The 57671-nt window shown below is 45.4% G+C and carries 41 protein-coding genes (2 of these 41 cut by a window edge); 20 read left to right on the forward strand and 21 right to left on the reverse strand.

Annotated features, from left to right (window positions below; translation table 11 throughout):
• Positions 1–1160: the 3' portion of a (Fe-S)-binding protein gene (locus dnm_RS21370; protein ID WP_207678926.1), read on the forward strand. The gene continues 952 nt to the left of window position 1, outside the view; 1160 of the gene's 2112 nt are visible here — the last part of the coding sequence; its start codon lies beyond the left edge, outside the window; the stop codon is at positions 1158–1160.
• Between the two features lie 226 nt (positions 1161–1386).
• Here the strand turns inward: dnm_RS21370 and dnm_RS21375 are convergent, their stop codons facing one another.
• The 5 genes from dnm_RS21375 to dnm_RS21395 form a co-directional block, all read right to left on the reverse strand.
• On the reverse strand, positions 1387–2091 hold the full coding sequence (locus dnm_RS21375; RefSeq protein ID WP_207678927.1) for a DNA methyltransferase: 705 nt from the start codon (positions 2089–2091) through the stop codon (positions 1387–1389).
• Positions 2088–2981 carry a DNA methyltransferase gene (locus dnm_RS21380; RefSeq protein WP_207678928.1) on the reverse strand — a complete coding sequence of 298 codons (894 nt, stop codon included), beginning with the start codon at positions 2979–2981 and terminating at the stop codon, positions 2088–2090. The genes dnm_RS21375 and dnm_RS21380 overlap by 4 nt, the downstream gene beginning before the upstream one ends.
• Positions 2982–3300: 319 nt before the next feature.
• Positions 3301–4902 (reverse strand): hypothetical protein, encoded by a 1602-nt coding sequence (locus dnm_RS21385; RefSeq protein ID WP_207678503.1) that lies wholly within the window; start codon positions 4900–4902, stop codon positions 3301–3303.
• Between the two features lie 304 nt (positions 4903–5206).
• Positions 5207–6187 carry an AAA family ATPase gene (locus tag dnm_RS21390; RefSeq protein ID WP_219739692.1) on the reverse strand — a complete coding sequence of 327 codons (981 nt, stop codon included), beginning with the start codon at positions 6185–6187 and terminating at the stop codon, positions 5207–5209.
• A gap of 287 nt (positions 6188–6474) precedes the next feature.
• A complete protein-coding gene (locus dnm_RS21395; RefSeq protein ID WP_207678929.1) occupies positions 6475–7344 on the reverse strand; it encodes a LuxR C-terminal-related transcriptional regulator in 870 nt (289 codons plus the stop codon).
• Positions 7345–7823: 479 nt separating this feature from the next.
• Here dnm_RS21395 and dnm_RS21400 point away from each other — a divergent pair, with 479 nt between their 5' ends.
• The 4 genes from dnm_RS21400 to dnm_RS21415 all read left to right on the forward strand — a co-directional run bounded on the left by dnm_RS21400 (position 7824) and on the right by dnm_RS21415 (position 13678).
• A complete protein-coding gene (locus dnm_RS21400; RefSeq protein ID WP_207678930.1) occupies positions 7824–8204 on the forward strand; it encodes a hypothetical protein in 381 nt (126 codons plus the stop codon).
• Positions 8205–8750: 546 nt separating this feature from the next.
• A complete protein-coding gene (locus dnm_RS21405; protein WP_207678931.1) occupies positions 8751–10505 on the forward strand; it encodes a tetratricopeptide repeat protein in 1755 nt (584 codons plus the stop codon).
• Between the two features lie 12 nt (positions 10506–10517).
• Positions 10518–11969 carry a LutB/LldF family L-lactate oxidation iron-sulfur protein gene (locus dnm_RS21410; RefSeq protein WP_207678932.1) on the forward strand — a complete coding sequence of 484 codons (1452 nt, stop codon included), beginning with the start codon at positions 10518–10520 and terminating at the stop codon, positions 11967–11969.
• A 332-nt stretch (positions 11970–12301) separates the two neighbouring features.
• Positions 12302–13678: a sigma-54-dependent transcriptional regulator gene (locus dnm_RS21415; RefSeq protein WP_207678933.1), complete on the forward strand. Its 1377-nt coding sequence runs from the start codon at positions 12302–12304 to the stop codon at positions 13676–13678.
• A 128-nt stretch (positions 13679–13806) separates the two neighbouring features.
• Here the strand turns inward: dnm_RS21415 and dnm_RS21420 are convergent, their stop codons facing one another.
• The 7 genes from dnm_RS21420 to dnm_RS31370 form a co-directional block, all read right to left on the reverse strand.
• On the reverse strand, positions 13807–14589 hold the full coding sequence (locus dnm_RS21420; RefSeq protein ID WP_207678934.1) for an enoyl-CoA hydratase/isomerase family protein: 783 nt from the start codon (positions 14587–14589) through the stop codon (positions 13807–13809).
• A gap of 51 nt (positions 14590–14640) precedes the next feature.
• Positions 14641–15576 carry a universal stress protein gene (locus dnm_RS21425; RefSeq protein ID WP_207678935.1) on the reverse strand — a complete coding sequence of 312 codons (936 nt, stop codon included), beginning with the start codon at positions 15574–15576 and terminating at the stop codon, positions 14641–14643.
• Positions 15577–16173: 597 nt separating this feature from the next.
• Entirely contained in the window at positions 16174–17571 is a 1398-nt protein-coding gene (locus dnm_RS21430) for a methyl-accepting chemotaxis protein (RefSeq protein ID WP_207678936.1), read from the reverse strand.
• Positions 17572–18126: 555 nt separating this feature from the next.
• A complete protein-coding gene (gene uvrB / locus dnm_RS21435) occupies positions 18127–20118 on the reverse strand; it encodes an excinuclease ABC subunit UvrB (RefSeq protein ID WP_276571819.1) in 1992 nt (663 codons plus the stop codon).
• A 275-nt stretch (positions 20119–20393) separates the two neighbouring features.
• Positions 20394–21014, reverse strand: coding sequence for a hypothetical protein (locus tag dnm_RS21440; RefSeq protein WP_207678937.1), 621 nt, complete (start codon positions 21012–21014; stop codon positions 20394–20396).
• A gap of 29 nt (positions 21015–21043) precedes the next feature.
• Complete coding sequence (locus dnm_RS21445) at positions 21044–21382, reverse strand: hypothetical protein (RefSeq protein WP_207678938.1); 339 nt, start codon at positions 21380–21382, stop codon at positions 21044–21046.
• 494 nt (positions 21383–21876) lie between these two features.
• Positions 21877–22002: a hypothetical protein gene (locus dnm_RS31370; RefSeq protein WP_276571820.1), complete on the reverse strand. Its 126-nt coding sequence runs from the start codon at positions 22000–22002 to the stop codon at positions 21877–21879.
• A gap of 318 nt (positions 22003–22320) precedes the next feature.
• Here dnm_RS31370 and dnm_RS21450 point away from each other — a divergent pair, with 318 nt between their 5' ends.
• From dnm_RS21450 to dnm_RS21480, 7 genes are all read left to right on the forward strand, one after another.
• Positions 22321–25503 carry a methyl-accepting chemotaxis protein gene (locus dnm_RS21450; RefSeq protein WP_207678939.1) on the forward strand — a complete coding sequence of 1061 codons (3183 nt, stop codon included), beginning with the start codon at positions 22321–22323 and terminating at the stop codon, positions 25501–25503.
• Positions 25504–25533: 30 nt separating this feature from the next.
• A complete protein-coding gene (locus dnm_RS21455) occupies positions 25534–29700 on the forward strand; it encodes a hybrid sensor histidine kinase/response regulator (RefSeq protein WP_207678940.1) in 4167 nt (1388 codons plus the stop codon).
• Between the two features lie 44 nt (positions 29701–29744).
• Positions 29745–32594: an excinuclease ABC subunit UvrA gene (gene uvrA, locus dnm_RS21460; RefSeq protein WP_207678941.1), complete on the forward strand. Its 2850-nt coding sequence runs from the start codon at positions 29745–29747 to the stop codon at positions 32592–32594.
• A 140-nt stretch (positions 32595–32734) separates the two neighbouring features.
• Complete coding sequence (locus dnm_RS21465; protein WP_207678942.1) at positions 32735–33307, forward strand: REP-associated tyrosine transposase; 573 nt, start codon at positions 32735–32737, stop codon at positions 33305–33307.
• The gene (locus tag dnm_RS21470; RefSeq protein ID WP_207678943.1) at positions 33297–33557 is read left to right on the forward strand and encodes a hypothetical protein; all 261 of its coding nucleotides are present in this window, start codon (positions 33297–33299) and stop codon (positions 33555–33557) included. Before dnm_RS21465 ends, dnm_RS21470 begins: the two co-directional genes overlap by 11 nt.
• A 23-nt stretch (positions 33558–33580) precedes the next feature.
• Positions 33581–33850, forward strand: a complete 270-nt coding sequence (locus dnm_RS21475; RefSeq protein WP_207678944.1) for a hypothetical protein — start codon at positions 33581–33583, stop codon at positions 33848–33850.
• Positions 33851–33873: 23 nt separating this feature from the next.
• Positions 33874–34197: a hypothetical protein gene (locus dnm_RS21480; protein ID WP_207678945.1), complete on the forward strand. Its 324-nt coding sequence runs from the start codon at positions 33874–33876 to the stop codon at positions 34195–34197.
• 60 nt (positions 34198–34257) lie between these two features.
• On the opposite strand, the gene prsK is transcribed toward dnm_RS21480, so the two are convergent.
• Positions 34258–36234 (reverse strand): XrtA/PEP-CTERM system histidine kinase PrsK, encoded by a 1977-nt coding sequence (prsK, locus tag dnm_RS21485; RefSeq protein ID WP_207678946.1) that lies wholly within the window; start codon positions 36232–36234, stop codon positions 34258–34260.
• A 711-nt stretch (positions 36235–36945) separates the two neighbouring features.
• Here prsK and prsR point away from each other — a divergent pair.
• Positions 36946–38304, forward strand: coding sequence for a PEP-CTERM-box response regulator transcription factor (gene prsR / locus dnm_RS21490; RefSeq protein ID WP_207678947.1), 1359 nt, complete (start codon positions 36946–36948; stop codon positions 38302–38304).
• A complete protein-coding gene (locus tag dnm_RS21495; protein ID WP_207678948.1) occupies positions 38301–38576 on the forward strand; it encodes a DEAD/DEAH box helicase family protein in 276 nt (91 codons plus the stop codon). Before prsR ends, dnm_RS21495 begins: the two co-directional genes overlap by 4 nt.
• Positions 38577–38716: 140 nt before the next feature.
• Here dnm_RS21495 and dnm_RS21500 read toward each other — a convergent pair whose 3' ends face one another.
• Positions 38717–39472, reverse strand: a complete 756-nt coding sequence (locus tag dnm_RS21500; protein WP_207678949.1) for an arginase family protein — start codon at positions 39470–39472, stop codon at positions 38717–38719.
• Between the two features lie 320 nt (positions 39473–39792).
• On the opposite strand from dnm_RS21500, the gene dnm_RS21505 reads away from it, so the two are divergent.
• The gene (locus dnm_RS21505; RefSeq protein WP_207678950.1) at positions 39793–40161 is read left to right on the forward strand and encodes a hypothetical protein; all 369 of its coding nucleotides are present in this window, start codon (positions 39793–39795) and stop codon (positions 40159–40161) included.
• 187 nt (positions 40162–40348) lie between these two features.
• Here the strand turns inward: dnm_RS21505 and dnm_RS21510 are convergent, their stop codons facing one another.
• From dnm_RS21510 to dnm_RS21520, 3 genes are all read right to left on the reverse strand, one after another.
• A complete protein-coding gene (locus tag dnm_RS21510; protein ID WP_207678951.1) occupies positions 40349–41665 on the reverse strand; it encodes a TRAP transporter large permease in 1317 nt (438 codons plus the stop codon).
• Positions 41662–42150: a TRAP transporter small permease gene (locus dnm_RS21515; protein ID WP_207678952.1), complete on the reverse strand. Its 489-nt coding sequence runs from the start codon at positions 42148–42150 to the stop codon at positions 41662–41664. Before dnm_RS21515 ends, dnm_RS21510 begins: the two co-directional genes overlap by 4 nt.
• A gap of 467 nt (positions 42151–42617) precedes the next feature.
• Positions 42618–43637 (reverse strand): TRAP transporter substrate-binding protein, encoded by a 1020-nt coding sequence (locus tag dnm_RS21520; RefSeq protein WP_207678953.1) that lies wholly within the window; start codon positions 43635–43637, stop codon positions 42618–42620.
• Between the two features lie 631 nt (positions 43638–44268).
• On the opposite strand from dnm_RS21520, the gene dnm_RS21525 reads away from it, so the two are divergent.
• Positions 44269–45585: a glutamine synthetase family protein gene (locus tag dnm_RS21525; protein ID WP_207678954.1), complete on the forward strand. Its 1317-nt coding sequence runs from the start codon at positions 44269–44271 to the stop codon at positions 45583–45585.
• A 32-nt stretch (positions 45586–45617) separates the two neighbouring features.
• Here dnm_RS21525 and dnm_RS21530 read toward each other — a convergent pair whose 3' ends face one another.
• On the reverse strand, positions 45618–46928 hold the full coding sequence (locus dnm_RS21530; RefSeq protein WP_207678955.1) for a BPG-independent phosphoglycerate mutase family protein: 1311 nt from the start codon (positions 46926–46928) through the stop codon (positions 45618–45620).
• Positions 46929–48101: 1173 nt separating this feature from the next.
• On the opposite strand from dnm_RS21530, the gene dnm_RS21535 reads away from it, so the two are divergent.
• From dnm_RS21535 to dnm_RS21550, 4 genes are all read left to right on the forward strand, one after another.
• Complete coding sequence (locus dnm_RS21535) at positions 48102–48650, forward strand: hypothetical protein (protein WP_207678956.1); 549 nt, start codon at positions 48102–48104, stop codon at positions 48648–48650.
• 224 nt (positions 48651–48874) lie between these two features.
• On the forward strand, positions 48875–49087 hold the full coding sequence (locus dnm_RS21540) for a hypothetical protein (protein WP_207678957.1): 213 nt from the start codon (positions 48875–48877) through the stop codon (positions 49085–49087).
• A gap of 21 nt (positions 49088–49108) precedes the next feature.
• Positions 49109–50377, forward strand: coding sequence for a substrate-binding protein (locus tag dnm_RS21545; protein ID WP_207678958.1), 1269 nt, complete (start codon positions 49109–49111; stop codon positions 50375–50377).
• 100 nt (positions 50378–50477) lie between these two features.
• The gene (locus dnm_RS21550; protein ID WP_207678959.1) at positions 50478–52319 is read left to right on the forward strand and encodes a penicillin-binding protein activator; all 1842 of its coding nucleotides are present in this window, start codon (positions 50478–50480) and stop codon (positions 52317–52319) included.
• A gap of 85 nt (positions 52320–52404) precedes the next feature.
• On the opposite strand, the gene dnm_RS21555 is transcribed toward dnm_RS21550, so the two are convergent.
• From dnm_RS21555 to dnm_RS21565, 3 genes are all read right to left on the reverse strand, one after another.
• Positions 52405–53325: an exopolyphosphatase gene (locus dnm_RS21555; RefSeq protein ID WP_207678960.1), complete on the reverse strand. Its 921-nt coding sequence runs from the start codon at positions 53323–53325 to the stop codon at positions 52405–52407.
• A 422-nt stretch (positions 53326–53747) separates the two neighbouring features.
• Positions 53748–54902, reverse strand: a complete 1155-nt coding sequence (locus tag dnm_RS21560; protein WP_207678961.1) for a DUF3810 family protein — start codon at positions 54900–54902, stop codon at positions 53748–53750.
• A gap of 33 nt (positions 54903–54935) precedes the next feature.
• Positions 54936–57671: the 3' portion of a hydantoinase B/oxoprolinase family protein gene (locus tag dnm_RS21565; RefSeq protein ID WP_207678962.1), read on the reverse strand. Its footprint extends 1032 nt past the window's final position; only the last 2736 of its 3768 coding nucleotides appear in the window; its start codon lies off the right edge, out of view — the gene reads right to left on this strand; the stop codon is at positions 54936–54938.

Genomic DNA, 57671 nt, shown 5'->3' on the forward strand with positions numbered 1-57671 from the left:
ATTTGTATGAGTTCAATGACAAACTGAAGCTTGAGATGTTGGATAATGCGGACAATATTATTCAAAGAGCAAAGTTGGCCGGAGCCATCAGCCAGAACGGCACTGATCCCGAACAAGTTGAAAAAATCAAAGCCGACATGGCTGAACTGAACAGCAAAAAACAGCTGGTCGGTGATGTGATCTCCGAAGACACGCTCTGGGCCTGTACCACCTGCCGGGCATGTGAGCAGGTCTGCCCCGTGACCATCGAGCATGTTCCCCGTATCATCGCCATGAGACAGGGACAGACCCTTATGGCGGAAGCCTATCCCAAAGAACTGAATGTGGCCCTGAAAGGACTTGAGCGCAACGGCAATCCCTGGGGTATCGGGTATGACAAACGCGCGGACTGGGCCGAAGGTCTGGATGTCAAAACAATGGCAGAGGACTCCGATGTTGACTATCTGCTCTGGGTCGGCTGTGCTGGTTCATTTGATGATCGGACCAAAAAAGTGTCCGCAAGTCTGGTCAAAATTCTGCAAAAAGCCGGTATCAGCTTTGCCATCCTGGGTACGGAAGAAAAATGTACCGGTGACTTTGCCAGACGCGTGGGAAATGAAATGCTGTTCCAGATGATGGCGCAGGAGAACATTGAAACGCTGAACAGTTACAATGTCAAAAAAATCATTGCTGCATGCCCCCATTGTCTCAACACGCTGAAGCATGAATACCCGGAACTGGGCGGAAATTACGAAGTCATCCACCATTCGGAATTCATTCATCAGCTTGTAAAAGAGGGCAAAATTTCTTTGAAGCAATCATTGGAAGGATCCCTGACATACCACGATCCTTGCTATCTGGGGCGGTACAATTCGGTTTATGAGCAGCCCAGATCGCTCCTGAAGTCCATATCAGAGCGGGGACTCACAGAACTTGACCGCCATGGTCAGGAAAGTTTCTGCTGCGGTGCCGGCGGCGGAAGAATGTGGATGGAAGAGACCATTGGTAAAAGAATCAATCTGGAGCGGGCCGAGGAGATTGTGGGTCAGAATGTGGCAAATGTGGCAGTGAGCTGCCCCTTCTGCCTGACCATGATCGAAGACGGCATGAAGGAACTGGGTAAAGAAGAGGAAATAAAGACTCAGGATATTGCCGAGCTTGTGGCGAGCAATATGAAGTAATCGTTGTCAGTTGTTGTTATTATAAGGGGCGGTCCTGGCGGGTCGCCCCTTATTTTATATCAGGACTGCAAAAAAAACCGACTTTTCTCCCGGACGGAGACTCTCCCCGGCCGGAAAATCCCGGGTTTCTCCCACGTCCGTCGTGTCCGCTCTGTGACAACCCGGAAAATTTCAGATATGCCGGGTGTCACAAACAAAAAACCAGATTTTCCGGTAACCAGCAGCCTTATATCTTTTCAATAACCTCTAATAATTCAGAAATCTTAGTGAACTGATTGTTTTGCAACAGATTGCATATGATGTTATTTATAATTTGGAATGGCTTACTTCTATCTGATTTCATAGATTTAATCATCTCTGTATAAGCCTGACTGTTCTTTATGCTGATAAATTCTAATTTTTTGTTCTTAGCAGCAGCGTCTTCTGATTTTCTATACGTGATAATAAAATCTGTTTGTAATCCGTTTTTTCTGTTATCCTGAACAACTGAATTTGCTGAATAGCCTAATGTTTCAACAGCGTTCAGAGAGAAACCAACAGAATGGAATGTTTTTACAACATTCAGCCAGGCTTTGTCATCTAAGCTGTTAAACATGAATGAAAAATACCTGCCTGGTTTCAAAACCCTGAAACATTCCGACAGAACACTGTTCAGAAGCTTGTTATAGTCGTGAATGTCTTTGTCCCGGTCTTTTGCCTCACTCACGATTATTTCATTATCATAATCAGCCTCTTTTCTTAACCAGCCATTCCACAGCATACTTAACTCAAGATAGGGGATTCTGTTGCCATGGGGAGGATCTGTTAAAATATAATCAATGGAATTATCGGGTATCTCCTTTAAAAACATCTGGCTGGGTTCATTGACGATAAAATAATTTGCAGCATCTTGTAATGCTTCAAACGAACTTGCTAAACGATAAGTCTTCAATATTGCATATTGCTCTTTTTAGCTTTAAGAATTTTTTTGAACCTCGTCTCAAAGCAGGTCCAGACATTATTTTCAAAAAATTCATGAGGGGTCCAATATCCGATTACCCAGCTTCCGATTTCTTTTTTATGACTGACAGCAGCGTGTTCTTTTGTTTTATTTCTGCGCTTTATTACAAAAACCATCTTGCTGGCCTGCCCAATTGCGGAAGTGAAACAGAATAAGAAGATGTTTTTTAAAAGCGTGTCTTCTATTTTCTCAATTCTGTTATGCAAAACAGATAGTGCAAGCAGGTTTCTTGTGGTAAACAGTTCGGAAATATTATCTTTGTTATTCGTATTGATTCTTGAATTATAAAAAAATGCGTTTTTTGGGAAAAAATAGGGAATATCATTGATTGAAAATGAATCCGCCAACCTAAGATCGCTGTCTTCCGGATATGTCGTTATCCGCTTCCTCCCTCCGTTTGAATAACGTATCTCTGTCAGCTCATTATTCTCCCACAAAAAATTTTGCCCGATATAAGAACCGCGATCTCGCTTCACAACATACAATTCATTGATGTCTGCTTTAATATCCGCTTCAAGCGCACTAAATTCCTTTGCCAGCGATTGGGGATCAATGCCGGACAAAAGCTGCTCTGTTATAAAAACCGCACTTGGATTGATATCAATACCAAAACCTTTACGCTTGTTAAACACTGCTTCAAGAACAGACACTCCGGAACCGGAAAAAGGATCTAATACAATATCATATGGTTTGGTATATTTTTTTATAAAGTCTGATATGATATTGTAAGGTTTTTTCCCCCAGTATTTATGAAGCGCATATACACCGGTATATGACTTTGCTTTATGGGTTATTTCTTTATTTTCAGTATGTTCTTTCATATATCCGTGGAAGCGTTTTTAATCGGAAAGCAGATCGAAAAAATTTTCAGCATACTGTTTCCCACGACCATGCCGAGGAGCGCAAAAAGTTTCCGATCTGCTGACATGGACTTCTGTCACTCGATGATCAGGTTTTTTGATCCGATTCGGCATCCTTCATATTAATATAAAAGTAGTTGACACTTTTTAAAAGCTTGTTTTCGGGCACACTTCCGGTGTCAGAAGGCTGGCGGACGAACCTTCAGTTATGGTGATATGATATTACGATTTTGTGAATTGGCGGCCGGAAACGGATTTTTCTGAAAAAACCGGTTCCTTTTTACGAATTCACAGTGACCGCAAAAGACGGATCCGTTTTTTCCACAGTATCAAACAGAAGTTCGATCCAGTCTTTTTCCTGTTTCCTTCCGGTCAGAAGTTCATAGGGAGTCCTGCCTTTTCTCTTACCAGCCCTGTAACGGCGGTGATTATGGTAAAACATGATCAGGTTCAGAGTCTCCTGATTTATATTGTTTTTTGAACTGTTCAGGTAGGGACGGATTATCGAATTTATGCATTCGACCAGAGACGAACTCCGAACTATTCGGTCCAGTTCGTTGTAAACCTGCTCTCTGACATATTCATAATCGGCCTGAAGATGACCTGTCGCGGTTTCGAGACAGAATTCCTCGTTCATTTCACAGTGCTTCCGTGCTTCGGGGGTTTTCGCCTTAATCATCTCTTTTCTCCATTGCCATGCCAGACAAAGCGCCCGCAATGCCTCCTGACTGACCGGCAGTCCCCTGAGTTCTGAGACAATCGGAGCTGCCACATCGAAATACCCGAGCAGGTCAGGCAGAGTGCGGCGGACCTTTCCGACAGCTTTGGCAATGTCGGGTTTTCCCAGTGATTCCAGAAGATTCAGCCCCTCTCCGATATTGGCTTCCGCCTCCTCACGTTCCCTGAGATTGCCGTTATTGTCGAACAGTCTGAGTTCATTTATGACAGAAAGATAAAGATAACTGAAGTTGTCGTACAGTTCGATTTTTTCATCGGCAATCCTTTTTGCCTCCTCGTATTCTTTGATTCTCCGCGAAATGACAGCGTCACTTCTGGCGGAATCGAGCTTACGCCAGCGTTCCTCCTCTTTCCCAATGGCTTTGTATGCGGCATTTTCAAGGATTCCGACCCGTCTGCCAAGCCGGTGTGCCACAGCGTGATAAGTGTCCGGCTGCCTGAAAATATGGGCCAGGGATTCTTTCTGAGCTTTGCACAGACCTCTGCCTTCGTCACTGACCACATAAACTGCCATATATCCGTTATTTTCCAGGCAGTTCCAGTGATTCTTCCAGTCTTCGGCCTTCCGCGTGTCGTTCAGCCCGATTTTCAGTATTGCCGAACTGACCGGGTCAGCCGTGACCAGTATCGGCACCCTTTTGGAAAATATCTCATCACTCAGATAAACGAGCAGCCGTATCTCGCCATTGTCAGTTTTAAGAGTGTCAGGCAGCAGGGAACCGAAATATTTCAGAGTCTGACTGATGAAACCGACAGATGCGTTGTCAATACCGAAACGCCTCATAATCGTTGATACGGCTTCCAGAGAACACCGGCCTTCAAGTCTCAGAGACAGTATGTGGCTGAATACCGATCTCTGTCCGGTCACAGACGGCTCACAGGAATCATATCCGAAAGCGGCCTCACCCGTCTCTTTCAATGTCGCTGCCAGCATATAAACAAAGGTGCGGGAAATCATAAACTGCTTTGAAAGAGCCGTCACTGTTCCCCACGCTCCGGTAACCATTGCCGTGAGAGCAGCACATGCAATATGCAGCCTTGTAACAGGAGACAGATCACCGCGCCGTACGAATTTTTTCGGAGTCAGTTTTATATTTCCCCGCTCTGACAGACTTTCATTTTTTATGACAACAGGTGCGCACATAATTCCTCCTTTCCGTTATAAAGATTTTCGTTTGCAAAATCGTTTTCCCTGTGTCATATACCATGTTAAAAAAATTATGTCACCCCCTGACATCCGATTCATATCCGACTTTTGTTTTTATAAAGTGTAAACTGATAAATGAAGGATGCCTCCGATTCGAACAAAAAATTTGTCATTCCTGCGAAAGCAGGAATCCGTTTTTGGCCGATGCAGTGTTCCGGGAGCTGTGGATTCCTGCTTTCGCAGGAATGACAGAAAAAAACTTGAATATCGAGTGTTAGTTAATATCCGGCTGACCTGCTGACTAAGGCACTTCAACCGAATCAAAAATATGCCCGATGATCTGCTCCGTTGTAATATCTTCGGCTTCGGCTTCATACGTCAGGATAATCCTGTGGCGCAGGACATCCGGGGCAATGGTTTTCACATCCTGGGGGGTGACATAAGCTCTTCCCTGGAGAAAGGCATACGCTCTGGCGACCAGGCTGAGGAAAATCGTGGCCCGGGGAGAGGCTCCGAAATGGATATAATCGGAAATATCCATATGATAATCCTGGGGATTTCGGGTGGCAAACACGAGGTCAACAATATACTCCCTGAGTTTTTCATCCATATATATTGACGTGATAAGAGAACCGATGTCATCCAGTTCTGCCGGATCAATGATCTGTTTTATAACAGGCACATTTTCAAACCCCACCCGCTTCATAATTTCTTTTTCTTCAGATTTATTCGGATAATCAATAATCAGCTTGAGCATGAACCGGTCCACCTGGGCTTCGGGCAGGGGATAAGTTCCCTCCTGCTCAATGGGGTTCTGCGTTGCCATAACAAGAAAAGGATCCGAAAGCTCAAAAGTGGTTTCACCGATGGTCACCTGCTGCTCCTGCATGGCTTCCAATAAAGCAGACTGAACTTTGGACGGGGCACGGTTGATTTCGTCGGCAAGAATGATATTATGAAAAATTGGTCCCTTTTTGATGCTGAAATCCCCTGTTTTGGGACGATAAATTTCTGTTCCGATAAGGTCCGCCGGCAACAGATCCGGCGTGAACTGAATTCGCTTGAAATCCACCTGCACCGTATCGGCAAGGGCCTTGACAGCACTGGTCTTCGCCAATCCCGGAACCCCCTCGATGAGTATGTGTCCTTTTGTAAAAAGTCCCATCAGCAGCCCGTCAATCAAATCCCGCTGCCCCACGAGAACCTTTCCGATTTCGCTTTTGATACTGTTGACAAGCAGATGTTTTTCCTCAATCTTTTGTTTTAATTCCTCAACTGCCAATGTTCCTCCTTAGCCCTTAAATAGTATATGCTGCCATTTTCTTCACTGTATAGGAAATCACATTTTGTCATAATTGCTGATAAGCTATCCTTACAGTTATAAGAAATCCGGAACAAATAAATGTTCATGAGTGCGGCGATTTCCTCCCGGCTCATGAAAATATATTTTTCACGGCAAAAATTAAGAAAAGAATTTGAATTGTCAAGCCAGAGGCAATATAGGTTTTTTTCAAACCAAAATGACTACCGTGCTTGCCGCCATCTGATTTTAAGATGTTACGGAAAGTCTCAGACGATTTTGTTGCGGACTGCCCATACAGCGGCCCGGGTTCTGTCGTTTACATTTAATTTATTAAATATGTTGATTATATGGCTTTTCACAGTATGGGGGCTTATAAACAGTGTGTCTGAAATTTCAGCATTGGTGGCTCCTTCGGCCACAAGACAAAGAACTTGTATCTCCCGGTCGGTGAGGTCTGTCTGAATTTCAATGTCCTCGTTTTCCGAAATTTTGCGCTTTTGTTTTTCTTCAGCTAATTTTTTTTCCAGACTTTCGATATATTTTTTCTGTTTATTACTGTCCTGCTCATTTTGAGGGGCAGTTTCAATTGCAACGGTGGAGGCAAGATTTCCGTCCTTATCATAAACAGGATAAATAGCATTTTCGCAGATGGGGCTGGTAAATCCAGGACATTGGTCAGGAGTGGTCTGTCCTCTGCTCAGAGCGCCTGCAAAAGCCAGGCAGGTGGAGAATCCGCATGCTTTGCAATTTGTCCCGGGCAGAAGCCTATAAATGTCAATAACGGAAACAGGTCTGAATTTTTTATAATTGGGTTTAAGCGAATGTTTTCTCGTATGCAACTTATTAAGAAAATGAATAAGCCGCTCTGCAAATTCAATTGCCTGGTTACGATTGGTAAAAGGCGCGGCAATTACGTCGTCAGGATACAAAACACACTGAAAACCGTCTATGACAAATTTAATATATTCAGGTTTGTCATAAAATACGGCATCTTTAAACGTGGCGTTTATATAAGGAAACAACTCGCTCACATCATTATCCAGTTTAAAATGAGCCCCCCAGCTTGCCGCGGGCACAAAACTCGACTTTATGCCCACTTTTGATAAAGAAAAGTCGGAATATCCCTTGATAAGCATGTTTTTTCAGATTTCATCAGCAGATCAAAAAGTCTTCCGGACTGAGCGCTGGACATCAGAGAAACCCGGCTTTTTTCCCGGACAGGATGTCTCCCCGGCCGGAAAAACCCGGGTTTCTCCCCCTGTCTGTCGTGTCCGCGCTGTGAGGGCCTGAAAACTTTTTATACTGATTATGTTTATATATAAAAGGGTTATATGCTATTATCGCGTTGCTTAATTTAAAGAATTATAAAGTGATAATACAAAGACTGTCAATCTTATTTTGACACAGATTTTAAGAAAAAATTCGATTATCAAGTACAAACTGCAGAACAAACCAGATTTCCCAAGTATTCGAATTCAAAAAGATTGTGCGGGTATTTAAAACGCTGGACTTTTTCTCATAAATATATTAATGAGCATACTTCGGAAGGGAAATTTGTTTTTCTGTAAACAGATTGAATTTTCAATATGTTAATTTATCAGAAAGGAGACAGAAGATGAAATGCAAAATTGTTGCATGTATTTGCGCCCTGGTTTGGATGCTCTCGTTATCACAGGCTTTGTCAGCAGATATCCCGGGAGAGGTGAAAGATAGAATTCTCATTTGTCCCGGGGGTAAAGTGGTCGGAGTGGAGAGTGCCACATTAGGGGACGGAAGACAATCTTATGATGTGGACATTCAGGCAGAAGGAGCAAACTACAGCAATATTGTTTCATTCTACAGACAAGAAGCAGGAAAAAGAAAGTGGCGGATATTCAATGACGTGGATCGGGGATACAGCTATATTCTTCAGTGCCATGACGGACGTTACAATATTGATATCACCGTTACAACAAAAGAAAACAGCGTGTTGGTCCGCCTGAGTATCCTGGGATAACTCAGCAAACCTCGGGGGAATTAAAATAAGTCAAATGATTACCAACGTGCTGAAATTCGTTTCTCAAGCTGACGTGGTCATTTGCCTGCGGATAAAAAGTACAAGAAAAGGAGATAAGAAGAGGAAGCGGCCACTTTCCTTTTCTTATCTCTTTTCCATGTACTTATCGAGTATTAAGAAGTACAGAGAAGGGGGATTAGAAAGGGAAGAATCGTCTTTTCCTTTCGGAGAGCAGATGCTGATCTTGATCCGCATACTGAATCACTTCTCCGTAAAGAATAGCAGGCCGGAATTTTTTCAGGAAAATGTTGAAATCCGCATCCTGTTATGTTATTTACTCCGATAAAATAATCAGAGTTGATATTATAAGATATAAAATTAAAAATTTGTTTTTATCACTCAATAATCAAATTTTTTTCTGTCATTCCGTTCGGATCGGATCAAAAAAACCTGATTATCGAGTATTAACCAGATGGTGAGTTATATTTTTGACATATTGATTTATTACTCATTCATTTTAACAGATATTCGCGGAGTTTAAAAAAAATGAAATTCAGATTTATAAATCTTGGTCCGCTGAAAGAGGTCGGATTAGAAGTCAGACCTCTCACCATCATCGGAGGCATCAGTCAGGTTGGAAAATCCTTTATCATAAAATTTTTGTACGGAATTTTGTCTGCAAAGGCATCTCCGGCTGAGGAAAAAGAAAGAACTGATAAGCTTAAACGAATTTTTCAGCAAAAAGACTTTGGAAAGTTAAAAAACAGATGTTCGGGAAAACTGGGTCTGATCACGTTGGAAGACAATATCATATTCCTAACCCATTCGCATAGTGAAAATAAAGACACACTTTTAAAAAAAGCTGTTGAAAACGAACCTGATAACATTTCTCTGACATTAGTTTATGCAAATTTTTTAATACAGCAGGAACAATTTAAAAACGCTGAGAAATGTATTCAAAAGGCTATGGAATTCACAAAAGATGATGATGATGATGAGGCGGCTCATATTTATAGTGAATTTCTGAACAAGCTGAAAAAATCAGAGAAGCCATTGGAAATTCTCAGTCCGGAAAGCGAAGAAAGATTGTCTGAAATTCTCGGCGCAGAAAGCCAGAAGAGCTTTGCCAGCGAAACAGGCAGGGACAGATTTGCCGGCGAACTCTCCTTTTCCAAAGATCAGTACGATGACACCCTTCAGTTTTATAATTACACTCTGAAAACAAGAGAAGCCCTGCTGGGGGAGAGCCATCCGGATACCGCCACATCGTACAGCAATGTTGGCGGAGTTTACTATTTCAAAGGGGAATACGACAAAGCCCTTGACAGCTACTTTAAGGCCCTGGAAATCGCAAGGGAGGTGTTCGGAGAAAATCATCCGAATACTGCTGTATTCTACAACAATATTGGTCTGGTTTATTACTCCAAAGGGGAATATGACAAAGCCATCGAATGCTATTCCAAAGCGCTGAAGATAAGAATGGATGTTCTGAATTATAGAAATATTGCAGAACTTTATACCGGAAAAGGAAATCAGAACAGTATATTGGAATGTATGAAAAAAAAAGATATTGAATCTGAATTTTTCCCAAAAGATGAATTAAATCTCAAGCCAGGTCCCCGCGACATGCGGAGAGATCAAGATATCTCATATATTCCGGAACCTTCGGAGAATTTTAAAAAAGTCTCATATATTCCTTCCCCCGTGATTCTCGATCTGTTCAGATCAATTATCACATTCCGAGGTGACAAAGGAAGCGCGGGCATTTCAGATATTTACTGGGACGTTCTCAGAGACATCATCGCTACCGGTGATTCTGCCGAAGAAATAAAATTGAAAGAGATTTCAAATAAAATCAAAGAGATTATCGGAGGAACACTGAAGTATGAGATATCAAAGGGGCTGAGATTTGTAAAAGGAAAAAAAGAACTTGACATGGATTTGGTAAGTTTCGGAATAAAGCTTTTTGGTATTTTGCAACTGCTGATACAAAGAAACCTTATTACGCCCAAATCGTATCTCCTGCTCGAAGAACCAGATGCCCATCTGCACTCCGCTTTAATGGCGAAATTTACAGAAGTGGTGAAAGAACTTGTCAAAAAAGGGGTTCATGTGATAATTACGACTCATAGGCCGGGGCTGGTCAGGTGTTTCAGAGACATGATAACAACTGAAGAATTGGATCCTGACCAATGTTCCTTTCTCGGTCTGAAATTGGATGAGGATCACCAAGACGTTTTCGGGAAGAGTCAGCCTGGCATAAAAGGAGCGGAAAACATACTTGCCTCCTTAGATGAATGAGAATATCAAATCATGAGTGAGATAACCACCGAAAAATACAAAGAAACAGCAAAGAAAGGCATTGAAAATCAGGTTCTTCAGAACGCGCTGGCAAATCTTCAGGAACGTCTGGGCAAAGGAACGGCAGCGGCTTATCGCAGGCTTCCCGAAGGATCTGAACTCCGTTTCAGAGGTCATGATATCCGGATGAACGCCATAGAGAACTTGGATGTGCTTTTGGAGACTCTGGCTGAAAATATCCGTAAAAATGGCGGCCATGTTTTTTTTGCCGAGGACAGGGAAGCTGCTGTAAATTACTGTCTTGATGTGGCACATAAGCATAAGGTGAAACAGGTGGTCAAGGGGAAATCCATGGTGACTGAAGAGATCGGTCTGAACCCGGCGCTCATCTCGGCAGGCATCGAGGTCAATGAAGCAGACCTGGGTGAATACATCGTCCAATTGGCTGAAGAGCATCCCTCGCATATCATCGCACCTGCGATTCACAGAACCCGGAACGACATCGGCAGACTCTTTGCCGAAAAACTCGGCATCCCTTATACGAATGATCCGCCATCACTGACCCGGGCCGCGAGAAATGCCCTGCGTGAGAAATTTCTCAATGCGGATATGGGAATTTCCGGATGTAATCTGGCCTGCGCGGAGACCGGACATATTACCACCGTATCCAATGAAGGCAATATCCGCATGGCCACGACCCTGCCCCGGGTTCATGTTGCCTTTATGGGAATGGAGAGAATCGTCGCCAGTCTGGAAGATCACGAGGTGCTTCTCAGGCTTCTCACCCGGGGGGCCTCAGCCCAGAACATGGCTGTTTATACCAGCTTCATCGGAGGCCCCCGGCATCCGGATCAGGCGGACGGGCCGGATGAATTTCATCTGGTAATTATTGACAATGGCCGGACCCGCATTCTTGCGGACAAGGAATTTCGGGAGATTCTCTGTTGTATTCGCTGTGCAGCGTGCCTCAATGTCTGTCCCGTGTATGCGAAAATCGGGGGACATGCTTACGGCTATCCCTACTCCGGCCCGGTGGGGGCAGTGGTCACGCCGCTTCTGGTGGGAATTAACCGGGCAAAAGATCTCTGTCTGGGAGAAACACTGTGCGGGGCCTGTCAGAATGCGTGTCCGGTGAATATCAATCTGCCGAGGATGATCCTCAGTTTACGTGCAAAGCTTGCCGATGGCGATCCCGAATGGGGGGTGACCCGGGCCAGTGTGAAAGAAAAAGCCATATACACCGCGTGGTCCTGGGTCATCCGAAATCGAAAGGTTTATGATCTTTTCCTTCGATTTGCAGCATCGGGACAGAAATTTCTTCCTCATAAAAAAGGGATGATTCGCCGATTACCTCCGCCCATGGGAAACTGGACACTGACCCGGGATATTCAGCCAATAGCAAAGGAGAGTTTTCTGCGGCGGTGGAAGCGTCTTGAAAAGCAGCATACGAAGAACTCGTTATAAATCGTGCGGAAGTCCGCAGGTATTCGGACAAAAATTTTTCAAGCATCATTTAATTGCCAAAACATCACGCCAAGAACCCTTTCAGATCACTTCGTGACCGCGAAGAATTCGTTTATATTGTCAGCCAGATTTTTCCGTGTGTGAAAGGTTCGGCACTGGTTCAGTTCAATGGGATTTTCCGAAAAAATCGCCTGAAACCCTCTGAAAACACAGCGAATTTTCGGAAAACCGGAGATGTCGTCAACTCTCTGATTTTACAGGGATTCCCATTGAACTGAACCAGTGCCCAAATTGCTTTCCGGGCGGAAAATTTTGGAAGGATGCTAAAAAATATGGATAGCAGAATAATCGTCGTTGATGACGATCAGGATTATCTTGAAATACTAAAACGGAGACTTAACGCTTTTGGCTTCAAAAATGTACGGGCGGAATCAGATCCGGTGAAAGCAGCTTCGATGTTTGAGAAAGAAGACGTTTTTGATATCGCGGTGATAGACATGACCATGCCGGGTATGAATGGCATAGAACTGCTTGAAATAATAAAAACTACCAGTCCTGCCACCGAATGTATCATGGTGACTGCCGTGAACGAGGCCAGAGTAGCGGTGGAATGCATTAAAAAAGGGGCCTATGACTATCTTGTCAAACCTGTTTCTGAACAGGACCTGCTTGTATCTGTTCGTCGGGCATTGGAGAGGAAACGCCTGCTGGATATTCTGGATATTGAGAAAAGTAAGCATCTGCCCGAACTCGTGCATAAGGACGCATTTGAACCGATTGTCACAAGATCTCGAAATGTCCTCAGAATACTAAAGGAGGCGGAACTCCACGCAGGCAGTGATGTTCCTGTTCTTATTACAGGGGAAAGCGGTACCGGCAAAGAACTCCTGGCCAGGGCAATACATGACAGCAGCCCCAGATCAGAATTTCATTTTACGCCGTTAAATATGGCATCTCTCACGGGCAGTCTGTTTGAATCTGAATTTTTTGGTCACACAAAGGGAGCCTTTACCGGGGCTCATGACCGCCGTGCGGGATATCTGGAACACACAAACGGCGGCACGTTGTTTCTGGACGAAATCGGCGACATGCCCCTTGAGCTTCAGGGGAAACTGATGCGGGTCTTACAGGACGGGGAATATATCAGACTGGGAAGCAACAGGAGTCAGAGAGCGGATATACGGTTTATCGCGGCGACCAATGAGAACCTTGACCGGCTGATGGCCAGGAAGATGTTCCGCAAAGATCTGTATTACCGTATCAGAGGGGGGCGTCTTCATCTCCCGCCGCTGAGAGAAAGAAAAGACGATATTCCTCTCCTGATAAACAGATTTACAGAACAATATTGCGGCCCTGACAAATATTCGGCAATTGAGGAAGAAGCAATGTCCCTACTGATGAGTTACAACTACCCCGGAAACATCAGGGAACTCAGATCTGTTATCCAGTCTGCTGCAAACCTGGCACAGGGAAGGCCGATTTCTGTTAATTTTCTTCCCAATCATTTACGAAAACAGAAATCAGAACTCAGCAATCATCATCACTCAGCATCCGAACCGGATGCTGTTATTTCTCTTGCAAAAGTTGAAAAGAATTATATTCTCAAAATATATAAACAGTCCGGGAAGAACAAATCCAAAACCTCCAGACTCCTGGGTATCGGACTGAACACCCTTCGAAGAAAACTTAAATCTTACGGAGCAGAGTAAACTGCTGAGGATTTCCCTGATCTTGTGACAGAAATCTTCTGCTTGTCTGTCTGACAGACCTTTATTTATGTATATGCAGGCCAAAGTTCCTGGCTTTTCTCCGGATGATGGAAGGGGAAATTCGGATTTCAGCATTTATATCCTCTGCTGCGATCAAAATCAGGGGAATCAACTATTCTAAAAATTTCCTTATTTTCAAATTCAAGATAATCCTTCAACTCTTTTAAAGAATAATTTACGAGTTTTTTGATGCCTGACAATGAGCTGGCATAATGCTCTCCAAAGCGATGCGCCACTTCCAATGCGCTGTCTTCGAGCTTCTCCAACGGAACCATCTGGTCCGCAATGCCGAATGTCATGGCCTGTTGGGCGGTGATCTCTCTGTTTAAGAGGAGTATCTCATATGCCTTCCCGGGTCCCAGCATTCTGGAAAGAAAAAAAGGTCCGCCTCCTTTTGGCAACATTCCCAGTTCAAGGTAAGGATTGCAAAACACCGTATTATCAGCGATAATCCTGTAGTCGCAGGCAAGGCTGACATTCAGAAAAAGTGCGATGACGCTTCCGGAACATGCATGAATAACAATCTTATTCAGCTCCGTAATCGTTAAAATAAACTGATTCATAATATTGCACAGCCTGCGGATTTCGTTTCGTTCCCATTTGGATTTCATGCTCTGATAAAATTCCAAATATTCTTTGGGTCCTGATTTTTCCAGAGAAGAATTGATCACCATCGCCTTAACCGATCTGCACTTTGAAACCCGGTCAAAATAATCCTGAATCGTGTCTCTGTCAGTCAGGTTTGTTGCATGAAGCAGCAGATTCTCTTTTAAGGTCAGGATAATAACTTCCTTAAATCTCTTTGTGAAAAAAAAATCGTGGTTTTCTTCAAGATTTGTTCCCTTACTCATTTTAATGTCTCCTTTTACAAATTTTTCTGTTATCAGCTTATTACTCGGCAATCATACGATCCATACTGCTATTTTATCTGCCATATGAAGCACCTTTCTGCTGACCCGTCCGATAATAAATTCCTCGAGAACAGTAAGCCTCCATCTGCCTACGACAACAGAGCCATATCCTTCTTCTTCAGCTTTTTTGACAATCGTAAGGGCCCGGCTCACCTTGTTTGTCACTATTTCTTTGCCCACACATTCAGGAGAAAAACCTGCTTTAATCAGGCAGTTTGCTGCTTCGGCAAGAGCCGGTTCAATATTCTTTTTATTTTCTTCGATCCATTTTATTTCATGTTCCGGGTTAAAAGTTTTCTTAATCTCCGGATGAATACTCAGGGGCCGGATCACATTGCACAGCATGACCTCATAGTCAGAATTTCCCATCAGAGAGCCGAGGCAGTCCACGGCCTTCATAGACCCTTCGGAAGTGTCAAAACCGATGAGGAATTTTCCCGGCAGAGGGTTGCCAGCGACTGCCACGATGGGGATATGAGGCAGCTTGCTAATCAGTTTGTTTGCCACGCTTCCCACGACAACATCCTTTAACCTGCTGACACCGCTGCGCCCCGCGACCACTGCGTCAAACCCCTGATAGGATTCTCTGATAATATCCCGGGCAACTCCCGCTTTTTTAGACTGAACCTTAATCTTCAGAGCTTCAGAGGGAAAACCCGCATTCAGCAATATTTTTATGGCTGTTTCAATGAATTTGTGAACATTCATCTTTAGCTGAATGGCCCATGCGCTGACTGGGAGAACATTGGAACGAAATCCCGGTTCCTTTTTCAAATTCAGAAAAGCGTCCGGAACTTCGGTGTTCAAATGAAAAAGAACCACTTCTGTCCGGTGTGACGGAAAAACATTGCCAATATAACGTACAGCGTCCAAAGCCTGAGCCGACCCATCCACTGCCGCCAAAATTTTCTTCGGATCTTCTTGCATAATTAAACACCTCCCCTTTTGTATATGTCAAACTTTTTCTTATCATCAGCCAATATTTGTTACTCGGTAATTAAGTTTTCTGACCCGGTTTGAACGAAGCCGTCTGAAAATGCCAGTTTTTGCCATTATTTTTTGTTCGCATTTTTGTTCCGATATTTATCCAATTTATTCAAAAGGTTAAAAATTTTAAGTCCGGTTTTGGAACACTGCCGAGAATTTGTTATTCCTGCTTTTGCAGGAATAACAGAAAAAAACTTGATTATCGGATGTTATTAACTCAACAGTGAAAAGTTCAAAATTCAAAGTCAGAAGTTGTTCCGTAACCTTTTGAAATCACAGGGCGGCATATGGCACCTCGGAAAATATTGATACTATTAATTTCAGGGGTTATGAGAAATTACGACTGTCGAGTTATTAATATTGCTTTCAATAAATAAGAGAAGCAATATTTATGCCAAATTAATAAACAAATAACATTTTGATAATAATTTCAACTAAATATTTTTGATACAAAAGCACAAACGCACAAACGCACAAAAAAATTTATTTTTTGCGGATTTGGGAGAAATATAAAAAAAGCATAATAATTATGGAAAGTTATTCCACATGCCCTTGGATCAGAAGGGCAAGCTCATTCACAAATGTCTTCATTTCTTTGGCCTGTATGTTCATTTTTTCCGAAGCAGAAGCAGCTTCCTCAGCAATAGCCGCGTTTTTCTGTGTCACATTATCCAATTCGGCCATAGCTGTATTCATTTGGCTGGTTCCCTGAGCCTGTTCCTGTGACGCTGCCGTGATTTCACCGATAAGTTCCCCGATTTTTTTTGCAATCTCGGCCACCCCCACAAAAGACTCATGGGTCTTTGCCACCATATCCGAACCATTCGTAATCTCTTTGACAGAACTTTTGATCAGGGCTGCCGTGTCCCTGGCCGCTTCTGTTGTACGAATTGCCAGGTTCCTGACCTCATTGGCCACCACCGCGAAGCCAAGCCCTGCTTCTCCGGCCCGGGCAGCCTCAACTGCAGCATTTAACGCCAGCAGGTTGGTCTGAAAAGCAATCTCATCAATTGTTTTTATTATCTTACGGGTTTCCTCACTTGATTTGGAAATTTTTTTCATAGATCCGGTCAGTTGGGTCATGGAATCATTGGCTTCGTTCACCACTTCCGATACTTCGGTCATGAGGCGATGCGCCTGAGTGGCATTATCCGCGTTTTTGCTCGTCATGCTCGCCATCTCTTCAAGGGATGCGGATGTTTCCTGGGTGGCACCGGCCTGCTCTATGGCACCTTCTGCAAGCTGCTGACTGGCGGAAGCTCTCTGGGCTGAACCATAAAAGAGTTTGTCCGAATTTTCATTCAGCCCTTCCATGATGTGATTTAATGGGGTTATGATTCCGCGGGTGATAACATATGACAGGAATAAGCCTAATATTATAGTTATCAGGGTTACGCCGAGAATCAGGTCATTGGTTTTTGATACCCTTGTATTCATTTCATTTTTTTGTCTTTCACCGGCAGCAATAAGACAGCGTTCCAGTTCTCTGGCAGACATGACCATCTCTTTTTCGTCTGACACAATATCCTCAGCAGCATTTTTAATATCCTCGGAATAGTCCTTATGCTTTCCCTTAACAAACGCTTCGAATTCTTTCTCGTAACCGTCCAGGGCAGCGATGATATTATCCATCATTTGTTTATTCTTTTGCTGAACGAATTTGTTCCTGGTCTCCAGCGTTTCATTTCTGATCAGTTCCATTGTTTTTTTAACTTTATCATGATAAATCGGATTATTGCGAATGATAAAATTTTTTTCATGCCGCCGTATTGTCAGCAACTGTTGAATAATACGGTTCATACTGTCGGCTTTTTCCACCTTGTCCACAACGTAAGACAACCCTCCGTAACCCGCGTAAGCCACCAGGATGAGCAGCATCATCACAATTGAAAACCCGGCGAAAATTTTTGTTTTCAGCTTTGTCCTTTTCAGCATGTCATTACCTCTTATTGCCACGGATTTCTTATAACATATAAATTTAACTGATTAAAAAAATTACAAGTCACCATTCTTTGCCTGTAACATTGCAAAAACCGGTCACACGCGGCAGATCACAACGCCCGCGAAATCTCCTCGTCTCTTTTGTTCCCAAAGCCTGTCCCCTGCTGATTGTGATCAGTTCTGTGAGTAACTCCTGTTACATTCTGAAATCAGAATTTTTCCGGCTTCCGCAGGACAGATATCTTTTCCTCTTTCTGTCAGTGACGTTTTTTTTATTTCATAAAAAAGAGAGGAAGTCAATGGGGTGAAAAGTGTAATTACAAATGAGTCAATGTGAGAGAATCCCGGGAAAACAGAAAATCCGGGAGACCAGTCTCCCGGGTGAAAATAAATTTATCGGTATTATAAAAAAAATGATATTGTTACAACTCGAATGTGCTGCGGAGACGGTCCGAACCTTTTGCCGGCCGTGCGGCATGTCATTCCTGCTTTCGCAGGAATGACAAAAAAAACTTGATTATCGAGTATTAAGTATCAGGACTGATTCCGTCAAAGGCTGCCCTGTATTTTCCTGAGTTCTCTGATCTGGTCCCGGAGTTCGGCTGCTTTCTCAAACGCCAGCAATTTTGCGGCCTCGGCCATTTCTTTCTCCAGACTTTCTATCACATCATCCAGATTCTCCGAGATATCATAAGCAGCGACTGTTTCCGCCACCTTATCCAGGGAAGTTTGTTCAGATTCATACACAAAATCAAACACAGGGGTGATATCTTTCTGAATTGTTTCCGGAATGATCTTGTATTTTTTGTTATAATCACTCTGAATCTTTCTGCGCCGGTCTGTCTCGTCAATAGCCACCTGCATGGATTTTGTCACCACATCCGCATACATGATGACCTTGCCCCGGGCATTTCTCGCTGCCCGCCCGCAGGTCTGAATCAGTGACCGGGCTGAACGGAGAAAGCCTTCTTTGTCCGCGTCAAGTATGGCAACCAGGGAGACCTCCGGTATGTCAAGCCCTTCTCGGAGAAGATTAATACCGATAAGCACATCAAATGTGCCGAGTCTCAGGTCTTGTATGATATCCATCCGCTCCAGGGTGCTGATGTCCGCATGAAGATACCGCACCTTCAGCCCCAGATCAGAATAATACTCCGTGAGGTCCTCGGCCATGCGTTTTGTCAGTGTTGTCACCAATACCCGTTCATTTTGTTTCACACGAATCTGAATCTCATTCAGCAGATCATCCACCTGGTATTCTGCTTTCCGGATATCGGTCTCAGGATCAAGCAGTCCTGTGGGCCTTACAATCAGTTCCGCAATTGTATGTTTGGCTTTTTCCAGTTCATACTCGGCCGGTGTCGCGGAGATGTAAACCACCTGAGAAACCCTTGAGGTAAATTCGTCAAACATCAGCGGACGGTTATCCAGTGCGGACCTCAGGCGAAATCCGTATTCAACCAGGGTCTGTTTACGGGACCGGTCTCCTTTGTACATCCCCCGTATCTGAGGCACGGCAATATGGCTTTCATCAATACACACCAGAAAATCATCAGGGAAATAATCAAGAAGGGTCGGGGGCGGTTCCCCGGGCTTTCTTCCGGTCAGATGGCGGGAGTAGTTTTCAATGCCGTTGCAATAGCCAAGTTCCATGATCATTTCCAGATCAAAATTTGTCCGTTCCTCGATTCGCTGAACCTCAATCAGCTTGTTCTCATTTCTGAAAAATTCCATCTGCTCTTTTAATTCTCCGAGGATAGCATTCGTCGCTCTTTTCAGCGTACTTTTCGAGGCGACATAATGACTGGCGGGAAACAATGTCAGTTGCTTCAGACGCCGGATCACATTCCCCCGGAGGGGATCAATCTCGGCAATGCCTTCAATCTCATCTCCGAAAAACTCAATGCGAACCGCCTTGTTCTCTTCATACGCGGGAAAAATCTCAACCCGGTCCCCTCTGACTCGGAACACCCCTCTGTGAAAATCAAGATCATTGCGCTCATAGTGCATCTCAATAAATTTTGAAAGAAGTCTGTCCCGACTGAGTTCCGTATCCTGTTCGAGATCAATTCTCATGCCCAGATAATCTTCAGGCGCGCCCAGGCCGAAAATACAGGAGACACTTGCCACAACAATGACATCCCCGCGGGAAAGCACGGATCGTGTGGCCGAATGGCGAAGCTTATCTATCATTTCGTTTACGGAGGCATCTTTCTGAATATAAGTGTCACTGGAGGGGATGTAGGCTTCGGGCTGATAATAATCATAGTAACTGACAAAATACTCAACCGCATTTTCAGGAAAAAGCGTTCTGAACTCATTATATAATTGGGCAGCAAGGGTTTTATTCGGGGCGATCACCAAAGTCGGTTTTTCAACCTTTGCAATCACCCGGGCCATTGTAAATGTTTTGCCGGCACCTGTAACTCCCAGCAATACATGATGCTGCTTTCCTGCCAATATGTTCTTGCTCAGGGTTTCTATGGCTTCGGGCTGATCTCCCTTTGGTATAAAATTCGAAACCAGTTTAAAACAGGACATAATGTTTTTACCTCTCAAGACTGTGATCTGTCAATGTTCTGATTTTCAGAGATGAAAATAAGGATGATTTAAAACTTTGAACACTCTTTCTGATGGCCGACACCACCGGCATCAGTTCCGCATCCGGATTAGCCCGGGAGTCTTTGGCCAGCTATAACGGGATGTCGGATGATCTGTTATGATGTGATAGCTGCCTTCAAGCTGCTTCGGCTTTCAGCCCCGGCATTGATGCCGGGGGAGTTTTGTTTTGACAGGAATGAGGCAGGCAGGAATAGCTAATTGTCTGATTTATCACTTTTCTTCAGTGCTTTCAGGTAGTCTTCGATTTCTTTAACAGAAAGCCCTGCGAGACGTTCCTTTGGCTTAAGCCCTGCGAGACGTTCCTTTGGCTTGAGTCCTGCCAGGCGTTCCTTTGGCTTGAGTCCTGCCAGGCGTTCCTTTGGCTTGAGCCCTGCCAGGCGTTCCTTTGGCTTAAGCCCTGCCAGACGTTCCTCGATAGTAAGTTTCCTTACAAGTTTTTCCCTGTCGCACACAGACAGAATCTCATCTTCGGACAGACCTGAAAGTGCTATCTTCCCAAACATTTTTCCAATTTCCATAACCTTCTCAGGTGTCAGTTCTTCCTTCATGTCATCTCCTTCCATGCCGAGCCAGAATTGCATAAGCCCCTTGACAAACCACATAAACCGGCTGCCGAACAAAGATATTCCGTGCCGTTCCAGTGTCTTAAAAGCGGATACTTTGGATGTCTTCCGGCTGGCAAAGCACTTGACAAATGCGTTATGCGTCTCATCAGACAGTTCGTTCAGCACCAGGATAGGAATTTCTTTTAAGAGATTGTTTCTGCTTTGATAAACCCCTTTATGATCAGTCGAAAAATAACCGTTTCTTTCCAAAGCAGCTTTTCGGGGAGTTTTTGAACTGATCAGAAAAGTCCGAACCTTATGATCTTCAAGTTCCTGGGCACGTTTGTAAAAAAATCATAGCACAATGTCTGGCGGAGGGCATTGTCATTGACCGATTCCGTGTATTTGAATTCCAGGAGAATGTGTTCCGCCCTGCTGTCCCTTATCCCGTCCGGCAGACGCTCCGCCTGCTCCGGAGACCATCCGGACGTTTCTCTTCTGAGCAGGAGAATGTCTGTCTTCGGGGGTTCGCTCATAACGGAAAATTCCGTATATACGGAAATCCCCACCGGAACCAGGAGTTCCTCCAACAGCTTGCCGAGCAGGCAATGCCACCGGGTTTTCGGCTGTTTTTCCATCAAAAAAAATCCATAAGAGTTAAAGTTAAAAATTAAAAACATTCCGTTTTAATTTAATAAGTTAAAATTGACACATGCCATGTAAAAATGCAAGCAGAGACGGGGGCTATGGAGGCAGGCTATCTTAACAAATTGAAAAATCAGTAAAATCAATCTAATTTTAAGCATTTTCAGGGGCAATATCGCATTTTTTGCCATCATCAGAACGGGTGGCACAGGACTTTTTTTCTCACGATGAAGAGCTTTGCCTTATGCTTTTTCTTGAATATCGCTCTTTTTGGCCCCGAAAAGATGATTATAAGGGATTTCCCAAAAAATAAAATACCCGGTGTAGGGTGGGTGAAGCGAAGCGTAACCCACCGCACAAGGTGGGTTACGCTTCGCTTCACCCACCCTACGTTTTTTGTATCGGGTATATTATTTATTTCGTGTTCCCTAACTACAGTTTACAGCCATAATGAGGAGTTAACCCATTTAATGTTAGAAAGTTAGAACTACAATGCCCAGTAATTGCGGGCAGAAATTTTCTCCGATACCGAGCTTCTTACCTCGTGAGAAGCACTTCGGATTTCACTCAGATTCAAAGCAGCGGCTTTCTCATTTTTCAGAAAATCAGTCATGTTGAAAAATTTTTCCTCGGCAAGGCTGAAACTGTTATTGTATTCCACGCTTCAGACCATACTACAAAAATCCTCTGATTACAAATTAATTAAAATTAATTTGTATTTTCTGTCAAAAGATAAAATGTAAGGCATTGCTATTTAAAGCTTTAGCTTCGTCCTAAAGAGACTGCACCCATTTAATATTGCTCCATTTTTAAGCTCCGAATTTAACTCTTGAATTGATAATTGATAATTGATAATTGATAATTGATAATTGATAATTGATAATTGATAATTGATAATTGATAATTGATAATTCTAAAAAGGAGCCATGTCATGAAACTAAAAAGCCTTCACATGAAAATTCTTTTTTCAGCCGGGATTTGTGCGGCGTTCACTTTGACAATTATCGTCATTTATGCTGCGATGGCTATGAAACAGCGGGCAGAAATCGGGCGTGAAGAGGCAATCAGGTCTGCACAAATGTATGCCGTCGCCATAGCCAAACAGCATGGCAACTACATCAAAGCGGAACTGGAACTGGCGCTTGACGCGGCGCGTACACTCGCTCAGGCCATGTCAAGCATTAAGAATGAGCAGGCAGAAATGGAACTGAATCGAAAAGAAGTGAACAACATCCTGAAAATTGTTCTTGAACAAAATAAATGGTTTGTCGGAGTTTATACCTGCTGGGAGCCAGAGGCTTTTGACGGACTGGATCAGCAGTACAGGTATAAGGAAGGACATGATAAAACAGGGCGATTTGTTCCATACTGGAGCCGAAGTAATGATGGCAACATTGTTGTTGTACCTCTGGTTCAGTATGAAAAAGAGGGGCCGGGGGACTATTATCAGTTACCTAAAAGAACAAAACAGGAGTGTGTTATTGATCCTTATGTTTATCCTGTACAGGGAAAGTCTGTTCTGATCACCTCTCTGGTTGCTCCGGTCATTTTTAATGAAACATTCTACGGGATTGCCGGCGTTGATCTGCGCCTTGATATCCTGCAAAAAATAGTCGAGGATGTGGGAAATCTCTATGATGGCAGTGCCACAATTTCCCTAATCAGCAACAAAGGGATTTTAGCTGCTGTCACTGGCAGGCCCGAACTGGCAGGCAAACATATCAGGGATACTGATGACAAAGATGTTAAAAAAATTTTGCAAAATATTCAAAGCGGCAGGGAATCCATTGAAATGACAGAAACCCATCTTGAAGTATTCACACCCCTGATGATGGGACGGACAACAACCCCCTGGTCTGTCAAGGTCATTGTGCCTGTAGAAAAAATCACTGCCTCGGCTGATAATCAGTTGGATCAGGCCATTGGTGATATATGGAAAGTGATGGGAATCAGCTTTTTCTGCATTATTATTGCGATGGCTGTGCTTTGGTTTGTCACGCTCGGCATTACCCGTCCTGTTGCAGATATTGTCAAAACAGCCAACGCCATTGCGGCCGGTGACTTTGAACAGGAAATAGATATCCGACAGCATGACGAAATCGGAAAACTCGCTGACGCTTTTCGTAATATGAAAAACACGATAGCCCGCGTTTTAAAAGAGGTGGCTGATCTGAATCTGGCTGTCCAGGAAGGCAGACTGAACAGCCGCGGCAACGCGGATATGTTTGAGGGGGACTGGCGGGAAGTCATACTCGGAGCAAACAAAGTCATTGATGCGTTTACGAGTCCGATTAACATGACAGCAGGATATATTGACCGGATATCCAAAGGTGATCTTCCTGAAAAAATTACTGATGAATACAAGGGCGATTTCAATGACATTAAGAACAACATCAACATGCTCATAGAAAACCTCAGCGGAACCGTCCGTGTTGCAGAAAAAATAGCGAACGGTGATTTGTCTGTCCGGGTGAATATTCTTTCAGACAAGGATACACTTGGCAAATCCCTTGACATGATGATAAAAAATATCAAAGATATTGTTGATGATATCAGCAGACTGACCGACGCTGCGCTGAATGGCAGGCTCGATATCAGAGGAGACGTTGACAAATTCGGCGGCGAATATGCTGAAATTCTCAGAGGCATTAATGACACGCTGGACGCGATCATCGGCCCGTTAAATGTGGCCGCAGATTATATGGACTGCATCTCAGCGGGCGATATTCCCACAGAAATTACAGATGAATACAAGGGGGATTTTAATAAAATAAAAAACAACATCAATGTACTGGTATCGAATCTTACAAAAATGGTTCAGGTGGCGGAAAAAGTTGCCGACGGAGATTTGTCCGTGAGGGTCAATATTCTTTCGGAAAAGGATGTTCTCGGAAAATCCCTTGAGATCATGGTCCGCAATATCAAAAATATTACAGGTGAGATCAGCACACTCACGGAAGCCTGTCTGGAAGGCAGACTTGATATACGGGGAGATGCGAATAAATTTGGCGGCGAGTATGCGAGAATCGTCAGCGGGGTCAACAAAACCCTGGATGCGGTGATCGGACCTTTAAAAATCTCGGCAGGATATGTGGATCGTATTTCCAAAGGAGATATTCCTGAGAAAATCACGGATGAATACGCGGGTGATTTCAATGAAATCAGGGATAACCTGAATACAATGATCGGGAATCTCACCCGCTTTGCCCTTGGCGTTCAGAAGGCCGCCGAAAGTGTGGCTTCAGGCAGCGTACAGGTGAGTACCGGAACCGAACATATGTCCCAGGGGGCAAATCAGCAGGCAGCAAGCGTGGAGGAGGTTTCAAGTTCCATGGAACAGATGAGCAGCACTGTGGAACAAAACGCTGACAATGCCAGCCGGACTGCCTCAATCGCCACGAAAGCGTCGGAAGATGCCCAGGTGGGAGGAGAGGCCGTAAAAGAGACTGTCGAGGCCATGAAGGCCATTTCAGATAAGATCAGCATTGTCGAAGAAATCGCCCGGCAGACCAACATGCTGGCACTGAACGCGGCCATCGAGGCTGCCCGTGCCGGTGAACACGGCAAGGGATTTGCAGTGGTCGCGGCAGAAGTCCGCAAGCTCGCGGAACGCAGCCAGACCGCTGCCAAAAAAATCGGTTTCCTTTCTGTTTCCAGTGTCAGAATTGCCGAAAAAGCAGGCAGTCTTTTGGAGGACATTGTTATCGGAATACAGAAGACAGCCGAACTGATTCAGGACATCAGTGTTTCCGGAAGTGAGCAGGCAAACGGTATATCACAGGTCACCCGGGCCATTCAGCAGTTGGATCAGGTTGTCCAGCAAAACGCGGCCTCAACCGAGGAAATGGCATCCACCAGTCAGACCTTTTCATCTCAGGCCGAGGAACTTCTTCGCATGGCATCATTTTTCAAGGTTTCTGAAACAGAGTTGAAAGCTCTGTCCCAAAAGATGCGACAGGAAGCGGCAGATGAAGTCACCGAAAAGACATCTCCTAAAAACAAGGATGCTGACAGACTTCAGAATAGGTTATATGTATCTTCTTTAAGAGAAAAAACTGAAGGGATCACGTTAAAAACAAACGAGTTTGATGACAACGATTTCGAGCGGTACTAAAATATATGCCGGTATTATCCGAGGACTTATATGATAAGTAAAATTCAATTTATCTCATGGCCGAATATAATCGTCAGCGGATCGAAAAATTCCGCAATCCTTCCTCCTCGCGCTTCCCAGGGTGAGAATCATTTATACCGACTTTTCGCACTTTTTGATCTGCTGACCATATTAAAGAATATCACAATCGCAGCCACCACATTCCTTGTCCTCCTCTTTTCAACGACAAATATTCATGCCCGGGAAAAAATCAGATTTGATCATGTTTTTGATCTGGGAGTACCCGGGGGGCAGACATTCCTCCAGGACAATGACGGTTTTCTGTGGATTGGTTCTGATGGCGGCGGCATATTCAGATATGACGGATATGAACTCAGAAATTATGAGGCCGCCCCGAAATCACTTTCAAACGGCAATGTTTGGAGAATTGTCGAAGATTCCCGGGATCATGATATCTTTTGGATAGGAACTTCCGGGGGGCTGAATCGTTTTGATAAGGGAACCGAAACCTTCACCTATTACAAACATGATCCCAATGCTCCCAACAGCCTGGGAAATAATACGGTTCAGGATATTGTTCAGGACAGCGATGATCCCCGCATTCTCTGGCTGGGAACCGCGGGGGGCGGGCTGAACAAATTTAACAAGAAAACCGGAATCTTTACACGATATGAATATGATCCGGATCATACGAACAGCATTATCTTTGGTGATGTTTGGAGAATCATCGAAGATGCGGAGGATTCCAATATTCTTTGGATTGGGACATACGGAGGCGGCCTTGACAAATTCGAAAAAAAGAGTGAAACATTTACCCACTATACGCATCATCCGGATGATCCCCGTAGTCTGAGCGCCAAAGGGAACAATGTTGACGCGCTGATTCAGGATAAGGATGATCCTGGCATTTTGTGGATCGGAACCCCGGAAGACGGACTTGACAGATTTGACAAGCGTACCGGGAAATTTACGAATTATCCCCCGGCGAACACATACGGTGAAGTCGCGCTGATTTATGATGACGGATACGGCAGGCTCTGGCTTGGCGGATATGTTATGAATAACGGACTGACCCTGTTTGACAAACAGACCGGAACATTTATGAATTACAGATATGATCCTGGAGACCCCCGAAGTCTGGGAAATGATCTTGTCGTAAATGTCTGTGAAGACCGTTCCGGGATATTCTGGATAACAACGTATTCGGGAAAAGTGGATAAAATTGATAAAAATGACCAGAATTTTACGCTGTATCAGCGCCGTCCGAATATCTCCGACAGCCTGAGCAACAGCGCGGTCACGACAATTTATGAAGATCGTTCCGGCACCATTTGGATCGGAACCCAGGGAGGATTGAACAAATTTGACCGAAACACAGAAACCTTTACTCGTTACACCCATAATCCTGACGATCCTCAGTCTTTGGATGCGGATCATATCCTCGGCATTTATGAAGATTCATCCGGGGATTTCTGGATTTCTTTGTACGTGGGACCGCTGACAAAATTTGACAGGGTCACAGGAAAGGTCATTGCACGGTATGAAACCCAAGCGGAGAGTCTGACAAAAATCCTTGAAGATCCCCGAAACCCTGACATTCTTTGGCTGGGAAGCCATATGACGGGGCTTGGGAAATTCGAGAAGTCATCTGAGACCTTCACTTTTTATCCGCCTGATGCCAAGCACCCTCACAAAGGCCCGGTGAACAACTATGTCCAGGAACTTATCCATGATGCTCATGAAGAGATTCTCTGGCTCGGGGGATATTTTGGCGGAGGCCTGAACAAATTCGACAAACGCACGGAAAGATTTACCCATTATCTCTCTGCTCCCAGCACCCCGGGAACCCTCTCGGCCGAAGCTGTCGGAGGGATTTATCAGGATACATCGGGAATCCTGTGGGTCGGCACAAAAGGAGGGGGCCTGAATAAATTCGACAAGCACACAGAGACATTTATTCATTACACAAAACATCACGGAATGCCTACGGAAGTGAACAGTATTCTTGAGGATGCTCATGGTCATCTCTGGCTGGGCACAAATAAAGGAATTGTCCGATTTCATCCGGATACCGAAAAGGTGGAAAGATGCTATGTGAGAAGTGACGGGTTGCAGGGAAATGCCTTTCTTCACGGAAGTGCGCTCAGAACAAAGGATGATGAACTGTGGTTCGGCGGAACAAATGGGATGAACAGGTTTTGTCCCGGAAATATCCTGTGCAATATGTATAAAACACCAGTGGTTCTGACCTCTCTGACCCAGGGCGGAGAAACGGTGAACTGGGATCATAACAAAATTCCGGCAAGGCTTGAGGCGATTACCCTGGATTGGCAGCACAATTTTTTTGAATTTGAAGTTGCAGCCCTGAATTATACCATCCCTGAAAAAAACCAGTATAAATACATGCTCACGGGATATGATAAAAAATGGTATTATTCCGGGACAAGACGTTTCGGAAGATATTCTAATCTGCCGGGCGGAACATATACCCTGCGAATCATGGCTTCAAACAATGACGGTATATGGAGTGATAAGGAAATTGCGCTCAATGTCACTGTGGCTCTGCCGTGGTGGGAAACTCCGTGGTTTAGAAATTTCATAATCGTATTCTCAATTAGTGTTCTTTTTGGAGGATTCCGCTGGCGTCTGCATGTCATCAGAATCAGAAACCGTCTGCTTGAAATGCAAGTGGAAGAAAGAACCAAAGCGTTGACAGAAAAGACAGACGAGCTGCTCAGAACCAATGAGCAACTGAACATCGCCAAAGAAAAAGCCGAGGCGGCCAATCAGACCAAAAGCATTTTTCTCGCCAATATGAGCCACGAACTTCGTTCACCGCTGACAGCCATTCTCGGTTTTACTCAGCTTATGTTCCATAACCGGACGTTTCCCCGGGAACACCGGGAAAATCTTGATATCATCCGCCGCAGCGGAGAACATCTGCTGACCCTCATCAATCAGGTGCTTGATTTCTCTAAAATTGACGCTGGCCATGCGTGTCTCAGCAAAACAGATTTTGATTTATACCGTCTGCTTGATTATGTGGAAGATATGTTCCGCTTAAAGGCAGATAAAAAAAGGTTGCAATTTTTCTTTGAGCGTAAGCCAGATGTGATCCGTTATATCCGCACCGATGAGGTCAAATTACGCCAAGTTCTGATTAATCTCCTCAGCAATGCCCTCAAGTTTACAAAAGCAGGCAGCGTGTCCTTGCGAGTGTCGGCCGAGGGCAGTCCGTCATCAGATACAATGGCTGAAGGGCAGGTGAGAATCTGGTTTGAAGTGCGGGACAGCGGCCCCGGCATCGCCCCGGATGAACTGGACTCTCTTTTTGAAGCCTTCGTGCAAACCGAAACTGGAAAATACGCACAGGAAGGAACAGGTCTGGGCCTGTCCATCAGCCGGAAATTCGTACAGCTTATGGGCGGAGATATCATTGTCAGCAGCGAAGTCGGACAGGGAACCAGGTTTGCGTTTGACATTGAGTGTGAAATGGCAGTCACGCTCGGGGACCAGACATCTGAAACTATAAATCATGTGACTGGCCTTGAACCGGATCATTTCCGGTATCGCGTTCTGATTGCAGATGATGAATGGAATAATCGCCAGTTGCTGCTGAAAATGCTGAAGCCATTAGGGTTTGAACTCCGAGAAGCCGTAAATGGTCAGGAAGCGATTGAACGCTGGCATAAATGGAATCCCCATCTGATTTGGATGGATATGCGGATGCCTGTGATGGACGGTTATGAAGCTACAAAACAGATCAAAGCCTCTGCCAAAGGCCGGGACACGGCCGTCATTGCCCTGACTGCCAGTGCTTTTGAAGAAGAACGGGCAGCTATTTTGTCAGCCGGATGCGACGATTTCATGCGTAAACCATTCCGGGAGAATGAAATCTTTGACATGATGAAGAAACATATTGGCGTGCGCTATGTATATGAGGAAAGCATAAAACAGGAAGTCCCTCCGGTTCAGGACAAGGAGATCATGGCTGAGACGCTTGCGGAATTATCTTCTGATCTGCTGGCAGTTCTGGAAAAAGCTTCGGAAAGCGGGGACACGGAAATGGTGAATGAGGTCATTGCGGATATCTCCGCTCATAATGCAGCGTTGGCAGACGGGCTGACAAGGCTTGCGGATAATTTCGCATTTGAGCAGATACTCACGCTGATCCAGGAAGCAAAGAATGTTAATTGATAATTGGCAATTGATAATTGATAATTGATAATTGATAATTGATAATGAAATCTGAAAAAATCATCATACGGGGAGCCAGGCAGCATAATCTGAAGAATATTGATGTTGAACTGCCCCGTAACAAACTTGTGGTTATCACGGGTCTGTCCGGGTCTGGTAAGTCCTCACTTGCTTTTGATACCCTTTACGCTGAGGGACAGCGCAGATATGTGGAATCTCTTTCCACTTATGCCCGCCAGTTTCTGGAGCGTATGGACAAACCTGATGTGGACATGATCGAGGGGCTGTCTCCGGCTATTGCCATTGAACAGAAAACTGCCAGCCATAACCCCCGTTCAACTGTGGGAACGGTCACGGAGATTTATGATTATCTCCGTCTTCTTTTTGCCAGGGTGGGAACGCCTCATTGTCATCAGTGCGGGCAGCCTATTTCGTCCCAGACGTTGGATCAGATTATAGATCAGGTGATGTCCCTGCCTGAGAAAACCAGGATGCTGATCTTATCTCCCCTTGTCAGCGCACAGAAAGGAACGCATGAAAAACTTTTCAAGCATCTGAAAAAGGAAGGATTCTCCCGGGTTCGTGTGGACGGGGAGATCATGGAGATCGAGGAAGTCGGAAACTTAGATAAAAATAAGAAGCATACCATTGATGTGGTTGTGGATCGTCTGGTGATGAAGGAAAATATAAAAAATCGGCTTGCGGATTCTTTGGAACTGGCCCTGTCCCAGTCTGAGGGCATTGTTATTGTGGATGTTATCGGCAAGGAACCGATTCTTTTCAGTGAGAAATCCGCGTGTATTCAATGCGGTGTCAGCTACCCGGAATTTACTCCGGCAAGCTTTTCATTCAATTCTCCCCAGGGCGCATGTCCCAAATGCGACGGTCTGGGGACAGCCACCGAATTTGATCCGGATCTGATTATCCCGGACCATGAGCTTTCCCTGAGACAAGGCGCAATTGCGCCCTGGGCCAACAGGAGTTCCGTATATTTTAGTGAATTTACAGAGGCACTGACGGACCATTACCGTACAAGTATTTATACGCCTTATAAAGACCTGCCAGATCATTTTAAAAATGTTCTGCTTTACGGTTCAGGAGAGGAGCAGATCACGTTTCATTTTGAACGGAACAATCGCCGGTTTACCTACAGAAAACCCTTTGAAGGAATCATTCCGAACCTGGAGCAGCGGTACAGGGAAACAGAATCAACCTGGTCCAGAGAGGACGTTCAGCGATATATGAATTTTCGCCCCTGCCCGGAATGCCAGGGAGCAAAATTGAACAGGGCATCCCGGTCTGTGAAAGTGGAGGGCAAAACTATATCCCAGCTCACCGCATTTTCGGTGGCGGATGCTCACAAATTTTTTAAGCATTTAAAACTGGAAGGGAAAAAAGCGGTTATTGTGAAAAAGATTCTAAAGGAGGTGACTGAGCGTTTAAGCTTTCTTGAAAACGTGGGGCTTGCCTATCTCACCCTTGACCGGTCTGCTTACACGCTTTCCGGAGGAGAAAGTCAGCGGATACGTCTCGCCACTCAGATCGGATCAAAACTGACCGGTGTGCTGTATGTTCTGGATGAGCCGAGCATCGGCCTGCACCAGCGGGATAATCAGCGTCTCCTTTCAACGCTTTCACAAATGCGTGATCTTGGCAACACAGTATTGGTTGTGGAGCATGACGAAGAAACCATCCGCTCTGCGGATTATGTTGTGGATATGGGGCCGGGGGCAGGGGTTCACGGCGGAGAAGTGGTCTTTGCAGGAACACCGGATCGCCTGCTTAAAGATAAAAAATCCCTGACAGGCCAGTATTTTTCCGGTCGAAAGCGTATTGAAATCCCCTCTCAGCGCCGTCCCGGAAATGGCAAAAAACTTATCCTCAGAGGGGCCTCGGAAAACAATCTCAGAAATATGGATGCGGAATTTCCCCTGGGCTGTTTTATCTGCGTAACCGGTGTGTCCGGATCAGGAAAATCAACCCTTGTTCTGGAAACCCTGTACCGTGCGCTTGCGCGCCAGCTTTATCGCTCCCGAACACCGCCCGGCCGTCACAAAGAAATTCTGGGACTCGAATATGTGGACAAAGTCGTAAACATTGACCAGTCTCCCATCGGAAGAACCCCCCGATCCAATCCCGGAACCTATACCGGTGTGTTTACACCTGTCCGGGAGCTTTTCTCCAAAACCCCTGAATCCCGTGTGCGAGGCTACAAGCTCGGGCGATTCAGTTTCAATGTCAAAGGCGGAAGATGCGAAGCCTGCCGGGGCGACGGAATTATCAAAATAGAGATGCACTTTCTTCCGGATGTTTATGTGCCTTGCGATGTGTGCCATGGCAAACGATACAACCGTGAGACCCTTGAAATTCGGTATAAGGGAAAAAATATCGCGGATGTTCTGGATATGACCGTGAATCAGGCTTTGGCATTTTTTGAGAACATCGGAAATATCCGGTCAAAACTGCAAACCCTTGTTGATGTGGGGCTGGGATATATTCATTTTGGTCAGCCAGCCACGACCCTGTCCGGCGGCGAAGCCCAGCGGATCAAGCTGTCAAAGGAACTGAGTAAAAAAGCCACAGGCAAGACCGTTTACATCCTTGACGAACCCACCACAGGTCTCCACATTGATGATATTCAGAAACTGCTGAACGTGCTTAACAGGCTTGTGGATGTGGGAAATACCGTGATCGTGATTGAGCATAATATGGATGTGATCAAGTCCGCGGACCATATCATTGATCTCGGACCCGAAGGCGGAGATGAGGGCGGAACAGTTATAGGATGCGGAACCCCTGAGGAAATAGCGGCCATTGAGGAATCTTATACAGGACAATTTCTGAAGAAACTGATAATTGAAAATCAGCAGATGGAACCTACCGGAATCGCCTGAACTTTTTATCAGTCATAACTGTTATACGGAACAGGCGTGCGTGGCATTAAAAAAGGAGTGCAAAAATAGAGTGAAGCGAAGCGGAACGATTTTTTGCATACGCACTCACTCACCCCTCCACTCCGGACATCTCGGAAAAGATGGAACAGATTAAAAAGGAACTCAGAAAAATGATGAAATCTTCAGAACACACACCGATACATTTATTCGCTGACAACTCGCCTTATTTTATCACCGGAGCGATTTACAAAAAGCGTCCCCTGCTTGAGAACTCGGATATAAAAAAAAAGCTCTCCGAGCTTATACGGAAATACTTTGCAAAATATAACTGGGAACTTCATCACTGGGTTGTTCTGAACAACCATTATCATGTCATGGGAAAAAGCCGGCGGGGCGATGATTTGGTCCCACTTATCCGAAATATTCATCGAACTTCGGCTATCCGAATTCATAAACTGACCCGTTGCGGGAAGCCTGTCTGGTGGAACTACTGGGATTACTGCCCAAGAAACGAGAAGGAATATATGACTCGTGTCAACTACCTGCTTAACAATCCGGTGAAACACGGTTATGTCAGAAACCTGAGAAATTATCCCTTTTCAAGCTTCCACACTTTGTATGAGGAGAAAGGCAGAGACGAACTCATATGGCAATTTAAAAAGTATCCTGACTACAGTAAACTGGTTTTGCCTGAAAAGAAAGATGATTTCTGAAAAAAGGATACTGCGAAAAACCGCTTCGCTCTATTTTCGCACTCCGGAACCCGGGCAAAAAACCCGCTTCTCCCTGTTTTCGCACGCCGGAACCCGGCTGAAAAAAAAGGAGTGCAAAAATAGAGTGGAGCGAAGCGGAACGGTTTTTTGCATGCGCCCTGCGAAAAACCGCTTCGCTCTATTTTCGCACTCCGGAACCCCGGATAAAAAAACCGCTTCTCCCTGTTTTCGCACGCCGGAACCCGGCTGAAAAAAAAGGAGTGCAAAAATAGAGTGGAGCGAAGCGGAACGGTTTTTTGCATACGCCCTGCCCTGCGAAAAAGCGCTTCGCTCTATTTTCGCACTCCGGAATCCGGACAAAAAAAGCGATTCGCTCCGCACGCCGAAGCCCGGCTGAAAAAAAGGAGCGCAAAAATAGAGTGGAGCGAAGCGGAACGGTTTTTTGCATGCGCCCTGCCCTGCGAAAAAGCGCTTCGCTCTATTTTCGCACTCCGGAGCTCGGTCAAAAAAAGCGATTCTCTCCGCACGCCGAAGCCCGGCTGAAAAAAAAGGAGTGCAAAAATAGAGTGGAGCGAAGCGGAACGGTTTTTTGCATGCGCCCTGCGAAAAACCGCTTCGCCCTGCGAAAAACCGCTTCGCTCTATTTTCGCACTCCGGAACCCCGGATAAAAAAACCGCTTCTCCCTGTTTTCGCACGCCGGAACCCGGCTGAAAAAAAAAGGAGTGCAAAAATAGAGTGGAGCGAAGCGGAACGGTTTTTTGCATGCGCCTTGCGAAAAACCGCTTCCCTCTATTTTCGCACGCCGGAACCCCGGACAAAAAAACCGCTTCTCTCCGCACGCATGCGAAAAACCGCTTCGCTCTATTTTCGCACTCCGGAATCCCAGTAAGAAAAACCGCTTCTCTCTGTTTTCGAACGCCAGAACTTCCGGACAAATGAAACCGAATTATCAATTATCAATTATCAATTCTTTTTCAACGGGCAGCGTGATCACAAACCGGGCACCGCCATTATCAGAATTTTCAGCTATGATATCTCCGCCGAGAATGGCTGTCAGGCGTTTTACCTGCCAGAGTCCGATACCACTGCCACCGGCCTTGGTTGTCTTAAATGGCTCAAACAGGACATCGGGCAGCAGCGCCGCTGATATTCCCGGTCCGTTGTCTGTCAGTTCGATATTTACCTGCTGGTTCGCGTCATAGCTGATTTTTACCTCCACCACCGTGCCTGTGCCACCGGCTTCCAGGGCATTAAGGAGGAGATTTTCCATCAGGCGGCTCAGTAATTCTGTATCGGTTTTTACCGGGATGGCTGCTTCAGAGCAGAAATTTACCGTCAGCCCCTGAAGCCTTTTCTCCAATTTCCGGTAAAAATTCTGTAACCAGCCGCAAAGTTCAATTTCCTGCCAGAACGGCTCAATTTCTCTTTTTACTGCGGACAGGCGGTATTGAACTTTGTTCATTCTTTTCAGAGAATCATCAATAGCATCCAGCATATCCTGCTGAAACTCAGGATCATGGAGATGGGCTGTTGCATTTTCCCGTATAAGAGACAGCATACTCGCGGCGTTTTTTACATCATGGAGGATAAAGGCTGACATGATATTCCAGGCTTCCTTCTGTCTGAGCATTGCCAGTTTCTCGGCCATACGCACCACCATCAGGGCTGAGGCAGCCTGTGTACACAGGGCAGTCAGCAAATCAAAATCATCCTGGCCATAGAGTCCCCCGGTAAACTCAGGACCCACCCCCACAATGCCGACCGTATGTTCACCAATGGTCAGCGGTACAAACAGCACGAGGCTGAGTTGTGGAAAAAATTTGTTCACCGGGAACTGACAGATATTATATTTCGTTCTTTTAACATAGTATCGGTCAGTTGTGTTGAGAAGTGTGATCAGGGAATGATCTGCGGAAAGATGATAATCCTTTTCCCTTTCAATAGGCACGCCCTTATGAAAAACAAGACGATATCCCTGTTTTTCGTCTCCTATCCATATAAACATGGTATTGGTATAAAGGCTTTTGGACATCACCTCATGCAAGGCATTGACAACCTGTGTTTCAGTCATCGCTCCCCGAAGCAGTCGGGAAAATGCCAGCCACTCGTCCCGATATTCGTATTTATTGATATAAAAATGTGTGCTGATGAAATATTTCACATCGTGACGTACTTTGCCGGAAACAATCATCAGCGCAATAAAAACCAATCCGGCAATCCATAACAGCCATAGCAAGACAATGGGTAACGGCAGGCTCAGGTAGTGCATGACCATTGAAATAAGGCTGACAACAATCAGATACAGCCCGAATAACAAAGGGGCAAGAGACGCATAGACCACCTTTCGGGAAACAAACAATTTCCGGTTGAGAAGCCGGTGACGGACCACCGCATAAATCATCAGCCCCCAGGCAAATATAAAAATTACTGAAAGCAGGAGATAATGATCAAAACTCATCCGATGATAAATGAAACGATAGGAAACAGCCCAGCACACTGTGCAGCCGATAAGATAACTGCCGATAATCAAAAATTTATATTCCCATCGCTGGGTCGGAGAAAGGCTGCGCCAGAAACGCTCCAGACGGAAGGCTGAGAAAATTGCAGAGGAGAGAAGAAGAATATTGCTCAGAAAGAATATATTGTTATGGGTAAAAACAATGTAATTTCCCGCAGGATAAGAGACCGGAACCCTAAAAAAACAGTATCCGCCAATCCCCAGCACCAAAAGTCCCGTGGAAATTTCAAACACAAAAAAATGCTTGTATTTCGAAGTTTCCGCATCGCCTGTTCTCAGCAGCCAGAAAGCCTTGGCAAACCAGATGAGCGCAAAAATGCTCTCAGAAAAAAAAACAAGCGATATCATCCGGGGGGTTGTGTGATAAACAAGATAAAGGTATTCTCCGGCCAGCAGGGGAATTCTCATAAATATCCTTATCAGTGAAAGAGAAAACCTTCGGTCACCGCTATACTGACGAAAGGTCAAAAGACCGGACAGCAGGAGTAACAATTCCAGCGTATAAAAAAGATAAAACAAAAATCCTCCTCAGATGTTAAAAAAAATTCGAGCGGAGCAGATCAGAGCGATTTTCCATCTGTCGGCGCTCATCTTCAGCAGATCAAAACGTTTCGATCGGTTCGGTTGGATATAATCATCTGAAATTATATATATTTCAAAATATTTTCGGGCTATGAGGAGAGACGGCCACGGAGAAATTGGCTTTTTCCCCGGACAATGCACTTCGTCCTCTTTGCCCGTGCACAGTCCTGAAACTTTCAGATCTGATGATCCTGAATTCTGTAGTTTACATTTTTAATGACATATGACATAATTAGATAAATTAGATAATCAATGCTTGAAACGGCTTATGATATAAATATCTGAATCATCTTAAAATTAAGATACTTAATGATAATTATTTTTTAGTTTTTTATCTCAATTCTGAGGCGTAGTCATCAGCGTCGAATTTTTCCCGGAGAATTTTTGCATATTTGTCTGAAACTGAGAAAAGGACAAATCCGGCGATTCAGACCTGAAAAAATTCGTTCTGACAAATCAGAAACATACTGTTCTGTCGTCTGAGATATGGCTACTACAATACATAAAAATTTTCAACTCGAAAAAGATAAAACAAAGATGAAAAATAAACTCCTTATCATAGAAGATGAAGCTTCTTTGGCAAAGCAGCTCAAATGGGGGCTGAGTGATACTTACGAGGTAATGATTGCAAATACTGTGGAAAAAGCCAGACAGCTGATCTCATCCGATGTATTTCAGGTCGTTACCCTTGATCTGGGGCTGCCGCCTTATCCGGATACGCCGGAGGAGGGCCTGCGGCTTCTTGAAACAATGTCCGCTCTGACTCCCTATACCAAAGTTATTGTGATTACCGGCAACGCGGAGCAGGAAAATGCCATGAAGGCCATTGCCCTGGGGGCTGTTGATTTTTGCGCCAAGCCCATTGAACTGGAACTTTTAAAAATTATCCTGAAACGGACATTCAGAATTTATGAGCTGGAGGCGGCCAACCGCCAATTGCGACAGGAATGCAGGAATAATTACTCGTTATGTGATATGCTGGGAATTTCGCCGCTTATGGAAGATTTGTTCAAGCTGATCCCCCAGGTGAGTGTCACGCATTATCCGGTTCTCATTCGGGGAGAAAGCGGAACCGGCAAGGAAGTGGCTGCCCGTGCCGTGCATTCACTGAGCGGACGCTCCCAGGAACCCATGATTGTCATTAATTGCGGCGCAATCCCTGAAAATTTGCTGGAAAGCGAGCTTTTTGGTCATGAAAAAGGGGCGTTCACAGGGGCATCCGGTCAGAAAATCGGAAAGTTTGAACACGCGGACGGAGGCACGGTTTTTTTAGACGAGATCGGAGATATGCCTCTGGGATTACAGGTCAAGCTGCTGCGCTTTCTCCAGGAGGGAACCATTGAGCGGGTAGGCGGAACCCGGACCATAACACTGGATGTCCGCGTGATCGCGGCCACCCATGTTGATCTTGAAAAAGCTGTTAAAGAAGGCAGTTTCAGGGAAGACCTCTATTATCGCCTGAATGTTGTTCCCATAACGATTCCTTCCCTGAGAGAACGTCAGGAGGATATTCTGCTTTTAGCCAACCATTTTATCAGAACAGAAAGTCAGAAATTGCATCAGGGCAAGGTATCGCTTTCGTCGGCCGCTGTCTCAGCCCTCACCTCCCATTCCTGGCCTGGCAATGTTCGTGAACTTCAAAACTGCATCTATCGTGCCATGACCACCTCGGCCGGGGGCATCATCAGCCCTTCGGACCTGGGACTGAGCGAAGAGCCGACAAACAGTCAGGAACCTGTTCTTACCATCAAGGAGGCCCGTGACGCGGCAGAACAGCACGCAATTCTGCGTGTGCTGACCATAACCGGCGACAATATCACTCAGGCATCAAAGTTGCTTGGCGTAAGCAGGCCCACGTTACATGATCTCCTGAAAAAACATGGGATAAACCGGTGACAGATGCAGTTTTCAAGCATCTTGCAACAATGCCGCCCTTGCAGGGCCTGATCAGTCTGAACTCTCTCATCTGTCTTGCCTGGCTTTTTGACGCATTTCTTACAGTTCACACATCCCTGGCGGAGCCGCTGCCGCGCCGGATTACCGCTGTTCACGGAGACATGCTGCCGCGTCAGCCATTGCGGTTTCTGCTCGCGGACGCTCCGGGTTCCGGCAAAACCATCATGGCAGGACTGCTCATCAAAGAACTGATCATGCGCGGTGATGTTTGAAACTATCCGTCAGTTCAACGGGGTTCGAATTAAAAAGCTCCTGATTATAGACGAATTCAGGGGAGGGCCGACTAAGCCCTGTAAGGGCGACATTTTTGTAGCAACTTGTCAAGACAGATTTGTCTGAGTCAGAATGTGTTCTAAAGCAAACCGGATCCGGATAATCCCCGGACCAGGGCCAGCACATTATGCCCCAACACCTTATGATTATAACCTCCTTCGAGAATAGCAAAACACCCGCCGTCACACTGTCGCGCAGCTTCCCGAACCCTCAGACCGATTTCCAGATAGTCTTCCGTTGTGAGCAGACCGCCCCAATCCTCCTCATGGTTGTCAAATCCCGCGGAAATCCCAATAATATCCGCGTGACAGTGTTCCATTTCCCTGGTCACCTCGTCCATATAATCATCACGACGATGCGCTTCCACATTATGAACTGTGACATAATCCTTGCGCCCCAGGATATTGACATTACCATCCCCGTAGTGCAAATCAATATCCAGCACATAAGCGGTTTGAATTTTGTTTTTTCGTCTCAGGGCTTCCAAGGCAATAGCCATGTTGTTGAAATAACAGAATCCCCAGCATGAGTTGGAAGACGCATGATGTCCCGGGGGCCGAATCAGACCAAAACACGGTTCTGTAAGGCCCGCGGTGGCAGCCTGTATCGCTCCCCCCGCGGCCAATGCTGAAATGTCATAAAGCCCGTCTCTCCGAACTCTGTCCATATGATGCTCCGTATGGACCGCTGCAATGTCCTCGTCCGACGCAGGCACGGCAGTGACAAACTCCGTATGCGGCTGAATTACCTTAACAACTGCCTCCATCCGACCTTCGACGGAAGCCGGATCAGACGTGTAAACCTGATAAAAATCTTCGTGAAAAATGACCTTCATAATCATCCTCCTTCACAGTTACACACTCTTTCAAATCCGTTGTAATCAGTTTTTTTAATTATAAGTACCCGATCAAAAGTTTTTTATATATCTTTTTTTCCGCGACCGGCGGAGAAACCCGGCTTTTTCCTTTATCCGGGACGCGTCATTCCGGGAAAAAAGCCGGGTTTCTTTTCCGGGCAAATATCGAAAATTTATGGTTAGGTACTTAACTCCCTGTCCACAGATTATCCGACATTTTTTCTGATCGGAGTGCTGAAATTTTATTTCAGCACTCCGGAAAAAATGCTGAAAAATGTTTGTCCAAGGACTTAACATAGGTGTGTTCCACCTTTTACACATCCGAAAAAATCAGCCACAAAGACACAAAGGAACCACTGAAAGACTTCGTGAGACTTCGTGCCTTCGTGGCAAAAAACGGATGTGTTCCACCTTTTACACATCCGAAAAAATCAGCCACAAAGCCACAAAGACACAAAGGAACCACTGAAAGACTTCGTGAGACCTTGTGCCTTCGTGCCTTCGTGGCAAAAAACGGATGTGTTCCACCTTTTACACATCCGAAAAAATCAGCCACAAAGACACAAAGACACAAAGGAACCACAAAGAGACTTCGTGAAACTTTGTGCCTTCGTGGCAAAAAAACGGATGTGTGCCGCCTTTCACACATAAAACCTGTCCTTGTGTAAAAGGTGGGACACACCCCTTAACATAAGTCATAAGCAGGCTGAATATTTTATTCATTAAAAATAAACCTCATAAAAGTCAAGAGGTTAATTTTTTTTATCCCTGAGCCTGATGCTCATGGGTTGCCCCCCGTTCGGCAAAGGAGTTTCGGCGTTTTTCCTGACACCTGAATTTTTTCATGACACTTCTTCAATACATAAGGCGAGGTAAAAAGAGAACAATATCAGGAAAGATTGTCAGAATGATGATGCCAATGACAACCGCTATCAGAAAGGGAAAAATTCCCTTGAAGATAGATTCCAGAGAAACCGGAGGGCGAAGAACTCCCTGAGCCACTCCGAAAACAACATAAACATTAATCCCCACCGGAGGCGTGATAACACCGATCTGCGTGACCAGCACAATGATGACGCCGAACCAGATGGGATCATATCCCAAGTCAATGACCACCGGATAAAAAATAGGGATGGTAAGCATGACCAGGGCAAGCGCGTCCATTACACAACCGCCGATAAAGTACACCATCACAACCGCTGCCATAATCAGATATGGCGGCAGATCAAATCCGCTGATCCAGGTGGCGAGATTAAAAGGGATCCGCGTCACCGCGAGAAATTTTCCAAAGACCACAGCCCCTGCAATGAGCATCATGACCATGCAGGATGTTCTGAGGGTTTCCTCCAAAGACTTAACAAAACCTTTCCAAGTCAGGCGTTTTCTGATCACAGATACAGCGAGAACACCGAACGCCCCTACCGCGGCAGCCTCTGTGGGGGTAAAAAGTCCGATAAACAGCCCCCCCATCACCAGGATGAAAACCAGCAAAGTGTCCCCCATGCCGGTTAAGGACTTAATCTTCTCACGCCAGGTAAATTTTTCTCCCGGAGGCCCCTGTTCGGAATCCAGATGACACTGGATGCATATGGCAATGATAAAAAGAAAGGTGAGTAAAATGGCAGGAAAAATCCCGGCAACAAACAATGCTCCGATGGACTGCTCTGTCAGCACGCCGTAAACAATCAGCACCACGCTGGGCGGCATGATCATTCCCAGACCGCCGCCCGATGCCACTGAACCGGCTGAAAGCTCATCAGCGTAGTCATAGCGTCTCATCTCGGGCAGTCCCACCGTTGCCATGGTGGCCGCGGTGGCCGGACTGGAACCGCATACTGCACCGAATGCGGTACATGCGGATACCGTTGCCATTGCCAGACCGCCCCGTATGTTGCCAAAATATTTATAGGCCGTGTCATAGAGCCTGCGGCTGATACCGCTGTTAAATGCGAACTGGCCCATGAGAATAAAGAGTGGTATGGTGGTCAGTCCGTAAGAAGAGAACGCCTCGTAAATATTTCTGGAAAGAAGATTCAGTCCTCCTTTGGTCGAAATCATTATGCTGAAACCCAGATAGCCGATCAGCGCCATGACATAAGCCACCGGCATCCGGGTCATAAACATGGCCAGCATCACGAGAATGCCAATAATACCAGTCATCGTCGGATTCATTGATTTCCTCTCAACTTAGCAATATTTTGAATAATGTCCTGAAGAATAAGCAGAAAAAAGATCAGGAAACAAAAAGAGACAATATAGATGATGACATATTCGGGGAATTGCAGGTTCATTGAGACCTCACCTGATTTCTGCATGGTATGGGCATAAAGTACCATTCGCCAGGCAACGATACCGAACAGACCGAGGCTCAGAATGCCGGTGCATGTTTCAATGATTGTCTGAGTTTTTTCAGAGAACAGCCGCACCAGAATTTCCACCCCGATATGCCCTTTCATCTGATGGGTATAAGGAAGCGACATGACCACGGTCAGCGTGGCAAGAAAACCCACGATCTCCACAGAACCGAAAATCGGATGCCCCAGAAACCGTCCGAGAACATCAGCGCAGGTCAGAAAAGTCATGAGCATCAGACTGACAGCGCCGATAAGTTTCAGCTTGTTCAAAATCCATTCAATATTTTTCCAGAATGTATTCATAATTATCTTATCCTATAGTCAGCAGATCGAAAAATTTTCGGACTGTGTGCGGGAGAACAAAGAAACCCGGCTTTTTTCCTGGACAAAGTGTCTCCCCGGTCGGAAAAACCCGGGTTTCTCCCCTGCCCGTCATGTCCGCACCGCGACAGCCCGAAAACTTTTTGATCTGCTGAGGGTTGAAAAAAATCCGAAATCTGTTCCTCGTTTGCCTGATTCGACCGGATGTGCTAATCCCGCAGGAACAGGTCGGAGGGAGTTTTATCATTTTTTGTCCAATAAAAAAATAGAGGAATGCCAACAAACTGAATTTCATTCATTTGTAATTTATACAAATCCATCAACTTTATGAATTTAAATACTATTTCATATTTTAAAAACGCTGTGGCATTCGTTATTTAACGCGTCACATTTAATTTTGAAAATTGATACGAATTTTCAGATTTCGGATTTTTTTCAAAAAATGTCGTCTATTGCAGACTGTTCAGGGTACTGACTGTGAAATCAACAATTTCCCGGCCATTAAATCCTTTTTTGTCCAGCACTTTCACATAAGCTTCAATGATGGGTGAAACTGCTTTTTTCCATCGGGCAGCCTCTTTTTTGTCAAGACCGATAATTTCATTTCCCTGTTCAAGGAAATATCGTATGCCTTCCATGTCACTGGCGTCCCATGCCTCGCCGTGTTTTACAACCCATTCGCTGTTGATCTCCTCAATCGTCTTCTGAACATCCGGGGAAAGCGAATTCCACTTGTCCTTATTCATCACAACAAAAAAGGAGGTGGTATAAGCAGCCGTAAAATCAGCAGTGCAATAATCAGTCACATCTCCGAGTTTCCAGCCTTTGTTGGATTCAATCGGATATACGCCTCCGTCCACAACACCTTTCTGGAGCATCTGATAGGTTTCCGGCATGGGTTTGGGAACAGGGGTTCCGCCCAGTGCTGTGACCACGTCCGCGCTGGTTCCGTGGCCTCTGAACTTGAGTCCTTTCATATCTTCCAGCTTTCTTATGGCCTTGGTTTTTGTATGGATAAGTCCGGGGCCGTGGGCATGAAGATACATCACTTTGGTGTTATTCAGCTCTTTGGGTTTGAACTGTTTATAAACTTCATTGATAACGGTTGTGGCTGTTTTTCCGCTGGTGTAACCCAAAGGAAGATCAATCACTGACATCACCGGGAACCGGCCTTTGGTATATGCCAGGACTGAAAAACCAATATCGGAAAGTCCTTCCAGGACACCGTCATAACATTGCCTGGCTTTGGTCAGGGTCTGTCCCGCGTAGTATTCCACTTTGACTTGTCCGTTGGTCCGTTTTTCAACCTCTTTGGACCAGCTTTCAGCAAGCTTACTCTGAACATGAGTGGGGGGAAAAAAGCAGCTGTAGGTAAGTTTTACGGTTTGGGCCTGTGCGTTAAAGCAACTCATCGTGATAAAAGCAGCGCCTATGAATACCATCAGAAAAAACAACGACTTTTTTTTCATCAATTCACTCTCCTTAACGAATTAAAAAGTAAAATTTCGACAGAGACAAGGCATGCCTTGTCTCTGCCCCTTTTGGTGTAATTAACGACCGTAAGCTGTCTCACCTCCTTTCTCTGACTGTCAAATATGTTTTGTAGCTGTATTACAGCTATATTATACTTGTCAAGGAATAATGAAATAATCATTTTTGGCGGCTCAGAATCTCATTGGGAATCATGTTCCATGACCCCGGAATTGTCAAATATCAGGTGTTTCCGGGCATCTTTCATTTGTTGGCAGAGACAAGGTATGCCTTGTCTCTGCCCATGGAAAAGAAAAAGCATTGCTTTTTAAGATATTTTTTGATATTGAACAAAATTATTCAGAAACAATACTTCGGACAGTTTTTACAAATTAAAAAAATTTAAATTTATAAATCTTTGAAATTACGCAATTTAAGTTTTAAGAATAAAAATTTGTAAATTTTATGAAAACACCAGGGGGATTTTCAGTTCGCAGTTCCGGGTTCAGGCGGTGTCAGACTGCCTGAACGCGAAACCGCGAACTGGAAAAACAACCCGTCAATGATCTTATATCTGTATATACGACAGATGCAATTTTACAATTGGTTATAATACCGAGGAGTTTAAAAATGGACAGCATGGCGAGGGTTAAGGAAAAATTAAAAGTTTTGGATTCCACAAAAATTTTTTTTACCGATCTTAATGGCAGACTCATGGGCCTGCCGGTAAATCCGGAAAATATAGAGGGCTGGGTTGCCAAAGGCGTGGGTTTTGACGGAAGCTCCATTGCTGGCTACGCAACCGTTGAAAACAGCGACCGGCTTCTTTTTCCTGATCCTGAAAGCTTTTATGTCGTTGAATTTGAAGATGAGAAACTTGGCTTTTTTATCGGTCATATCCATAATGAGGAGGGGAAACGCGCAAAAGCTGATCCGAGGGCTGTTCTTGAAAGAGTTATGGGGGAAGCGGCTTCGGAGTACGGAGCAAGTTTTCTGATCGGGCCTGAACATGAGTTTTTTTTACTGAACGGAAATGAGTTCAGCGAAAAAGCTGTCCACTCTGACAAAGCTGGCTATTTCCATGCCATGCCCCATGACAAAGGAGACTTGGTAAGAAAAAAGATTATCGGAATATTAAAAAAATGCGGCATAAAATTTGAAAAAGCCCATCATGAGGTCACACCTTCCCAACATGAAATCAATTTGGAATGTCTGCCTCCCTTAGAAGCTGCGGATCGGACACTTCTTTTTACTTATGTCACCCAGAAAGTTGCCGTGGAGTTTGGTTATCGTGCGACATTTATGCCCAAACCGTTTGATAATTTTAACAGAAATGCGTTTCATCTTCATCTTTCCATGCAGGATTCACACGGCAAAAATATGTTTTATGATCCGAGTGCTGAAAATCATCTGAGCAGCATGGCCAGGCAGTTTATCGGAGGCATTCTGAAATATGCCAGGGAAACCTCCATTATCATGGCCTCGACTTTTAATTCCTACAAGGCTTATGTGGCAGAACGGGAGGCTCCCATTGTCAGAGGCTGGGGCTTCAGGAACAGAAGTTCCATGGTCAGGGTTCCATATTCCAGCGATCCCGAAACAATAAGAATTGAACTGAGAAATCCTGATCCTGCCGGCAATGTTTATCTTCAGCTTGCAACATTTATCGCCATGGGGTTACAGGGCTTAAAGGAAAAGCTTGATTGCGCCCGTCCGGATATCCGAAGCACTTATAGAAATAAAAACAAACATACCCGCATATGGGATAAACGGTTTCTTCCCAAGAGTTTGTTTGAAGCCCTGGTCGAAGCTGAGAGGAGCAAATTTTTAAAGAAAACGCTGGGAGAAAGAATTTATGAAAATTACATGACCCTCAAAACAGAGGACTGGGAAGAACACAGAACGCATATCACTCCCAGAGAACACCGTAAATATCTGAGCATATAGCCCCGGGGGCATATCCCGGCCCCCTCACGTTCTCAGTTCACCCGAAAGGGTTCGTAATTTCCAGGCCAGAAAGGCTGGTCCGCAGGCGTGTCCATAAGCCCGTGAAGTTTGCAGCGGTCCAGGTGGTTAAGCATCAGATACATGAGTTCTTTGCCACGGACACCTCCCAAAGCCCCGCAGGCTGCGCTGATTTCATCAAACTCCCGCACCTGGTCATGACGAACCCCTTCACCGTAAATGATCAGCGGAACGGTTTCACCGGAATGGATAAGCTGCCCCGCGCTCGGAGTGGAATGATCAGATGTGACAAAGATAAGAACATCAGGGTCATTCATCAGAGGGGCAATTGCCTCACCAATGCCCCTGTCCAGTGATTCGATAACTGATTTTTTATCACCCGGTACTTTGGTATGTGCGGCTTCATCAGGTGTTTTGGTATGAACATGGATAAAATCATAATGGTCCAGGGCTTCGCGAGCAATACGCAGACGTTCGGCAATGTCATTTCCCGGATTTCCGGTATCAGCCACTTTTTTATGATCAAGCCCCACATATTTGCAAAGCCCCTGAAATACCATCCCGGATGAGACAGAAAGTCCCCGAAGGCCGTATTTTTCCGAAAAAGGAACTACTTTTTTCAACTGCCCCGCACGCTGGGTAACCAGTCCGTTAATCGCTTTCAGCCCCTGTTTTGTTCTGGAAATGTTGACCGGATGGTTTTTTAAGTGATGGTACGCCCATAAAAGATAGGCTTTCAGGGCCTCGGCTGTATTTTGGGAACTCATGTCATGCAAATGATCTGCCCAGGGTTTTATTGCCATCAGCGCACGGCCCTTTTGTATGGGATCCGTGTCAGTTACAAAAGGGGCAACATGACCCTGAAGCATGGCAATGCCGCGAAGCCCTTCTGTGGGAATAAAACGGATGCTCACCCCGTCTTTTTCATATTCCCCCACAGCATGAATAAGCTCACGGGTTTCATTTTCCGAGGCTCTGAGTTTGCCGTCCTCCAATACAAAATAGCCGTCTCTCTCCCTTAAACTCGCAAAGTGAATAAGCACCGCGACATGTTCAGGATTTAATTTTATACCCGCGCCCAGCGCCTCCAGCGCGCCCCTCCCGGGGAATTCCTCCATATCATAACCGAACATGATAAAATGGGCATTTTCACTGGGCAAAGCCTGTCCCACAGCGGCCGCATGATACAGACCATTTGCCCCTGCTTCTGCCAGGTTATCCAAAACAGGGGTTATAGCCGCCTGCAAAGGTGTCTGATCTGCCAATGTTTTGTAAGAACGGTCTCCAAGTCCGTCCAAAAGAATAAGGACACATTTTTTTGACATAACAGCTCCTATCTGTACTGCTAATAATTTTCTGATAATAAGGGATTTAGGGGAGGCCGACCAACCCCATATGCATCAGGCTAAGATTACAACCTACTGTTTTTATTAACTCTGATTTTGCCGGACGGGGTTTGCAACCCCGTCCGGAATATTTTCCGGATCGCCGCCCGCAAACGTTTCGGACGGGGTTGCAAACCCCGTCCGGCAGCCGTCCCTCATTCTTAGCCTGATGCATATGCGACCAACCCCCCGTAGGGGCAGCATGTTTGTAGCAACAGAATTGCAGGCCCCCCAATGCTACAAATATAGCCGCCCCGGCCCGACATGATTTACTACAAATATGCCGCCTTTTGCCGGACGGGGTTTGCAACCCCGTCCGGAATATTTTCCGGATCGCCGCCCGCAAACGTTTCGGACGGGGTTGCAAACCCCGTCCGGCAGCCGATTTGCAGGCCCCCCAATGCTGCAAAATATAGCTGCCCCGGCCCGACATAATTTGCTACAAATACGCCGCCCTCGCGGGCTTTACCAGCCTCCCCTAAATCCCTTATCATCAGAAAATTTCTTGATCTTAAATTATAATGGTATAAAATAATTCCCGTTATTGCAATAAAGTAAGTACCTAACCATAAGTTTTCGATATTTGCCCGGGGAAGAAACCCGGCTTTTTTTCCGGAATGATTCGCCGGCCCCGAAGGAAAAACCCGGGTTTCTCCGCGGTTCGCAGAAAAAAAATGTATAAAAAACTTTTGACCGTGTACTTAATATCACACAGGAGGAGATCATGTCAAAAAAAACTTAGTGCCTGATTCTGTCAAAAAAAAATTGCTGAATTTGATCATCCGCGTTTTTCGATTTTTGCCAAAGACAAGGAAAATGGCTCGATTCTGACCGAGGATAAGAAAAGCCTTCTCTGATTTATATCGCATTTTCAGTAGATCGAAAAAAGTTTTCAGGCTCCCGCGGGCAGACAGGGCGGACGGGGAAGAAACCCGGCTTTTTCCGGCGGGAACGACACTTCGTCCGGGGAAAAAAGCCGGGTTTCTCTGTTCTCCCGAACACAGTCCGGAAACTTTTCGATCTACTGATTTTATCATCGGTTACAACGAAACATGAGAGTTTCAGAGTTTTTCCTAACACCTAACACTCAAAACAAACACAGGAATAATCCCCATGTCCGAACTCGATAAAATCTTAAACCAGTACATATCATTTGAAGCCAGAGTCGGAAAAAGAATCACTTCTTTATGCGCCCCTTATTGCAGTGCTTGCACCAACATTTGCTGTAAACCTGACTTTTGCCGTGAGACAAACGACAGCCCCTTTCTTTCGCTTATCCGTGAAAAATTCTCACCATCGGTAACTTATGACAGAGAACAAGGCTGGATAACTCCCACAGGATGCGCTCTTCTGGTTGGCCGTCCCCCGGTCTGTTATGAATTTTTTTGCAATAATATTATTATGGGACAGGCCGGGGATATGCATGTCCAGATGATCAGCCTCCTTGGTATGCTGATCTCTTATATTGGGAAGAACGCTCTGGCACATCATCACCTTGTTGAAATTATGACAGCGGAGAAACTGCACAAGGTGAAATTTTCACGCTTTGAAAGACGGCTTGCCGAAGCTGAAATAGGTTTTGCAATTGCTGAGTCTTTTTACGAAAATAACGCCATCTCTGATTCAGATATCTGGTTTTTAAGAAGGCTTTTTTTCTCATAATATAATCTGATAAATTTAGATAATATTCATAGTAAGTTAGAAAATAAAGAGTTAAAAAATCCATATGTTTTAATTTTGCGTTTGCATTTTATTGATGCAAAAACATAAAGAATAAGTTATGGTAAATTTTAAAAAGTTAAAATCTGCTGCTTTCATTAACAGTTATATTCTAATTCGATGAATTTAAAGGATTGAAATTAAATTCAGCAGATCGAAATGTTTTTATGCAGCCTACAGATGGAAGATTCTCTCATATCTTCGATTCCAGGCTTCGCGTGGGGATGCCTCCGACAAAATCAGGACGCGAAGCGTCCGCACTGCATTCCCACGCGAAGCGTGGGAACGAGAGCGCTTTTTGTATCGGCTGTGTTATTTTCGAGTTCCCTTACCTTTGTCCGAATCCCAAAACGCAGATTCGGATTTTAAAAATCAAATGATTCCAAAAAGGAGATAAGAATATGAAAAAATTGAAAAAAGGGCTGATTTTTTTGGTGATTGTCATCTTGTTGTTGTTTTACACCGGAGCAAATGCACAACTTGCTGTGAATATAGGATTAAACTATCCTAAAACAGGGCCTTATTCTCTCCAGGGCGCGGCTCAGTTAAGTGCGGCAAACATGGCCATTAAAGAAATTAATGCCGCAGGAGGCATATTAGGCAAAAAAATTAATCTGATGACCAGGGATTCGCAATCTGAAGCAGATGTGTCAAAAAAAAATGTCGAAGAACTCATTGACAAAGAACACTGTGAAATGATTTTCGGAGGATCAGCCAGCAGCGTGGCAATCGCGGGCGGAAAAGCCGCAAAATCAAGGGGGAAACTCTATTTCGGAACCCTGACTTACTCCAATGCCACAACAGGTGAGGAAGGTCATAAATATATTTTCAGAGAATGTTATAATGCCTGGATGGGGGCCAAAGTCCTCTCGGACTATTTAAGAAAAAACTATTCCGGTAAAAAATATTTTTATATTGTTGCTGATTATACCTGGGGATGGACAACCGAAGAATCTATCCGGGCATTCAGTCTGACACGATCCAGAAAAGGACATAAAAGAGTTCTTACGCCTTTCCCCGGGGCATCGGACGAAGATTTTAAGCAGGCGCTGACAAAAGCGGAAAATTCAAAATCAGATGTTCTGGTTCTGGTTCTGTTCGGAAAAGATATGTCAAAAGCATTACGTCTGGCAACTGAAATGGGATTAAAAAAGAAGATGGCGGTCGTGGTTCCGAATTTAAGTCTCGGGATGGCGCAGACTGCCGGTCCGAATGTGATGGAAGATGTGGTCGGGGCTTTGCCCTGGTGCTGGAAAATCCCGTATATTTACGGCTATGACAAAGGCAAAGCATTCGTGGAAAATTTTGCAAAAAGATATGACTTTTATCCCTCCACCTCAGCTGCCTCGGCATATACCATTTTATATCAGTACAAAGACGCGGTCGAAAGAGCAAAAACTTTTGAGACCAAAGCCGTGATTGCCGCACTTGAGGGACACAGATTCACCTTACTGAAAGATGAACAAATATGGCGTAAGTTTGACCATCAATGTATTCAGACAGTTTATGCTGTAAAATGCAAACCCGCAGGGGATGTATTGGTGGATAAATTTAACCAGGATTATTTTGAAATCATAAACAAAATGTCCGGTGAAGAGGCCGCCATCACCGAAAAACGGTGGACCGATGCCAGAAAGAAAGCCAACAAACCAGAGGGGTTAGCGTGGTAAACCTCTGGCTGTGAATTCGGTAGCCACGGATATTATATATAATTTCAATGAACAATCTGTCCGCTTTAAGGGACAGAGGTAAAATATAAGGATTGAAGAATTGAAACCAAGTTACAAAATGATAATTCTGTTCGGAATTTTTTTTGTCTGCGCCTGCGGATCCGTAACAGAGATGGTTCCTGAAACACCTGTGAGTGTTGATTCCGAAACCGAACTTTTTTACAGTGCTGAAAGAATGTTTCGGTTAAAATCCTATGATGAGGCTCTGACACTTTATGATGAATATCTTTTCAAATTTCCTGACGGATATTCAGCCCCTGCCGCTCTGATGAGGCAGGGGGCAATTCATACGGGCTTGGGAAACTATAAAACCGCACGCAGGGTTTATACGTCTCTGATACACCGATATCCGAACAGTCCTCTGGTTCAGGATGCCAGGGTTGAGGCCCTTGTCACCTTCTACAATGCAGGGCAATACAAGCAGGTTATCATTCAGGCGCCTGATGTTCTGAAAAAAGTTGTTTCCAAAGCTCACATTCTTAAAATATATGTCCTTCTGGGTGATGCCTATATTGCTGTGGGAGATACGATAAACGCCGTGAATTTCTACAGCAGCGCGCACAGACACTCGGCATACCCCGAAAAAGAGAATGTTGCCGTAAGATTAAAGCAGGCCATGGGACAGCTTTCCACATCAGATATCATATTTCTTTTGGAACGTCTTGAAAATAATGTAACCAGGGGATATCTGATGTATCATCTGGGGCTTAAGCATATGAATGAAGAAAGAACGGAGGATGCTGTCAGCGTTTTTTCGGAGTTCATTGAAAGATTTCCGGATCATAAAAATGTAGAGGATGCAAAGCGTCTGCTGACAAAACTTGACACAATTCCCGAATATGACTACCAGAGCATAGGATGTATGCTTCCCCTCAGCGGCTCGTATAAAATTTATGGCAACAGAGCTTTAAAGGGCATTGAACTTGCCAAAAATCAGGCGGGTTTTTCCATAAACATCATCATAAAAGATACAAAATCCGACCCAAATGAAGCTGTGCGGGCTGTAAAAGAACTGTCCCAGGAACGGGTCTCAGCCATTATCGGTCCTATTATTACGGCAGAGGCGGCCGCGACAGAAGCCCAGAAAAGAAAAATTCCCATTATCACGCTAACTCAGAAAGAAGGGATTACGAATATCGGCAACCATGTTTTCAGAAATTTTCTTACACCTAAAATGCAGGTTAAGGCCATCGTCGCTTATGCAATGAATAATCTGGGACTGCATAATTTCGGCATTCTCTATCCTGATGAAAAATATGGTACAACCTTTATGAGTCTGTTCTGGGATGAAGTCGCGTCTCATGGCGGACAGGTTGTCGGTATCGAGTCTTACCGTCCGACTCAGACCGATTTTGGCGGTCCCATCAGAAACCTCATAAGGCAGTCCCATAAAAAAGGAAGATATGCTGATCCTGATGCAATCTTCATTCCTGACGCGCCTGCAAAAGCAGGGCTGATTATCCCCCAGCTTGCCTTTTACAATGTCTATAATGTGCGCCTTTTCGGAACAAACCTGTGGCATTCTGAAAAACTGATCAGGATGGCCCGGAAATCTGTGCAGGGAGCTGTCATCCCTGATGTTTTTTTTGCAAAAAGCTATTCCCAGAACGTCCGGGATTTTGTCCGGGATTTTCAGCGCAGTTTTGGAAAAAAACCGGGATTTATAGAAGCCATTGCTTATGATACGGCCATGATGCTGCTCCGAACAATCAATGAATCAGACAGCCCGTACAGACGCACCCTCAAAGATGAGATGACAAGGATTCAGAACTTCCGGGGGGTTACCGGGCTGACCTCGTTTGATAATACCGGAGAGGCTCATAAACAACTCTATCTTCTCCGAATAGAAGGAAATAAATTTGTCGAGCTGGAAACCTACTGATTTTGTTATTCCTGTCTGCCATTGTTTCCTTCCGGACAGAAACCGAGCTTTTTTAAAAAAAAGCTCAGTTTCTTTTTTTAACATCCTAACCATCTTTCAGCATACGTTCGACAATTTCTTCCCGGGCCTGCTCCCAGGTTTGGGCCGGAATTTGGCATGTGCCGACCTTTTTATGACCCCCGCCGCTGTATTCGAGCATCAGTTTCCCCACGTTTGTCCGGCTTGTGCGGTTCAGGATGCTGTGTCCGCATGTAAGAACAACATTCTGCTTGTTTTTTCCCCACATAATCCGAAGTTCAATATTCTGATCCGGATAGATGGCATAAACCAGAAAGCGGTTTCCGCTGTAAATCGTTTCCTGATCCATCAGGTTTGTGATAATTACGTTTCCCCGAATTTCACAGCAGCGGTTGAGCATATCCTTGAAAAGTTCCTGCTGTTCAAAATAACGCTTTGTCCTTTCCTGAACATCCGGTATCTGCATAATCTCTTTGTCCGTCTTTGTCCGGCAGTACTGGATCATATCCTCCATGAGCTGATAATTGCTGATACGATAATCTGAAAACCGTCCGAGCCCGGTGCGGGGATCCATCACAAATGAGAGCAGAATCCATCCTTCCGGGTTCAGAATTTCCTCTCGTGTCAGATTTCCTGAATCACTTTTGTTTACGGCCTCCAACAGGGGCAGAAAATGTTTCCCAAAGGTTTCCTCACCGCCGTAATAGTCCCATATGACCTGGGCCGCGCTCGGCGCGGGACGACAGTCTCCTTCAAATTCCAGTTTTTCGATTTCCAGGCGTTCCTCCTCGCTCGCATGGTGGTCGAACCAGAGACCGCATCCTGAAACATAAGGGATGTTAGCCATTACATCATTGGTTGTTACCTCCACTTTTCCGTCCTGAACATCCTTGGGATGGACAAATTTGTATTCATCCACAACTCCTTTTTCCACCAGCAGGACGGCACTTACCAACCCATCGAAATCGGAACGAGTCAAAAGTCTCATCAAAATTTCTCCTTCAGTTAAGCGTTAAGAATGAAAAGTTAGGCGTTATTGTTTTTACATACTACTCGATAATCAAATTTTTGGTGGTGTTCTGAATCTGGATATCCTCCAATATTTACTTTATTGATTCAGACGATTATAAAGGCTTATATCCAGATTTGGAACACCACCGAATTTTTTTGATCCGGTCCGGTCTGAGCCGTCTGAAAATATCACTTTTTGCCATTATTTTTTATCCGATTTTGTGCTGTTCCCGCTCCCTTCGACAAGCTCAGGGAACGGGGCGACAGGCTCAGGGAACGCATATCAGCCATGACCCGGACCGCTGTGCCCCGGCCCCCGCCCTACCCTGAACTTGTCAAAGGGCGGACACCTCCCAAACTCCAAATCACAAATCACAAATCACAACCTCCAAATCACTATCAAAATATGTCAGTTTTTGTAAGAGGAAACTCAGGGGGATTTTTTTTCCACCAGACAGTCAGATGCGGCAGAGCAGCCTGATAAGACTTAATCCCGAGTTTCTGATTATTCAACTTTAAATAGGTATCATTAATTTTATGACTAAGATCAGATACCCGGGCGTAACGCTTACGATTGCGCCGGATACGTTCATCTCGTGCGCTTATGTCCTCCTGAACGCTTTGTGCCAAATTTTTTTGAATCAGTTTTTGCCATTTTTTCAAGGGAATATAGTGACGAAGAGCCAAAAGCGCATTTAACGCTCCGGAATAACGAAGAAATTCAGATTCAGAGATCAGACATGCCAGATATGCAATGAAATTCGCATCGGTCTCTGAAGCAAACCCCATAAAATGAGCTTTTTCATGTGCCATGACAAAAGGTCTTTCCCATAAAAGAAGATCAGAATTTATGTGGGGTTCCATAAAAACAGGTAAAAAAAATCCTGATATACCGCAGGCATTTAAGAATTCATTGCCAAAAAGGAATTTTGTCTGGGGAAAACAAGGTGTCTGAGGTGGAGAAATCATAGCGATGACTTTTGTTAATGCTCTGTCAACTGCATAATCTGTCTCCCATAAATCATGAATATCAGCCGGAAAAATTTCAGGTTTATGGAGCGTGTTCAGTAAGAAAACCATATCATATCCCAGTTGTTCATAATCAAATCTGTCCAATGTTGTCGGGGCCTCCTGGTTCAGGGAGATAAAAAAAGGCTGCCGTAAATAATTGACTCCCCAGGTCGTGAGAAAGAAAAAATAGACACCGGCAACAATGGCAATGCCATGAACCATGGTTTCCAATAATAATCTCAGAACAATTTTTTTTTTATAAGACACATAAAAATTATAACAAAACCAAACCAGGGCCGCAAAAAAGGCCAGGCTTAAAAACAATTGAGAAGCAGAATAAGGGGAATGAATCCACTGTCCTGGTAATGAAAGGATATCTGCAATATAAGGATATATGGGTCTGGAATAGCCGTATTCTATTTTATCAGGACTGATTTTAACGTAGGAGCGAAATAAAAAGATTATGGTTCCCATTAGTATGAAAACAAAATGCCAGGGCCGGAACGAAAATTTTTTTCTCGCTGTGATCTTTCTGTTAGACATGTTTGCGATCCTGCTGTTTTTAATCATGCTTTCTCAACCTGATGGCAGGGTTCCTCCGCCTCCCGGCGTCATAATGCGGAAACGGTCCCCGGGCTCGGCTCTGATTTCATTTTTACTTCCCATGCTGAGAACCTGTCCGTGTGCGCGGATAAAAAGATTCTCACCCCGCTTCCCGGGTTCACCGCCATCCAGACCATAAGGCGCAAAAACCCGTCGTTCAGAAAGAATTGCCACATTCATGGGTTCGAGAAATTCCACCTCCCGAATCAGGCCGTCGCCGCCGCGGTACTTTCCCGCGCCTCCGGAACCTCGACGGATGGAAAACTCCCTGAGCAACACTGGATAGCGCCTTTCAAGAATTTCAGGATCCGTAATCCGGGTATTGGTCATGTGGGTATGAACCCCTGACTGACCATGCCATCCGGGACCTGACCCGGCACCGCCGCCAATGGTTTCATAATAGCCAAAGGAGTCATTGCCAAAGGTGAAATTATTCATGCACCCCTGGGAAGCCGCGGCCACGCCGAAGGCTTTGAGAATGACATCCACCACTCGCTGGGAAGTCAGGACATTGCCTCCCACAACCGCGGCTTCCCGCGAAGGATCAAGCAGAGACCCGGGTTCAATCTTTATCGTGATGGGAATCAGACACCCGTTATTCAGCGGCAAATCTTTTTTTATCAGGCAGCGCAATGCATAGAGAATGGCCGACTTGGTAACGGCCCGGGGCGCATTGCAGTTGCCCCATATTTCCGGCCCTGTTCCGGTAAAATCAAACACCGCACTGCCGTCCCGCCGGTCAATGGTCAGCTTTAAGACAATAGGACTGCCGTCATCTAAGCAGTCTGCGGCTTCCACGGTTTCTGTTTCCCCCATCCCTTTGGTCAGGGACAGCTCGGTGAGGCTGTTCCGCACCGCGTCTTCAGCGGCCTTTTGGACGTGGCGCATATACGCATGAACCACCTCATAACCATAGTGGTCAACCATTTCCATGACCAGTTCGATTCCTTTCTGATTCGCAGCGACCTGGGCCTTCAGATCAGAAATATTGTCACGAAGGGCCCGGGTGCCGCTGATGACCGGACGCCCGGCCTGCGGTGTGATATTGCCCGGAGCGAGCAGAAGCTCCTGAATACCTTCCTCCTGAAACCTCCCGTGTTTCACCAGCTTGAAAGACAGGATACGCGCGCCTTCTTCCTCCAGACACCGGGAATCAGGCGGCATGGATCCCGGGGATATTCCGCCGATATCCGCGTGATGGCCCCGACAGGCCACCCAGAAGACAGGTTTCCCCTGTCTGAACACAGGCGTCATCACGGTAATATCCGGCAGATGACTTCCGCCGGCCCGGGGGTGATTGGATACCAGCACATCCCCTGGTTTCAGAGAAGCGCCCTCACGGCGAATCTGCGCCCTGACTGCCTCACTCATGGCACCGAGATGCACTGGCAGATGAGGCGCGTTCGCGACCAGTTCGCCATCCGGTCCGAAAAGCGCGCAGGAGAAATCAAGGCGTTCCTTAATATTGGTGGACACAGCGGTTTTTTGCAGCATTCGGCCCATTTGTTCGGCAATGGACATGAAAAGGTTGCTGAAAATGGAAAGCTGCACCGGGTCTGCGTGGGTTCCCACCGTGTGAGAATCTCCCTCGCCCACCCTGATTTCCACATCACCGTACTCAGTAATTTTTGCTTTGCATCCTGGTTCCAGCACGATGGTTGTGGTGTCATGTATGATAAGCCCCGGGCCGCTGATGTGCTGACCTGCTCTGAGTTCTTTCAACAGATAAACATCTGTTTGCTGCCAGGTCCCGTCAAAATAGCAAGGAACACTGTCAACGGGGCCCGGAGGATCAGATGAGCCGGCAATGGGAATCTGACTGATTCCGGATGTCCTGCCTGTGAAGCGAACCCGGAGATCATCAACAAGTATGTCCCGGTCCGTGAGATCAAAACCAAATTCACGGCGATACGCAGCACCGAAAGCTTCTGCAAAATTGCCGTCCCGAGGATACGGAATCATCATCGCTGTATCGGTTCCCTGGTACCGAAGATTCAGGAATCGCTGACTTTCGATTCGTTCAGGAGGAAATCCCCGGGCAATGAGTTCCGCCTCGGCCGTCTCACACAGTGTGGTCAGTTCCGCCAGCAAATCAGGATGGGCGGACGCGGAGTAAACCGCGGCAGAGGGCTTTTGCTTCTCAATGACTACATCTGCAAGCCCCATGCCGTAAGCAGAAAGAATCCCGGAAAACCGATGGATGAAAATTTTCGAGATGCCCAGGGCGCGGGCAATGGCGCAGGCATGCTGAGGACCGGCTCCGCCAAATGTCGCGAGTACATGCTCCTTAATGTTGAATCCGCGCATCACAGAAATCTCCCGGATGGGTCTGACCATCACCTCATTTGCCACCCGGATAAAGCCATATGCCACTGCTTCCACAGTCATCGCTTTCCTGCCCCGATGGTGGTAATGTTCATTGATTTGGGCTGTCAGTTCGGTCAGGGCATTTCGGGCCGCGTCCAGATCCAGAGACTCCTCTTCATCTGCACCGAAAATTTTGGGAAAATAGGCAGGTTGCAGACGACCGAGGATCAGATTGGCATCCGTAACCGAGAGAAAACCGTTTTTGCGATAACACACAGGCCCGGGGTGTGCGCCCGAAGACTCGGGACCCACAAGAAACATGCCGTTTTCAAAGAACAGACGGGAACCGCCGCCGGCAGCCACGGTTTTGATTTGCAACTGAGGGGCCTGAACGCGGACCCC

This window comes from Desulfonema magnum (assembly GCF_017377395.1).
In the GTDB taxonomy this organism is placed as follows: domain Bacteria; phylum Desulfobacterota; class Desulfobacteria; order Desulfobacterales; family 4be13; genus Desulfonema_C; species Desulfonema_C magnum.

Excerpts from the sequence above, each read along its gene's own strand:
- dnm_RS21560 (WP_207678961.1), bottom strand. The coding sequence starts at position 54,902 with ATGTCTAACAGAAAGATCACAGCGAGAAAAAAATTTTCGTTCCGGCCC.
- dnm_RS21455 (WP_207678940.1), top strand. The coding sequence starts at position 25,534 with ATGATAAGTAAAATTCAATTTATCTCATGGCCGAATATAATCGTCAGC.
- dnm_RS31370 (WP_276571820.1), bottom strand. The coding sequence starts at position 22,002 with ATGACTGATTTTCTGAAAAATGAGAAAGCCGCTGCTTTGAATCTGAGT.
- dnm_RS21380 (WP_207678928.1), bottom strand. The coding sequence starts at position 2,981 with ATGAAAGAACATACTGAAAATAAAGAAATAACCCATAAAGCAAAGTCA.
- dnm_RS21545 (WP_207678958.1), top strand. The coding sequence starts at position 49,109 with ATGAAAAAATTGAAAAAAGGGCTGATTTTTTTGGTGATTGTCATCTTG.
- dnm_RS21400 (WP_207678930.1), top strand. The coding sequence starts at position 7,824 with ATGAAATGCAAAATTGTTGCATGTATTTGCGCCCTGGTTTGGATGCTC.
- dnm_RS21385 (WP_207678503.1), bottom strand. The coding sequence starts at position 4,902 with ATGTGCGCACCTGTTGTCATAAAAAATGAAAGTCTGTCAGAGCGGGGA.
- dnm_RS21510 (WP_207678951.1), bottom strand. The coding sequence starts at position 41,665 with ATGAATCCGACGATGACTGGTATTATTGGCATTCTCGTGATGCTGGCC.
- dnm_RS21395 (WP_207678929.1), bottom strand. The coding sequence starts at position 7,344 with ATGCTTATCAAGGGATATTCCGACTTTTCTTTATCAAAAGTGGGCATA.
- dnm_RS21520 (WP_207678953.1), bottom strand. The coding sequence starts at position 43,637 with ATGAAAAAAAAGTCGTTGTTTTTTCTGATGGTATTCATAGGCGCTGCT.
- dnm_RS21555 (WP_207678960.1), bottom strand. The coding sequence starts at position 53,325 with ATGAGACTTTTGACTCGTTCCGATTTCGATGGGTTGGTAAGTGCCGTC.
- dnm_RS21500 (WP_207678949.1), bottom strand. The coding sequence starts at position 39,472 with ATGAAGGTCATTTTTCACGAAGATTTTTATCAGGTTTACACGTCTGAT.
- prsR (WP_207678947.1), top strand. The coding sequence starts at position 36,946 with ATGAAAAATAAACTCCTTATCATAGAAGATGAAGCTTCTTTGGCAAAG.
- dnm_RS21530 (WP_207678955.1), bottom strand. The coding sequence starts at position 46,928 with ATGTCAAAAAAATGTGTCCTTATTCTTTTGGACGGACTTGGAGACCGT.
- uvrB (WP_276571819.1), bottom strand. The coding sequence starts at position 20,118 with ATGTCCTGTTTTAAACTGGTTTCGAATTTTATACCAAAGGGAGATCAG.
- dnm_RS21450 (WP_207678939.1), top strand. The coding sequence starts at position 22,321 with ATGAAACTAAAAAGCCTTCACATGAAAATTCTTTTTTCAGCCGGGATT.
- dnm_RS21405 (WP_207678931.1), top strand. The coding sequence starts at position 8,751 with ATGAAATTCAGATTTATAAATCTTGGTCCGCTGAAAGAGGTCGGATTA.
- dnm_RS21535 (WP_207678956.1), top strand. The coding sequence starts at position 48,102 with ATGTCCGAACTCGATAAAATCTTAAACCAGTACATATCATTTGAAGCC.
- dnm_RS21445 (WP_207678938.1), bottom strand. The coding sequence starts at position 21,382 with ATGGAAAAACAGCCGAAAACCCGGTGGCATTGCCTGCTCGGCAAGCTG.
- dnm_RS21525 (WP_207678954.1), top strand. The coding sequence starts at position 44,269 with ATGGACAGCATGGCGAGGGTTAAGGAAAAATTAAAAGTTTTGGATTCC.
- dnm_RS21415 (WP_207678933.1), top strand. The coding sequence starts at position 12,302 with ATGGATAGCAGAATAATCGTCGTTGATGACGATCAGGATTATCTTGAA.
- dnm_RS21425 (WP_207678935.1), bottom strand. The coding sequence starts at position 15,576 with ATGCAAGAAGATCCGAAGAAAATTTTGGCGGCAGTGGATGGGTCGGCT.
- prsK (WP_207678946.1), bottom strand. The coding sequence starts at position 36,234 with ATGAGAATTCCCCTGCTGGCCGGAGAATACCTTTATCTTGTTTATCAC.
- dnm_RS21410 (WP_207678932.1), top strand. The coding sequence starts at position 10,518 with ATGAGTGAGATAACCACCGAAAAATACAAAGAAACAGCAAAGAAAGGC.
- dnm_RS21540 (WP_207678957.1), top strand. The coding sequence starts at position 48,875 with ATGCAGCCTACAGATGGAAGATTCTCTCATATCTTCGATTCCAGGCTT.
- dnm_RS21420 (WP_207678934.1), bottom strand. The coding sequence starts at position 14,589 with ATGAGTAAGGGAACAAATCTTGAAGAAAACCACGATTTTTTTTTCACA.
- uvrA (WP_207678941.1), top strand. The coding sequence starts at position 29,745 with ATGAAATCTGAAAAAATCATCATACGGGGAGCCAGGCAGCATAATCTG.
- dnm_RS21515 (WP_207678952.1), bottom strand. The coding sequence starts at position 42,150 with ATGAATACATTCTGGAAAAATATTGAATGGATTTTGAACAAGCTGAAA.
- dnm_RS21470 (WP_207678943.1), top strand. The coding sequence starts at position 33,297 with ATGATTTCTGAAAAAAGGATACTGCGAAAAACCGCTTCGCTCTATTTT.
- dnm_RS21430 (WP_207678936.1), bottom strand. The coding sequence starts at position 17,571 with ATGCTGAAAAGGACAAAGCTGAAAACAAAAATTTTCGCCGGGTTTTCA.
- dnm_RS21465 (WP_207678942.1), top strand. The coding sequence starts at position 32,735 with ATGGAACAGATTAAAAAGGAACTCAGAAAAATGATGAAATCTTCAGAA.